The 57,671-nt window shown below is 43.9% G+C and carries 54 protein-coding genes and 1 pseudogene (1 of these 55 running past the window's edge); 11 read left to right on the forward strand and 44 right to left on the reverse strand.

What is annotated here, in order from left to right:
- Nucleotides 1–399 (forward strand): ferritin-like domain-containing protein (locus G9G53_RS21865; RefSeq protein ID WP_165150205.1); only part of this gene is annotated, 399 nt, incomplete at its 5' end.
- 17 nt (nucleotides 400–416) lie between these two features.
- Here G9G53_RS21865 and G9G53_RS21870 read toward each other — a convergent pair.
- On the reverse strand, nucleotides 417–1,127 hold the full coding sequence (locus G9G53_RS21870; protein ID WP_165150207.1) for a DUF421 domain-containing protein: 711 nt from the start codon (nucleotides 1,125–1,127) through the stop codon (nucleotides 417–419).
- A gap of 1,051 nt (nucleotides 1,128–2,178) precedes the next feature.
- Here G9G53_RS21870 and G9G53_RS21875 point away from each other — a divergent pair.
- Nucleotides 2,179–2,853, forward strand: a complete 675-nt coding sequence (locus G9G53_RS21875; RefSeq protein WP_165150209.1) for a hypothetical protein — start codon at nucleotides 2,179–2,181, stop codon at nucleotides 2,851–2,853.
- A 428-nt stretch (nucleotides 2,854–3,281) separates the two neighbouring features.
- Here G9G53_RS21875 and G9G53_RS21880 read toward each other — a convergent pair whose 3' ends face one another.
- From G9G53_RS21880 to G9G53_RS21890, 3 genes are all read right to left on the reverse strand, one after another.
- Nucleotides 3,282–3,875 (reverse strand): hypothetical protein, encoded by a 594-nt coding sequence (locus G9G53_RS21880; RefSeq protein ID WP_165150212.1) that lies wholly within the window; start codon nucleotides 3,873–3,875, stop codon nucleotides 3,282–3,284.
- Nucleotides 3,868–4,125, reverse strand: coding sequence for a hypothetical protein (locus tag G9G53_RS21885; protein ID WP_165150214.1), 258 nt, complete (start codon nucleotides 4,123–4,125; stop codon nucleotides 3,868–3,870). The genes G9G53_RS21880 and G9G53_RS21885 overlap by 8 nt, the downstream gene beginning before the upstream one ends.
- A gap of 217 nt (nucleotides 4,126–4,342) precedes the next feature.
- Nucleotides 4,343–5,086, reverse strand: a complete 744-nt coding sequence (locus tag G9G53_RS21890) for a hypothetical protein (protein WP_165150216.1) — start codon at nucleotides 5,084–5,086, stop codon at nucleotides 4,343–4,345.
- A gap of 482 nt (nucleotides 5,087–5,568) precedes the next feature.
- Here G9G53_RS21890 and G9G53_RS26760 point away from each other — a divergent pair, with 482 nt between their 5' ends.
- On the forward strand, nucleotides 5,569–5,700 hold the full coding sequence (locus G9G53_RS26760; protein ID WP_274385886.1) for a hypothetical protein: 132 nt from the start codon (nucleotides 5,569–5,571) through the stop codon (nucleotides 5,698–5,700).
- Between the two features lie 43 nt (nucleotides 5,701–5,743).
- Here G9G53_RS26760 and G9G53_RS21895 read toward each other — a convergent pair whose 3' ends face one another.
- From G9G53_RS21895 to G9G53_RS21915, 5 genes are all read right to left on the reverse strand, one after another.
- A complete protein-coding gene (locus G9G53_RS21895) occupies nucleotides 5,744–6,340 on the reverse strand; it encodes a cupin domain-containing protein (RefSeq protein WP_238794821.1) in 597 nt (198 codons plus the stop codon).
- A 715-nt stretch (nucleotides 6,341–7,055) separates the two neighbouring features.
- Nucleotides 7,056–7,493 carry a protein-tyrosine phosphatase family protein gene (locus G9G53_RS21900; RefSeq protein ID WP_165150218.1) on the reverse strand — a complete coding sequence of 146 codons (438 nt, stop codon included), beginning with the start codon at nucleotides 7,491–7,493 and terminating at the stop codon, nucleotides 7,056–7,058.
- A gap of 31 nt (nucleotides 7,494–7,524) precedes the next feature.
- Nucleotides 7,525–7,944 (reverse strand): arsenate reductase (thioredoxin), encoded by a 420-nt coding sequence (gene arsC, locus G9G53_RS21905; RefSeq protein ID WP_165150220.1) that lies wholly within the window; start codon nucleotides 7,942–7,944, stop codon nucleotides 7,525–7,527.
- A gap of 25 nt (nucleotides 7,945–7,969) precedes the next feature.
- Nucleotides 7,970–9,259, reverse strand: coding sequence for an arsenic transporter (locus tag G9G53_RS21910; RefSeq protein WP_165150222.1), 1,290 nt, complete (start codon nucleotides 9,257–9,259; stop codon nucleotides 7,970–7,972).
- Between the two features lie 145 nt (nucleotides 9,260–9,404).
- Nucleotides 9,405–9,755: an ArsR/SmtB family transcription factor gene (locus G9G53_RS21915; RefSeq protein WP_165150224.1), complete on the reverse strand. Its 351-nt coding sequence runs from the start codon at nucleotides 9,753–9,755 to the stop codon at nucleotides 9,405–9,407.
- Nucleotides 9,756–9,886: 131 nt separating this feature from the next.
- Between G9G53_RS21915 and G9G53_RS21920 the strand changes: the two genes are divergently transcribed.
- The 4 genes from G9G53_RS21920 (at nucleotide 9,887) to G9G53_RS21935 (ending at nucleotide 11,949) form a co-directional block, all read left to right on the forward strand.
- Complete coding sequence (locus G9G53_RS21920) at nucleotides 9,887–10,336, forward strand: MarR family winged helix-turn-helix transcriptional regulator (protein WP_058710339.1); 450 nt, start codon at nucleotides 9,887–9,889, stop codon at nucleotides 10,334–10,336.
- Nucleotides 10,337–10,397: 61 nt separating this feature from the next.
- On the forward strand, nucleotides 10,398–10,577 hold the full coding sequence (locus tag G9G53_RS21925; protein WP_165150226.1) for a hypothetical protein: 180 nt from the start codon (nucleotides 10,398–10,400) through the stop codon (nucleotides 10,575–10,577).
- A 61-nt stretch (nucleotides 10,578–10,638) separates the two neighbouring features.
- Nucleotides 10,639–11,430: an arsenite methyltransferase gene (locus tag G9G53_RS21930; protein WP_165150228.1), complete on the forward strand. Its 792-nt coding sequence runs from the start codon at nucleotides 10,639–10,641 to the stop codon at nucleotides 11,428–11,430.
- A gap of 24 nt (nucleotides 11,431–11,454) precedes the next feature.
- Nucleotides 11,455–11,949 (forward strand): arsinothricin resistance N-acetyltransferase ArsN1 family A, encoded by a 495-nt coding sequence (locus tag G9G53_RS21935; protein WP_165150230.1) that lies wholly within the window; start codon nucleotides 11,455–11,457, stop codon nucleotides 11,947–11,949.
- Between the two features lie 98 nt (nucleotides 11,950–12,047).
- On the opposite strand, the gene G9G53_RS21940 is transcribed toward G9G53_RS21935, so the two are convergent.
- A complete protein-coding gene (locus G9G53_RS21940) occupies nucleotides 12,048–12,977 on the reverse strand; it encodes a DGQHR domain-containing protein (RefSeq protein WP_238794830.1) in 930 nt (309 codons plus the stop codon).
- A 221-nt stretch (nucleotides 12,978–13,198) separates the two neighbouring features.
- Between G9G53_RS21940 and G9G53_RS21945 the strand changes: the two genes are divergently transcribed.
- Entirely contained in the window at nucleotides 13,199–13,570 is a 372-nt protein-coding gene (locus tag G9G53_RS21945; protein WP_238794819.1) for a helix-turn-helix domain-containing protein, read from the forward strand.
- 293 nt (nucleotides 13,571–13,863) lie between these two features.
- On the opposite strand, the gene G9G53_RS21950 is transcribed toward G9G53_RS21945, so the two are convergent.
- The 4 genes from G9G53_RS21950 to G9G53_RS21965 are packed head-to-tail and all read right to left on the reverse strand — an operon-like array spanning nucleotide 13,864 to nucleotide 19,915.
- Complete coding sequence (locus G9G53_RS21950; protein ID WP_165150232.1) at nucleotides 13,864–14,463, reverse strand: hypothetical protein; 600 nt, start codon at nucleotides 14,461–14,463, stop codon at nucleotides 13,864–13,866.
- Complete coding sequence (locus G9G53_RS21955; protein WP_165150234.1) at nucleotides 14,453–16,141, reverse strand: hypothetical protein; 1,689 nt, start codon at nucleotides 16,139–16,141, stop codon at nucleotides 14,453–14,455. The genes G9G53_RS21950 and G9G53_RS21955 overlap by 11 nt, the downstream gene beginning before the upstream one ends.
- 20 nt (nucleotides 16,142–16,161) lie before the next feature.
- Entirely contained in the window at nucleotides 16,162–18,696 is a 2,535-nt protein-coding gene (locus G9G53_RS21960) for a hypothetical protein (protein ID WP_165150236.1), read from the reverse strand.
- Between the two features lie 13 nt (nucleotides 18,697–18,709).
- Nucleotides 18,710–19,915: a site-specific integrase gene (locus G9G53_RS21965; protein WP_238437751.1), complete on the reverse strand. Its 1,206-nt coding sequence runs from the start codon at nucleotides 19,913–19,915 to the stop codon at nucleotides 18,710–18,712.
- A gap of 186 nt (nucleotides 19,916–20,101) precedes the next feature.
- Here G9G53_RS21965 and G9G53_RS21970 point away from each other — a divergent pair.
- Nucleotides 20,102–20,899: pseudogene (locus G9G53_RS21970) on the forward strand (DinB/UmuC family translesion DNA polymerase); the annotation flags it as partial.
- Nucleotides 20,900–21,049: 150 nt separating this feature from the next.
- On the opposite strand, the gene G9G53_RS21975 reads toward G9G53_RS21970, so the two are convergent.
- The 4 genes from G9G53_RS21975 to G9G53_RS21990 all read right to left on the reverse strand — a co-directional run bounded on the left by G9G53_RS21975 (nucleotide 21,050) and on the right by G9G53_RS21990 (nucleotide 26,201).
- Nucleotides 21,050–21,337: a stage VI sporulation protein F gene (locus G9G53_RS21975; RefSeq protein ID WP_013310877.1), complete on the reverse strand. Its 288-nt coding sequence runs from the start codon at nucleotides 21,335–21,337 to the stop codon at nucleotides 21,050–21,052.
- Between the two features lie 111 nt (nucleotides 21,338–21,448).
- A complete protein-coding gene (recG, locus tag G9G53_RS21980; RefSeq protein ID WP_165150238.1) occupies nucleotides 21,449–23,497 on the reverse strand; it encodes an ATP-dependent DNA helicase RecG in 2,049 nt (682 codons plus the stop codon).
- Nucleotide 23,498: 1 nt separating this feature from the next.
- Nucleotides 23,499–24,368 (reverse strand): DegV family protein, encoded by an 870-nt coding sequence (locus G9G53_RS21985; RefSeq protein WP_039270887.1) that lies wholly within the window; start codon nucleotides 24,366–24,368, stop codon nucleotides 23,499–23,501.
- A 48-nt stretch (nucleotides 24,369–24,416) separates the two neighbouring features.
- Nucleotides 24,417–26,201, reverse strand: coding sequence for a DAK2 domain-containing protein (locus tag G9G53_RS21990; RefSeq protein ID WP_069012746.1), 1,785 nt, complete (start codon nucleotides 26,199–26,201; stop codon nucleotides 24,417–24,419).
- A gap of 509 nt (nucleotides 26,202–26,710) precedes the next feature.
- Here G9G53_RS21990 and rpmB point away from each other — a divergent pair.
- Nucleotides 26,711–26,899, forward strand: coding sequence for a 50S ribosomal protein L28 (gene rpmB, locus G9G53_RS21995; protein ID WP_013310881.1), 189 nt, complete (start codon nucleotides 26,711–26,713; stop codon nucleotides 26,897–26,899).
- Between the two features lie 224 nt (nucleotides 26,900–27,123).
- Here the strand turns inward: rpmB and spoVM are convergent, their stop codons facing one another.
- From spoVM to G9G53_RS22090, 19 genes are all read right to left on the reverse strand, one after another.
- Nucleotides 27,124–27,204 (reverse strand): stage V sporulation protein SpoVM, encoded by an 81-nt coding sequence (gene spoVM / locus G9G53_RS22000; protein ID WP_010345573.1) that lies wholly within the window; start codon nucleotides 27,202–27,204, stop codon nucleotides 27,124–27,126.
- A 390-nt stretch (nucleotides 27,205–27,594) separates the two neighbouring features.
- Nucleotides 27,595–28,263, reverse strand: coding sequence for a ribulose-phosphate 3-epimerase (gene rpe, locus G9G53_RS22005; protein WP_029517208.1), 669 nt, complete (start codon nucleotides 28,261–28,263; stop codon nucleotides 27,595–27,597).
- A gap of 4 nt (nucleotides 28,264–28,267) precedes the next feature.
- Entirely contained in the window at nucleotides 28,268–29,185 is a 918-nt protein-coding gene (gene rsgA, locus G9G53_RS22010) for a ribosome small subunit-dependent GTPase A (protein WP_029517207.1), read from the reverse strand.
- Between the two features lie 72 nt (nucleotides 29,186–29,257).
- Entirely contained in the window at nucleotides 29,258–31,537 is a 2,280-nt protein-coding gene (pknB, locus tag G9G53_RS22015; protein ID WP_069012747.1) for a Stk1 family PASTA domain-containing Ser/Thr kinase, read from the reverse strand.
- A complete protein-coding gene (locus tag G9G53_RS22020) occupies nucleotides 31,534–32,310 on the reverse strand; it encodes a Stp1/IreP family PP2C-type Ser/Thr phosphatase (RefSeq protein WP_069012748.1) in 777 nt (258 codons plus the stop codon). The genes pknB and G9G53_RS22020 overlap by 4 nt, the downstream gene beginning before the upstream one ends.
- 6 nt (nucleotides 32,311–32,316) lie before the next feature.
- A complete protein-coding gene (gene rlmN, locus G9G53_RS22025) occupies nucleotides 32,317–33,357 on the reverse strand; it encodes a 23S rRNA (adenine(2503)-C(2))-methyltransferase RlmN (protein WP_029517204.1) in 1,041 nt (346 codons plus the stop codon).
- A gap of 187 nt (nucleotides 33,358–33,544) precedes the next feature.
- Nucleotides 33,545–34,960, reverse strand: coding sequence for a 16S rRNA (cytosine(967)-C(5))-methyltransferase RsmB (gene rsmB, locus G9G53_RS22030; protein ID WP_165150240.1), 1,416 nt, complete (start codon nucleotides 34,958–34,960; stop codon nucleotides 33,545–33,547).
- Complete coding sequence (gene fmt / locus G9G53_RS22035; RefSeq protein WP_029517202.1) at nucleotides 34,957–35,916, reverse strand: methionyl-tRNA formyltransferase; 960 nt, start codon at nucleotides 35,914–35,916, stop codon at nucleotides 34,957–34,959. Before fmt ends, rsmB begins: the two co-directional genes overlap by 4 nt.
- Nucleotides 35,917–35,922: 6 nt before the next feature.
- Entirely contained in the window at nucleotides 35,923–36,420 is a 498-nt protein-coding gene (gene def, locus G9G53_RS22040; RefSeq protein WP_013310890.1) for a peptide deformylase, read from the reverse strand.
- A 139-nt stretch (nucleotides 36,421–36,559) separates the two neighbouring features.
- The gene (gene priA, locus G9G53_RS22045; RefSeq protein WP_029517200.1) at nucleotides 36,560–39,136 is read right to left on the reverse strand and encodes a primosomal protein N'; all 2,577 of its coding nucleotides are present in this window, start codon (nucleotides 39,134–39,136) and stop codon (nucleotides 36,560–36,562) included.
- Nucleotides 39,136–40,440: a bifunctional phosphopantothenoylcysteine decarboxylase/phosphopantothenate--cysteine ligase CoaBC gene (coaBC, locus tag G9G53_RS22050; protein WP_029517199.1), complete on the reverse strand. Its 1,305-nt coding sequence runs from the start codon at nucleotides 40,438–40,440 to the stop codon at nucleotides 39,136–39,138. Before coaBC ends, priA begins: the two co-directional genes overlap by 1 nt.
- A gap of 90 nt (nucleotides 40,441–40,530) precedes the next feature.
- Nucleotides 40,531–40,734 carry a DNA-directed RNA polymerase subunit omega gene (rpoZ, locus tag G9G53_RS22055; RefSeq protein WP_013310893.1) on the reverse strand — a complete coding sequence of 68 codons (204 nt, stop codon included), beginning with the start codon at nucleotides 40,732–40,734 and terminating at the stop codon, nucleotides 40,531–40,533.
- A 122-nt stretch (nucleotides 40,735–40,856) separates the two neighbouring features.
- Nucleotides 40,857–41,429 carry a guanylate kinase gene (gene gmk / locus G9G53_RS22060; RefSeq protein ID WP_013310894.1) on the reverse strand — a complete coding sequence of 191 codons (573 nt, stop codon included), beginning with the start codon at nucleotides 41,427–41,429 and terminating at the stop codon, nucleotides 40,857–40,859.
- A gap of 14 nt (nucleotides 41,430–41,443) precedes the next feature.
- Nucleotides 41,444–41,704, reverse strand: coding sequence for an extracellular matrix/biofilm regulator RemA (remA, locus tag G9G53_RS22065; RefSeq protein ID WP_005548256.1), 261 nt, complete (start codon nucleotides 41,702–41,704; stop codon nucleotides 41,444–41,446).
- 56 nt (nucleotides 41,705–41,760) lie between these two features.
- Nucleotides 41,761–42,648: a YicC/YloC family endoribonuclease gene (locus G9G53_RS22070; protein WP_029517198.1), complete on the reverse strand. Its 888-nt coding sequence runs from the start codon at nucleotides 42,646–42,648 to the stop codon at nucleotides 41,761–41,763.
- A gap of 35 nt (nucleotides 42,649–42,683) precedes the next feature.
- Nucleotides 42,684–44,570, reverse strand: coding sequence for a bifunctional homocysteine S-methyltransferase/methylenetetrahydrofolate reductase (locus G9G53_RS22075; protein ID WP_165150242.1), 1,887 nt, complete (start codon nucleotides 44,568–44,570; stop codon nucleotides 42,684–42,686).
- A gap of 147 nt (nucleotides 44,571–44,717) precedes the next feature.
- Nucleotides 44,718–45,740, reverse strand: coding sequence for a hypothetical protein (locus G9G53_RS22080; protein ID WP_165150244.1), 1,023 nt, complete (start codon nucleotides 45,738–45,740; stop codon nucleotides 44,718–44,720).
- A gap of 208 nt (nucleotides 45,741–45,948) precedes the next feature.
- On the reverse strand, nucleotides 45,949–46,782 hold the full coding sequence (gene dapF, locus G9G53_RS22085; RefSeq protein ID WP_165150246.1) for a diaminopimelate epimerase: 834 nt from the start codon (nucleotides 46,780–46,782) through the stop codon (nucleotides 45,949–45,951).
- Between the two features lie 109 nt (nucleotides 46,783–46,891).
- A complete protein-coding gene (locus G9G53_RS22090; protein ID WP_029517633.1) occupies nucleotides 46,892–49,690 on the reverse strand; it encodes a calcium-translocating P-type ATPase, SERCA-type in 2,799 nt (932 codons plus the stop codon).
- A gap of 229 nt (nucleotides 49,691–49,919) precedes the next feature.
- Between G9G53_RS22090 and G9G53_RS22095 the strand changes: the two genes are divergently transcribed.
- Nucleotides 49,920–51,665, forward strand: a complete 1,746-nt coding sequence (locus G9G53_RS22095) for an Rqc2 family fibronectin-binding protein (RefSeq protein ID WP_165150248.1) — start codon at nucleotides 49,920–49,922, stop codon at nucleotides 51,663–51,665.
- 93 nt (nucleotides 51,666–51,758) lie between these two features.
- Here the strand turns inward: G9G53_RS22095 and G9G53_RS22100 are convergent, their stop codons facing one another.
- The 7 genes from G9G53_RS22100 to G9G53_RS22130 form a co-directional block, all read right to left on the reverse strand.
- Complete coding sequence (locus G9G53_RS22100; protein WP_165150250.1) at nucleotides 51,759–52,628, reverse strand: PHP domain-containing protein; 870 nt, start codon at nucleotides 52,626–52,628, stop codon at nucleotides 51,759–51,761.
- On the reverse strand, nucleotides 52,628–53,584 hold the full coding sequence (locus G9G53_RS22105) for a selenium metabolism-associated LysR family transcriptional regulator (protein ID WP_069010585.1): 957 nt from the start codon (nucleotides 53,582–53,584) through the stop codon (nucleotides 52,628–52,630). The genes G9G53_RS22100 and G9G53_RS22105 overlap by 1 nt, the downstream gene beginning before the upstream one ends.
- A gap of 212 nt (nucleotides 53,585–53,796) precedes the next feature.
- Nucleotides 53,797–54,234, reverse strand: a complete 438-nt coding sequence (locus tag G9G53_RS22110) for a hypothetical protein (protein ID WP_025717787.1) — start codon at nucleotides 54,232–54,234, stop codon at nucleotides 53,797–53,799.
- Between the two features lie 229 nt (nucleotides 54,235–54,463).
- Nucleotides 54,464–54,724 carry a YlbG family protein gene (locus tag G9G53_RS22115; RefSeq protein WP_029517637.1) on the reverse strand — a complete coding sequence of 87 codons (261 nt, stop codon included), beginning with the start codon at nucleotides 54,722–54,724 and terminating at the stop codon, nucleotides 54,464–54,466.
- Between the two features lie 39 nt (nucleotides 54,725–54,763).
- Nucleotides 54,764–55,204 (reverse strand): YlbF family regulator, encoded by a 441-nt coding sequence (locus G9G53_RS22120; protein ID WP_013310906.1) that lies wholly within the window; start codon nucleotides 55,202–55,204, stop codon nucleotides 54,764–54,766.
- A 108-nt stretch (nucleotides 55,205–55,312) separates the two neighbouring features.
- Nucleotides 55,313–57,337, reverse strand: a complete 2,025-nt coding sequence (locus G9G53_RS22125) for a helicase-associated domain-containing protein (RefSeq protein ID WP_165150252.1) — start codon at nucleotides 57,335–57,337, stop codon at nucleotides 55,313–55,315.
- Nucleotides 57,338–57,343: 6 nt separating this feature from the next.
- Nucleotides 57,344–57,671: the final stretch of a DNA repair helicase XPB gene (locus G9G53_RS22130; protein ID WP_165150254.1), read on the reverse strand. Its footprint extends 1,439 nt past the window's final position; 328 of the gene's 1,767 nt are visible here — the last part of the coding sequence; its start codon lies off the right edge, out of view — the gene reads right to left on this strand; it ends in the stop codon at nucleotides 57,344–57,346.

Below are 57,671 nucleotides of genomic sequence, written 5' to 3' on the forward strand. Positions count from 1 at the left end.
GCAGTACAAATGATAAAGGAAGCGGTACAAGGGGAGCGTAACGATGAGTTGTTCTACGATGAATTGATCAATTTGGCTCCCTCACAAGAGCAGGTGGCTATTATTGAAAGTATCCGTAACGATGAGCGCGGTCACAATAAAATGTTCAGAGAGATGTATCGGGTTTTGACAGGACAGGAAATTGCAGGCATCAGTAGTGAGAAATATGAGAGGCTGCAATCCTATACAGAAGGTCTACAGCGCGCCTTGATGGGAGAGTTGGGTGCGGTGGAACGGTACCGCAACATCTGGTTTGGTTTGCCTGCTGGCATCTATAAGGACACAGTGTACGGTATCATTTTGGATGAGCTTAAGCACGCTGCCAAATACAATTATCTGATTACGTTGAACCTCAAGTAACTTTTTGACCAAAAGTCCTATTCCACATCAATGGGTTGCTGGATTTTATCCTTATATTCATCCAGATAGAGCTGGCCGTTGCTGCCTTTAATGGCATAGAATACGTCCTCTAACTTTTTGTCGCGGGCCTTCAGTTGAGACAGCAGCCATGATTCGGGAATATGATTGGAGTTTAAATTGCCATGCAAAAGCTGACCGTCAATTATAAGCTCAATTGGGAACTGTGTGGCATTGCCTGCATTCAACTGCAGATCTTTTAATGTCACGGCTTGCAGTTCCTTTTTCTTTTGGGCAGATAGTTTTCCGTTAATCTCAAGTAGGGCGTACTCCACTTCTTCTATATTAAATATATCTTTCTCGCGAAGTTGCTGGTTTAAAGAATCCACTGTCATATTATTTTTTTTTAAGTTATCTTCGAGAATGAGCCCTCCTTCTATGAGAACGGTGGGAGTTCCTTCTGTCCACATCTTAAAGTTTCTGAATTTCAAAAAAAGCTTGGCCAAAACATAAGAAGTAATTGTAAAAACGGACAGGGCTATTAATAGGTGGATAACTTCTATTTTTTCGTTAAATGCAAAGTTAGCAGCCATAGCTCCTAATATAACTGCCGTTACGAATTCATGAAAGTTCATATTGGAAAGGGTTTGCTTCCCTAATATTCTCCCAATTATCATTAGGATAAAGAATGCTGAAAAACTTCTTATCAAAATAACGATATGATCATTCATGCAAAAGCCTCCTTGTTTAAAAATTGCAGATAATTAGTATATAGACTACCCGCTACACTAGAGTAATATACCAGTGAAATTAATAAATAAATGCTGCTTTGGAACTTCTAACTGCTAATCCTAAAGCTTTTGCGTCATTCAGACCTACGCTGAATATGTCGGCAGCTACTCCATGTGATCCCTTCACATAGAGGTGAGGAAAATAGCTGTTTAACTCCCATTTGGCTTAGGGGATAACTTAGTTATTTCTGAGAAAAAATAGTGGATTTATTTGTCCCTCCTGTAAAATGGTTTAATAGCACGAAATGGTGAAAATTCTATACATCATTGTGCTCACCAATCTAATGTGCCGGAGAACTTGAAGCAGCTTTAATTTTGGCTACGAAATAAATACTAAAGTAAACATAGGAAAATAACTGTGCCTAAATTGGTCTTACGTTTCGGCAGTTATACAAAGCTTTAGGCAATAGCCACAAAAAAGGAAATTGTATTTAATAAGGCCAATATCGAACATCTAATAAACGATATTAATAATATGCTTCCATATGTTGTTATTTATATCAATAATCGCCTACTTCTGATTAAGATAGTCGTAACCGATGAGCTGGATGAAGAAAAAAGATAAACAAGATACAGAAACTCGATATATCGACGTTAAAAATTGACCTTAGTGAGTTTGATTGATTATGAAGCCTTAGAACATGAAGTTTTCCATAACACTGCCAAGAAACGTTGGGTACATAACACTAAATTGAATATCATCCATGAAAAAGTTGCTTCATATCCAAAAAGGCTGATAGTAAAAACAGGAGTCTGAAGAATATGACAAATATTTACTTGATATCTTCTAGGGCATGGACAGGCAACCCTTATGCTAATGTAATCGTTGATTTTTCACAACCATATAATCCGAATGCCGGAAAATCATATTCAAGGAATCTTTATTAAGGTTTTACGGGGGAGTTACTAATCATACCAGATCATTACAAATGAATGAATAAAGATGAAATAACTACAAACACTTTAATCAATAATGATGGGAGGAACAAAAATGACAATTTCTATTGATCTTAAAATGAATGGGTTGGTTAATAGTAAACTGCTAAGTGCAAACGGTAAGCTAATGATTGAATCTGACGGTAATTTCCACGGTAATCTAATCTTCGAAGAGATCCCCGCATCGTTTCACCCAAAAGTATTAGGTAGTTCAGGGTTTTCAATCAATTGTGGCTCAAACGCAGATGCGGTTTCCAGGACAAGAAATCTATCAACAATTTCGAACGGAAATTATCAAGCGACAAGAAGTTATGTCATCGAAGATTCCAACAAAAAAGTTGTTGGTTCATTAGTATCTAGTGTACAAATGAGGAAACAAAGTGAAAATGTGTCCGAATCAATAGTGACCATATATGGTCATTATTCCGGACCAGTTAACATTTTATCTTGTAGCAATTACGACATAAAAATGATACAGAAATCACCAGGACGTATAGGTGGCGAATATCAGCAAACATTTGTTGCAGAGGACCAAAAGACCTATATTATTTATGGATCGACAGAGTATGTTTATTCAACTCAAGAATCCATTACATCACCAGTTATTTGGAAACATGAATATAAGCAAATGGATTTCGAAAAATCCAATGATAATAGAAGTCTTCTTAAGGGGTCTATAGATGGTAAAGCAACTGTGGTACCAATACCAGAAAGTAAGATAACAGTGTAAAAATTTTATTGCTTGTAGAACTCTCATTTAATCGACAAGAATGAAGAGCCGATGTAGGGCCGACATACGTGTAAAAAGGAGAACATAACTTATTCCTCAAAAAACCATGTCTTGACAATGGGGGGCATTACACTTAATCAGATGGGGTAGTATCAGATTTGCAGATACTACCCGGAGTGGAAAGAAGCAATCCACCTAGCCCTCTCAAGTGGGTGGATTGCCTCACATGATAGATAATTGAGTTATCGCATTCGCCCAGTTGGTATGATGTTTTAAAGATTTCTTAGCGTATGTTTTCGGCGTTTTTTTGACGGTACCCCTTCTACTTTTCCAGCAAGTATACATGATGTGTCCAACAAAAAATCCAATAATAAATATTGTCACAATCACAACGTCATGTTAGGGGACCCAAAAAAGAATTGCGCTCATTACACGATGGGAACGCTGATGATTCCGTCTTTGGTCAAAATAAATACCTTTGATGGCCTTAATTTTGTTTTTACTGTTACAGATTTGTGCCCGTTAAATCTAATACACTTATTATTATATATAAAGGCAAAATATGAAATTATTGAATTTAGCGTCGGGCGGGTATCGGTGCCTGCACCTCCGTTTCCATTTAAAACAGCGGTTTTCCCTGCAATTGTTCCTTTTAAAAGGACGTCATGTATATGGCTTACCAGGGTAAGTTTTACACTTTTTGATTTGCCTAGATTGGCTATAAACGCCTTATCATTCGGTGTTGTGACCGGAAATGCTTCACTGCTAGGGAATTTTTTGAACGACCCTACCTTTGGCGGAACATACATAACCACGACCACGTCTTTTTTTGTATTTATCCCCTTGTTGAAGGTAACTAGGGCGCTATTGGTAATTCCATACCTGGTCGGTTTCGCGACTGGTCCAACATCATTTAACATAACCATCCGTAATTTTGGGGTGTTAATGATATAGTTCAGTCCATTTTCCTGCACGGCCTTTTTGCCTTTTCTTGGACCGATGATGTTCTGATAATTAACCAATGATCCATTGACACCATTTCTTTCGTGATTCCCGGGTACCATAAAAAAATGCAATATTCGTTTTCTTGACGAATTTTTCCACTACATTTTTAAAGAACACCAGTTGTTCTGCAGATCCTGAAAATACGCCATCTCCGCCATATAAGATAATCAGGGGTTTTGGCGTTTGCTTGCTCGCTTTGTCCAAGCAAGACAAAAAAATCTGGTATCTTCTTATCGCATCCTGCTTGGCTTTCGTGAATGGCTGCACGATGGCGTTTCCCCAGTTAAACCACGTGTCACCAAAAAAAACAAATTGAAAGTTTGGATTCTTCTGATTTGCAAGCCTCTTATTTAAAACCTTTAGCGAAATGTCTGTTAGTGTCTCGATCTATGCTTCTGCCAATGTAATCCCTCACATTTGTCATCGATTTTGATCAACTGCTCTGCGATTGTTTTTGAAGCACAACAAATTGCACAAATGGCGGTCAATGATAGGTCAGTATTCGTTTTATGGAGGTATGATCCAATCTAGTAATTTTTACAGTCGTTCCCTCCTTGGGGTTAGATTCAGTGATTGGGTAGAGAGTGATATTTGTTTCCTTCCCAGTTGATGCAGATCCACGATTTGAGGCTACGGATTGAAAGTAAGGACTCATTTTTCTGACGATCCAGTGAGCGTACCACACCCTGTCTGATTTATTTTGCAGTTTCGTATTCCATTGGCAATGAGGAATGCCGGACTTTTGCCAAAAGAGAAACTTGCCATTCTTGATGTCCCATAAATGGTTGACTTTTTGAAAACGAATGCCGATACAATCCCCCGGATAGATGGTGTTTGGTTTGCGTACCGTGCCAGGCGCCGGTTGAGAACACGGGTTGCCCGGACTAGGCACAGGACGATCAAGATTTCTGAATGGCGTTACTTGTACTGCTTCCAATCGGGATATAGGAATAAATAAATTTTCAAGAAAGATCGAGTTTTTGTTTTTACTGTTACGAATGTTCCAGTGCCGGAGTAGAATCCCATCCATTGATTTCAAATTCGCCGTATCTAACGTTCTGGAAATATGGATCAGTGTGTTACCCAATTTCTTTACTGCCCCCACCAACCTGCCATTATGGACGCAGTGACACCCGCCTGAGTACGTTTGGCATTGTGACGCTACACAGCCGTCCGCTGTCGGTCGATACAACACTCCGATACAAGATCCCTGGCGTATGATTGCCAAATTCTCTCCCCCTTCACACATAAGCTTATTTTCTATGATATGAATGTGGGAAAGGGATTGCATAGGCAGTTTTACCGTCAGAAAGAATGGAGTTCGGCGTCCATTGCCTGTTCTTCGCGATTGATTGGTTGTTAGTAGAGAGCTGAAACTTTTGGGCGACCTTCGGCTCATCTTTCTCATCATAAACGTCAGTATCGGAACATATATGATAGGGTCAGCATAACCAATATGGTTAAATTTATCTTTTCGTATAAAAATAACTAAATTCCAATAAAAAAATCGGAACTTGATGGTAAAGGCGTTCTGCGTAAGTGTGCACTAATTATCATAGGCCATAGTAATAATCCTCAATGTTACATTCTTGAATGATTACGAGCTCTACTGATTGATTCTGTTAGATTCCAAAAAAATGTTATAATAGATTGAACAAGGTAAATCGGTGAGGAATGACACGGCGAAGCTACCCGAAAGGGGGTGCTGCCATGTCGTCTCTTGAATTGTGTCTGAAGCTTTTGGATGTTGTACTGAAGTTGGTCAGTATTATGACTGGCTTAAATATGTTCGTCAACGTCTATAAGCAAGCGCGAGACAAAAAAAACCGCTCTATTAAATAGGCGGCTCTTATAAAATTGTAATCGTATATCCACTAATTGTTCTTTATTCAGAAGCCATTGCATCAGATTTAGTCCGATGAACTGTTCCAAATGGATGCTCTGGCGGCGCGTAGATAACATACGCTTTAAGCGGCTTGTTACCCGTGTTAGTTAAGTTATGCCACTTACCAGCAGGCACTACTATTGCATAGTCTTCATACGCATTGACAACAAAATCGAGTCTGTCTTTGCTGTCCCCCATTTGAACCAGTCCTTGACCTTCTTCAATTCGTATAAACTGATCCGTAGTAGGATGAACTTCTAATCCAATATCTTCACCAACATTTATGCTCATTACAGTAACCTGAAATTTTTCTCCAGTCCATAAGGCCGTACGAAAAGTATGATTCAGCTTAGTAACCTTTTCAATATCAACCACTAATGGTCTCTTCCCGTAATCCTGCAACATAGCTTGTTGCCCGATATTCCCCGCACCTGCTTGAGATACACTGTTAAGTGAGAGATAGTTGTCTTGATCGTTTCTTGCTGTACATGTTGAATGATAAGGTTGTTTATTAACAATAGTGTAGTCAGGATACAAATGTAGAGGTGAGAAGTATGGAGGGTAACCACCGTGTTTCACTGTAGGAAAGTAATACACTTTGCACCATTCCTTTATAAATTTTATGTAGTCAGTATATGTCAACTTACAGGGAATGTGCCCATTTCAACATAAAAGCTAAATCTTGACCGTAAAGGATAACTATCTAATCTACTCGATTGGCTGTTACCTGACTTTATAAGATTAGAAAGGGGGATGGCATTTGTACCATTAGTACCGTCCTTTAATTTATAGATTGCTCTGTGTCTAGTTGAGCACCAGGTTTATGTCAAGGGTTAATTTTCATAAAGTAAAAAAGTAATTACTAAAAGAGGGTAGCCCTTTGAAATCTCCTCACTAGGGTTACCCTTCTTAAGGCTAATAAAATCTGATGTGGCGGTTCCACACATTTTTCCTGATTCCAGGCTTATACATCTCTCTAAGGACAATAAAGTTGTGTCCTAGCGAGTAAAATACAATTATTTGCACCTGTACGATTTACAATAAAGTTGTGTACCAAAATCAAATATTTGTGATTATATTTTTTATTAATATTATAAAAGTATGTACTTTAAATCCTTATAAATATGTTCTCTTGTCCTTAACTTTTCTAATATTTCTTTACCATAATACCGCTTTCTATTTGAACCAAAACAGCGTCCCCTGATTTATACAAATGATTTTGCTGTATTTACACCTTTGGGTATCCAATGTTTTTGAAAGAAAATAAGGACAATTTCCCATAGGAAATTGTCCCTCTACTGTATAGATTTAATTACTTGGATGGATAAAAACCTTTCAACACATCACGCATCTCTTGCTTGATATTGATATCCGGACGTTTTTCTTTGGCCAAGGCTTCCGCCTCTTCCACTGTGGTAGCTAAACCCAACTCAAGTAACACTCCAGTTGCTACGGTTCCTGTACGATTCCGTCCGCCGGCGCAATGGAAATACACGGTCTTCCCGCTGTTCACCGCTTCTTTTACCGCCTGAATAGCAGCTTGCACAGAAGCCTCCTGCCCAGTCTCATGTTCCACAATCGGATAATGATGACGCGTTACCTTTGCCGGAAATCCTTCTGCCTCAGTACCGTTATCTCGCAGATCAAAAACATCTGTGATCTCTTGCTCCCGAAGAACTTGAAGCAATGCACTCTCTCCACCAATATATACTTTGTTCTCAACAAGTGCGTGATAATTCATCTGAATCATTCTCCCTCTATCGAATTCATAGCAGGAACTGCTATTCTCCGGTTTCTGCAAATTGTTTAATGCGTTCTCCTACCTGCTCACGAACCCGCTGAAAGACGCCCCATTTCTCTTCTTCCGATCCTTCAGCTTTGGCCGGATCATCAAATCCCCAATGCTCACGGCGAACTTGTGGAGGAGTGATAGGGCATTTATCAGCCGCATCCCCGCACAATGTCACAACCAGATCGGCGCTGTTCAGCAAGACAGGATCAATAATATCCGAGGTTTGACCAGAGATATCGATACCTACTTCACTCATCGCTTGCACTGCTTTAGGATTAAGGCCGTGCGCCTCAATGCCTGCACTGTATACGTTCCAATTGTCTCCTAGATATTTTTTAGCCCATCCTTCTGCCATTTGACTCCGGCAAGAATTACCAGTACACAAAAAGTAAATTGTCTTTTTCTCCATGGGAAACGTCTCCTTTAATATTCAATTATGAAATGACTAACCACAGATACAAGCCTAATAGCGTAATAAAAAGAGTAGGGATCGTTAAAACAATGCCTGTTTTAAAATAAGTTCCCCAAGATATTTTCACACCTTTAGAGCTAAGCACATGTAGCCATAGCAATGTCGCCAATGAACCAATCGGGGTTATTTTCGGACCCAAATCCGATCCAATTACATTAGCGTAAATCAGCGCTTCTTTGACTATACCAGTCGTATGGGTGGCATTAATGGCAAGCGCATCAATCATGACCGTAGGCATGTTATTCATCAACGACGAGATAACCGCCGCGATAAAACCCATGCCCATGGTGCCTACAAACATACCTTGATCGGCAGCCGCTTGAATCACATGAGCCAGCAGATCCGTCAAACCGGCATTACGCAGACCATACACCACTACATACATGCCGATAGAGAAAAATACGATAGCCCATGGAGCACCCTTGATGACTTTTTTCAACGGTACCGCAGGACTTTTTCTCGCCAGCAGCAAGAAAAAGATGGCTATGATACCGGCTACGACTGAGACAGGAATACTAAAAAATTCGCATGCAAAGTAGCCAATCAACAGCACCACAAGAACAATCCAGGACATACGGAACATTTTTGGATCTTTAATCGCTTCTGTAGGTGCCATTAATTGTGCATCATCAAACGTTTTTGGGATCCTTTTGCGGAAAAAGAGATACAGTACTATAATACTAGCCAGTAAGGAAAATAAATTAGGTACGACCATACGACCCGCATATTCCATAAACGTGATGCCAAAAAAATCGGCCGATACAATGTTCACCAGGTTGCTGACTACAAGCGGAAGCGACGTCGTATCTGCAATAAAACCACTCGCTATGATGAACGGAAAAACCATTTTCTCATCCAATTTAAGTGCTCGAACCATCGCTAGAACAATGGGTGTCAGAATTAAGGCCGCACCATCATTCGCAAAAAAAGCAGCGACAACAGCTCCAAGAATGGTCACATACACGAACATTCGAGTTCCGCTTCCCCGTGCAGCTCGTGCCATGTGAAGCGCCGCCCATTCGAAAAAGCCGATTTTATCAAGAACCAACGAAATCAGAATGATGGCCACAAAAGCTAGGGTTGCATTCCAGACAATCTGAGTCACTTCCCAAACATCATGCAAATCGACGACACCTACCAGTAGAGCAAGTACAGCTCCTCCGCAGGCAGACCAGCCAATAGACAAATTTTTAGGCTGCCAGATCACCAACACTAAAGTGGCTAAAAATATAATGCATGCCAACCAAACCAATGTTCAAAACCTCCATTACCCGTGATATCCATAGTCCTCATCTTCTCGTTTTGCTGAAACCTCTCTTTGAAATCCATAATTTTATAACCATATACTTATATTGAAGGCAACATTTATCCCCGCAAGGAGACAAACTGAACGATTTTTAGGAAGAGCAGCCTGAGGAATCCGGTTCACAAGTTGCTATGGGTCCCTCTTTATTCAGCCATTTTAAAATCCGCTTTGAATCCGGCATACACTCAAGAACAGCTTGAATGTGTGGTTTGTCGTCTACATTTAAGGAATAGTATACCCACTGACTTCGTCTTTCTTCTTTTACCACCCCTTGCGACTTTAATTTTCTCAAATGCTGGCTAATGGCAGGCTGCGACATATCAAAGATATCTACAAATTCGCAGACGCACCATTCTCTTTCTCTCAATAGAGAAAGCATCGCCAGCCGGGTTTTATCCCCCAATAGCTTTAAATGATCGGCTACATAACCAAGTTGCTCCAATGCGTAGCCTCCTTCCATTAATATAACTGTATGCTTATATGCTAATTCAAATTCATTTTGAAATCAACCAGGAATATTACTTGCAATTTGCAAATTAATAATATATAACTAAAACATGAGGTGAAACATACATGGAAAATACACGAGAGTTATTTCAAAACATGACCCGTCGTTTAGGCTTACTGAACAAAAACTGTTGTACGGTGGGTGGGCACGACATTTCTCCGGTTCAAAGTCATATTCTTTATGAAATTGATCGCCAGCATAAACCCTCCATGCAGCAAATTGCTGAAACCCTTGGAACCGATATCACCACGTTTAGTAGACAGGTTCAGAGCTTAACCAAGATGAATCTGGTTGAGAAAACGCCGGACCCTAGTGATCGTAGAGTCTATACCTTGTCCCTCACCGTGGAAGGTAAATATGTAGCGACCACCATTGACACACAAATGAATGACTACTTAAACGAAGTTTTTTCGTATTTGACCGACTTTGAACGAGAAACGGTGATACGGTCCGTAAAACTCTTTAATGATGCTATGGCTAGATCCAGCAAATGCTGTTTTCCGGTGAAAGGATAATACTCACTCCTTATACTTGCAAATTACAATTATCGAATTCATATCGTTGGAGGTATTAAAAATGAATGAAAACATCTATGTTGCAGAATACCTGATGAAAGCTCATGAACTGGAAAAGCAGCACCGATCTCAATCTGTTTGGAAATGGTCACATGCAAATTCTAAAAAAAGCCGGTTGTTTTTTGACTTTATTCTTCCTAAGCCAGTGCAATCCTCCATCTGCTGCGCGCCTTGCTGCTAACTAAAACATAATAGCTGTTAAAATTCTGTTCCATCTATCCAATTTAAAGGAGTGTTTTGCGATGAATAAACCTACGAATGATGAAATCCGCCAAAATGTACGGAAGCATTACCAACAAATTGCCGTTAAGGAAGTCAATCCCCCCGCAGCAGGTAGCTGCTGTGGAGCCCCATCTGATGTGGATGCCCTCTCATCACAAATGGGTTATTCCACAGAGGAGTTAACAGCTGTTCCTCAAGGAGCAAATCTCGGGCTTGGCTGTGGTAACCCGCAAGCTATTGCTGAATTAAAGACTGGTGAAATCGTCTTGGATTTGGGCAGCGGCGGCGGATTTGACTGCTTTTTGGCCTCACGACAAGTAGGAGGGAACGGTAAAGTCATCGGAGTCGATATGACCCCAGATATGGTCAGCCGGGCCCGCAGTAACGCAGTTAAAGGGAATTTCACAAACACTGATTTTCGTCTAGGAGAAATCGAACATCTGCCAGTAGCAGATGGCACAGTAGATGTGATTATCTCCAACTGTGTGATCAACCTTTCACCGGATAAACAGCAGGTCTTCAAAGAAGCCTTTCGTGTTCTAAAATCAGGCGGCAGACTAGCAATTTCCGATATCATTACTACTGCAGAGCTTCCTTCTGAAATAAAAAATGACCTGAGCGAGTTGTATTCCGGCTGTATTTCCGGCGCGTCTTCATTGGAAGAAGTGAAGTCCATGCTTCTGCAGAGTGGATTTACGAGTATTAGCATCGAGCCTAAAGATGAGTCCAAATCATTCATCAAAGATTGGGTACCTGGTGCAAACGTGGATAATTACATTGTTTCTGCGATCATAAAGGCCAAGAAAGCCTAATGTGCTTATGGGTGGGGGATCAGCATGCCAATATTGAACGTTCGAACAGCAACCTCAGAAGATCTGGACCGTATTCTAGACATTTACAATCAGGGGATTGAAGATCGGATAGCTACACTAGAGACGGAAGCCAAAGACTTCGATTATATAGTTAACTGGTTTAGAGAACATCAAAATCGTTACACCGTATTGGTCGCAGAAACGGATGGGATCGTGGTTGGCTGGGCTTCTTTGAATCGTTATTCTCATCGTTGTGCTTATGATGGTGTAGCAGACCTATCGATTTACGTAGACCGAACCTTCCGCAGTAAAGGCGTTGGCAGCGCACTTCATGCCGAGTTAGAGAAAGAAGCTTGGAAAAGCAATTTTTATAAAATTGTCTTGTTTACCTTCCCCTTTAATGAAAATGGCCAAAGGCTTTATCGAAAAATGGGTTACCGTAAAGTCGGTATCTTTGAAAAACAAGGGATTATAGATGGCCAATATGTAGATATAATGATTATGGAAAAATTGATATAGTTCATGAAAGAGCAAGCCCCATCAAAGGGGATTGCTCTCGTTATCTAACCAACATAAAGCATGTTTAATGTAAATATAGTATTTTCTTTGGACACTCATTAATTTGAAGACAACATCATCATATCAATTAAATCAATCGCCAAAGATTTAGATCCACTAATACCTTTAACATATTTTAAAGGACCTTCTGAGGACCAGTTCATTGACACAAGTTTTTTTACATGCTTGTGCATCAGGTTATAATCTAATCTACCTCGTTCATTTATACTCTTGGTCAAAATCTTGCCACCGGCAATAGAAAGGGCATCAAGACAAACAATATGGGTAATACGATAGTCCCCATAATCTATCCATTCTTTCGAAAAAATATCTTTAATGTAACGATAATAATTTAAAGCGATTTGATATTTTTCTTCGTTGCTCATTGCTACCAGTTTTTGTTCTTTAAATAGATACTGGAGTGTTCGATACAGATTTTGAAGAGTAATATGGCGACCAAGTGTACGTTTACCAACAATGCTGCCGATGTTGTGAAAGGGACTCTCAGGACGTGTGATTAGCTCTGTTGCAATCCAGCTATATTCATCGGAATTTCGACGTAAATATTTACTTAAAGAAGTCCCAATACCTTTAGCTTTAGTATTAATAGTATCAAATAATTGTATTTCCTCATCTTCATCGAGATAATGGAAAGCTAGAAAAGGGATATTTAATTCAGCATTAGTTTCTTGAATATAACGCTCAAATCCACCAAGACGATGCTGTCCATCCATAAGGGATGCTTTCCCTTTACACACAAGTCTTCCATAATTTGTTCTTATATTATCGTAAACTGAAAATTCCCAATTCCCGGCAGCATTTAACAAAACAGGTGTAAATAAAGCATCGTCACCTTTAGATAAGTATATTGCAAAATCAGTACTTCTTTTAGAATCTATAGGCCGTTGATAGCCTTTACCAGCAGGATGATCGTAATGCTTAACATAAGTAACATTTAGTGCAGTTGAAGCAGGTAAGTAGCTTTGGATAGGCTACTTTAACGCGCATTTTATATTGAAGAACATTTTCAATAACAATGGGCTTTGGCAAGCTATTCATAGAAGTTTAATCACCTTTTCTTTCTAATTTCTTCGTAGTTGCTCATAAACAATATAGATCTTAAACTGTATAATTTCAAATAACAATATATAACATGAATATCTGTAATCCTGACTGAAACTTACCTAATCTGTTAAGAGAGGTGGTTACTGTGGGGATTCATATTACTGATTATGTAGGAGAGCGAATTAGAGCTATCCGAAAAAGCAAAAATTACACCCAGGAGCAGCTGGGTGAAAAAGTCGGCTTGCCTCAGCCCTATATTGGAGGAATAGAACGAGGTGAAAGGAATATTTCCTTAGAAACATTGGAAAGAATTTTAGAAGCTCTCGAATCCACTCCTGACGAGTTTTTTAGATTCTACAATGATAAGTACTTCTCTGAAGATGAAAGAGCAAAAGAAGAGGTTATAGACAGCTTAAACGACTTGTTATCGAGGATATCTATTTATGATATTCAATTGATTCAACAATTGGCATACAATATTTTAGTTACAATAGATTCTCATATAGAAAAAAGATAGCCTACAAGACAAAAGTCTAGATAGGCTATTTTTTTATCATTTTTTAGTTTTATTAACTCATCATACAAAGCGTCTAATTTCTTGATCAACTTGGTAGAAATGAGACTTTTCTTAGAAGGTCTTACTTACTTATAATATGCAAGTTTCTACTATCCTCTTCTCAAATACTTATTCTCATAAAATTATCACTCGCGCTTATTTTTAACAGCTGGAACCCATTACTTTTTATCTCCATACATTAAGACATTTTGAAAAAATAAAAATATGGGTTCCTATAAATTCATAACTTTTTTTCATTTTGGCCCAAACATATCAAATTGTTCGATTAAATCAGTCATAATTTTATCCTTATTCTTTTTATCCCCTTTTTTGAAGTCAAATACATTTTTTAATTCTGAATCGGGGTAAGAAGAAGTAACAGCAATATTACGATAGGCTTGGCTAAAATGCTCAACTTGTTCTCTCAATAATTTATTTTTTTCCACAATAAGTTCTTCATTAATTTTTATTATCTTGTTATTCAAATCTTCAATCTCCTGCTCAAATATGTGAACACTTTTAGCTTTAACATATAGTTTCTGAATAATACTGTTTACTTGATTTAACGCTTGAATTAATTTTTGTTGATTACCAATATTATTTTTAACCAGTTCATCCATATTAGGAAGAGGAAGAGAAGATTCATTTCCTTTTTCTAATATGGATGGCGGGCGATTGAGATTTTCTATTTTTTCTTTCATATTTCGAGACCATGTATTGCGTCCTACTCCAGTAGCTCTCTCCAAATCGATATATGTAATTGTTGCTGAGGGATTATTTTCAACATATTTTAGTAGCAAACAATCTAACTGGTCTATTGAATATTGCTTTGGTTTACCAACTCTATTCTTCATCATGTAATGCTCCTTCTCTGAAAATTAAATTGAGCTTAGCGTCATTTTGAGCTTTTTGCTCTCTTAGTTTCTTAGAATTTGCCGCTAAGAAACTAAGCTCAGACTGCGCGATAGGATCGCTCTCAAATGTTCCAAAATTGTATGTCATGTTACACGTAATACTTTTCATAAGTTCCAATTGTTCTTTGATCAAGTTAGTAAGTCTAATTGATTCATCGTTTAACCAATAAATTAATTGAGAATTAAACTGATCTGCTGGAATATATAAATGAGAACAGTGTCTACAGTCACCTACTGGACATTTTTCCGGATTAAAAGTGCAGTAACCAAATTCCATAGAGAAGAAATTTTTTATTTCATCTTCTGTATATCTTTTTAACAAAGATTTAGCCTTAATAATCTTTTCTTCAGATCTTAGTGAACTTTGATCGGGTAGAGAACTAAATTTGTTGTGTTGTTCTGCTAAAAATTGAATCGAGGATTGACTTAAATTTTCGAGATGACTAAAATAATGCATTTGAGCATTAAGCGTTTTATGTCCGCCTATCCGAGCTATGGTTAACATATTAAAACCTTGTAGCATCATATTACAAAAAGCATAATGGCGGGTATCTAGAAGTTTTATTTTTTCTAATGTGAAATTGTACTTTTTTTCAACAATTTCTTCATAGAAGTATACTAATAATGAAGATAGTTGCTGAGTTCCAAACATATCAATATTATTCTTGCGAAGTTGTCTCCCGTTGCTTTTCTTCACTCTCAGAGATTCACAGTAGGCATCATAAGATAACAAATAGGGGGTTTTATTGAAATCCTGAGTTGTTTCCTTATACTCTAAAATTAAATTGAACAAATCTTCATTAATTTCAAGAACATCGGCAATATTTATCTCGTTTTGTTTTTTAGCGCGTACTTTTTTCCTAGGAATTTTTAATAGAAATCGATTAGAAGAGTCTACAGTAATACAATCGTTTGCAAGTGAACAGAATTCAATTACTCTCATAGGAATAACAAGAGTAACACGCCACCACAAGATAATTGGGAAAAAAATCAGTTTTTCGTAATCGGTCCATGTCTTCTGGAAATCCGTAATAATATGATCAAATATCAAGGTATCTTTAAAATTAGGCAGAGTTCGCACACCATCAACAAATATACAAATTTGATTTGATATTTCTAAAAGTTCTTTTTTTAAAATGGGATTATAAAAGTTTAAAAATTGATTGAGAATTGGTCCTAATTTAGAAAGTAAAGGTTTGGTTTTTGAAAGAAGCCAGCTTTCAAATGCTATGACATTTTTTTCAGACTCTGCTTGATAGCCAAAACATTGCAGTAAACATTCATTTAAATATTTAATACGTAATTGCGTATATGCATTAACATGTCCTTCAATGATCCCTAATATAGTAAAACATTTAAGTAACAGCTTCATTTCAGTGGATAATTTAGTATTGAATCTAATTAAAGATTTTGATTCGTTTTTTTGAGCATTCAAAATCCATTCATCATCTTTAAAGTTAGTATTTATTATTCTTCCACTGGATCTTATTTCTATAAATTTATCAATGTAAATTTGTAAATCTTCCAATTTAAAAGTTATGTTTTCGAAAGAATTCACAAACTTTTCATAGCCTAAATCTGTGACATACTCTTCTTTAATATACCCATGAACATTCAACAAACATCACCCTATAATTATTATTTTAATAAGCCATGTTGATTATGGTAAGCTTCTGCAATATCTAATAGTAAGTTTTCATAATCAACAAATGTCTTGGTGTACTCTATACCAAACGTGTTAGTTGCTTCTTGTAAAAGTATTAACAACTTGTTTATCCAAGCTCTCTCCCGACAAGCAATTGAGGACTTAACCGTATACTTAAGTATTCCAACCCGCCGTTTCAACTCATTTGAAACACTTATCAACAAATAATTTTTGGGGATCATATTAGGACATCCAACACAAGTTATTGCAGTTGGATGAATACAATTAGGATGTACAAAACATTGAGTATGCTCCGTATGACCAGGCATTTTATCTTCATATACTTTATTCAGTATTTCACTGGCTTCGTCTGTTGTCATTAGAGATACTCTTATAGCGAGAGATTCTCTTTCTTCAAATTGTTCTTTTAATAATTCACCGAATTTTTCCAATTCATATGGAGTACTAAAAATTGATTTGAATTCTTGAATTTTAAGGGATCTTTCATTTAGCGAATCATTGATTTCTTTTTTTGCAAGCATATAAGATCTTTCAATTAGCAAATTATAAAGATAACCAAAATGTCCTCTGTTACACAAATTAACTGTTATATTTGATATGTTTCCATCCTTATTTACAGATTGAACATACAGAGCAGTAGAGTCATTTCTCTTATGACGGCGACTATTTTGTACTAACTCTAGAGCAATTCCTTGTGTAAATGTATTTTCTGTTGCTTTATAAAATAAATACGTCATAAAGGAACGATTCATTTTCATACTTCCAAACTGAAGTGGATAGGGTAGAAAAGTGGGAAGGTTTCCTTTAATTAATGTACTAATGCTTCTTCCTGATGTAAGGAGATGTCGGGCATTCTTTTTTCTTCGATGAAGCTCACAAATAACAATCATTGTCGCAATCGGGATAAGCATTTCGAAATTTATAAGAAAACGATTGAGAGCACCGGTTTTAGAAACTTTTAAACGAGTATAGGCATATTGGTTTACAATTCTTTGAGACTGCTCAGACGACAGGCGATTACCTTCGTAAAACCATTTGAAATCATTAATACCGATTAATGAAATATCTACAGTAGGTAACCTCAAAAAATCTGAAGACCTCCAAGCATTAGTTAAATGTAAAGAAATGTAAAGCCAGGTAGTCGCATAATTCCTGCTCCTCAATGCATGCCCAATATGATGTTCTATGTCTTTTGAATATTGCTGAATACTAATGAATTCATCATAGGAATAAATATCTTTTTCTTTAGGTTTCAATTGTTTTTCTGAAATTCTGTATTTCTCCACAAAAACTGTCGAAGTTTGTTCTTGTAAATACAATAAAAAACCAATTAAATTCCTTTTTAAATTTGTATTTACAGTTGTACGCAATAGCCATTTAAGTTCAGAATCTGTAAAGTAAGAAAGTTCTTTTTCAAGCTTCATTAGGTATTGAAGTAAAAAACCATATTCTCTTGCCTTCATTCTTTGCGAATCTTTACTAGCTTTCGAAGTATTTTGCTTCAAATTAACAAATTCAAAATATAAACTCTTAGTTTGGGTAAGATAGGTAGGAACTTCTATCTTCAAAGCAACGTTTAAAAAAATCAAATGTGGATCTGTCATTTTTTCCAATCTATATTTATCAAACTTTTCAAATAAAGCTTCAAAATCAGACTTTAAAATAACTCTTTCGATTTGTTGGACAAGTACAACCCATTTAGTTTGCTCATGCAAATTTTCATTAAGACACCTGTTTACAAAACAGCGATGGAGATTAAACTTCTTTATAATTTGTTTAACTGTATAGTATTTGTAAGGTATTTCATTTATAAAATCATTAAACTGATGGACATCACTTTTTAATAAGAAATAAGAGTTTTTTCGCATATTTTTTATTCCAGTGAGTTCAACCTTCGGACTTCTTATCATTGTACGTACGGAATCAGGAGAATAATTTAATATTTCAGCTGCCTGGCCTATAGAATAATAATCATCTAAATCACTAATATTTTTTAAATACTTATTTTTATATTCTTCAACAGATTCCCTTGGTGCGTAAAAATGACCTTTAACTATAAAACCACCAGCAATTTCGTTTTTATGGAGGGCATCAAGGACAGTACATCTATGTATTTTTAACTCAGCCGCAATCTCTTTGGTATTCATACAATCACTTATGTCAAAACTAAGATTTCGAAGAGGTTTAATATCATCCTTATATATATAATTGGTACCCCCTATCTTCTTAATTCTGATCTCTTTGCGATTACGAGTGACCCAATTCTCTAATACACCACGCTCCCATCCCAGATCAGCAGCAGCTTCTGCAACTGTTATGTAAAAACTCAGAAAATTTTCATAAGCTTCAATTATTGTCTCCTTGATTAGCAATCTCCCATTAATTTTCTCAATTTTCGTACCAGAGATTACTTCTAATGGATTATACCTATTTTGGAACCACCATCCTAGCTTCTTCTTTTCAATCTTCAGCCTTTCTGAGGCTTGTTCAATAGTGTAATACTTCATGCTCTCACCTTCACTATTCTTTGTATATACTATCGATCAGATCCTCCAAGATTAGTTTCATTTCCTCACTGTTACTCATATAAGTTAATGAGGAGGGAATATTTTTATCACCTCTAGGCAAAGCAATATCGTAAGGATTTACAGCCGCTCTAGCCAAAAGATTAGTAAAAGTTCCTCTACCTATATGAAAAGACCATTTCGTTGATTGCAGGTTTATAGCAGTAATCATATCATTTGGATTTTCTGACGAAGTGAGGTTCTTAAGAAAAGCCTCCTTCACTTTACCAAACCTATCTCGTAAGCTTTTCCCTGTTAAAGCTTTTCCATTAGCATTAACAAAGAGAGGAGAACTTCCACTAAATTCACTACCTAGTTTTCTTTGCAAATTATTTAAGTGGAGCTTATACAAAACAGAGAGCATATTTTTTACAGAATAAACAAATTGCTTCCTATCTCTTTTCACTCTGGAACTTCCCGAAGTATCTTTAATGTCCGTTCTCAGATTTTGCGTTTTTAGAAGAATCAGCAGTCCTCCTTTTCCATATTCATCACCATAGGGTCGCAGATCATTCACCCTAATGTTAACGATTTCGCCTGCACGAAGCCCCCCAAAAATAGAAAGGTATATTGCAAATGCAATGGATGGAGATATCGATAAAGCAGTCCTCAAAAAAACGAATATATATTTATTGGGCAGCGTATGTTCGATTGCTAATTTCCCCCTCTCCATATCATAAGCAAACTCTTTTGAATACATTGGATTAAATGGATGCAGAACAATATCATGAATTAAACAATCTTTCTCAGCTAAGAAGTTATAAAAACACCTTAATGTACGCTCCACATTTTTAACACTGACATTTGCATTCCCCTTGCTTAGTAGATAATTCAAGAAGTCAGTTCCATGATTATTTGTTAGTTCAGACAAAGATTTCAATTCATATTTTCTTTTTTTCTTGATAAGTACGTAATTTAAGAATTGAGACAGATGAACACCATGCAATCTTTGAGTATTGTACTCCTTATATTTCCACCTCCATTGAATAAAGGCTGTTAGAGGATGTACAATCATTTTCCCATCAAGCTTATTTTTCAGTACAATAACGGCATGTTTTCTAGTAGCTCTCTCTTTTTTTATCCAATACTCTGCAAATGCTACATCTACACCAAAAGAAAAATTCTCATATTCTAATTCTTCGATTTTATGGTGCAATTCCAATAGTATTTCCCCCTACTAAAACAGCTCTCTTTCAATATACAATCTCCAGATTTTGTACACAACTAGGAAATTGCTCGAAGAATAATGTACATCAATCTAAGACTAAAACTCTCTAAGCCATCATTCCGTAGAGAAAAAAGCATTAATTATGTACAAACTAATTACGTGCATAATTAGTTTGTCTACGCGACAGATATATGGGCTAAAAAAAATGACAGTGGCATTTTCTTGTTGCCTACATCCGATATTGCAGCGTTGCTGTGGCCTCAGCCAGTACGTCTTATGTTCGGCATTGGTTCGCGTATGGAACGGCATTTGGAGAAGCTTGGACTACACACCATTGGAGATATCGCACGTACCCCCTTACCCCGGCTACAGGACAGATTCCAGTCTCATTTCGGCAAGCAGTCCGATATTCAGGCAGAGGTGATATGGCGGACTGCTAACGGGATCGATCACAGCCCGGTCAAGCCGGAAACATTTAATACACCTCCCAAATCCATCGGTCATATGATGACTCTTCCCCGCGACTATCTCCAGCCTGCGGAAGTGGAAACCATCCTGCTTGAACTAACAGAAGAGGTGTGTCGGGACGCCCGCCGCAAAGGATATATGGGCTCAGTTGTGACTGTTCATTGTATATGCAGTCCCTACGAGGCACCAACTGGGTTCTCCCGACAAATGAAGATACCCGATCCTACAAACCATACCCAAAAAGTATATGAAACCGTTAAAAAAATCTTTTATACTTTTTGGAATCATATGCCCGTGAAGCGCGCAGGGGTTACTTTAAGCGGATTGGTGGATGATCAACTATATCAGTTGGATTTATTTGAGGATCAGGAGCGATCCCGTGCTTTGGAAAAGGTGACGGACACTTTAAAGGATCGGTATGGTCAGTCCATCATCATGCGAGCATCATCGTTAACAGATGCCGGGCAGGCCATGGAACGCTCTATCAAAATTGGCGGTCATTACAAATAAAAAGTCTCATGATAAGTGCACACTAGCTATTGCCCGGGGAATGAACTAAAACAAACCAAAAAGGATCGCCTGATATCAGGCAATCCTTTTTTTATCTGTGCTTCACAAAAAAACATGGAGAACGCTTTGAAGCACCTCTTCAAATAGCAATCAACGGAACATTCCCCACAGCTTGATTAGATGAAATGTATTGGACGGATCAATTTTTTGTGCCAATACGAAGGCGGTCAATTGCTCCTCCTGCGCAGCCGTCAAACGCTCGTTTAAAATAGCAGAAGTGGACTTCACAAGATGACGCACCTTAGCTTTATTTTGCAGGTCCGCTTTAGTCACACCTTCAATCTGCTGCTTAACCCGCTCCTTGAGCGCACGATTCTTCATTTTCAACTTAATCCGCTCCACCAGTTGCGGACTGATTCCATATTGCTGATAGCTCAATGTTGCCACACCTCCCATATCATTCGGTCATTCCCAAATATATGACGGCCAGCCTGTCCATTGTGTCTATCTGTTTAAAACGTTTAAAACAATCTCATAATTCATGGTGGATTAGTCGATGAGATCCCCCTGAAAAATCTGCTCTTTTTGCAAATAACCGCGCAATGCTTCATACTGCGGAGATGTCCAAAAGGACGCATCCTTGATTAGATCAGTTGCATCCTCACGCGCCTTTTCCAGCACCTCAAAATCCGCTACCATATCTGCTAAACGAAACTCGGGTAGCCCACTCTGCTTGGTACCAAAAAAGTCACCCGGCCCCCTCAAATCCAGATCGCGTCTAGCCACCTCAAAACCATCGTCCGTATCGGTCATAACCTTCATCCGCTCCTGACCAACCTCCGACTTAGGGTCAGCGATCAATACGCAATACGAGGCATGTGCACCCCGTCCGACTCGTCCACGTAATTGATGTAACTGGGATAGTCCAAAACGATCCGCATCCATAATGATCATTAGCGTCGCATTGGGAACGTCTACCCCTACCTCCACAACCGTCGTTGAAACGAGCAACTGAATTTCATTCGCATAGAAAGAACGCATAACTTCTTCCTTTTCTGCGGGAGTCATTCGTCCATGTAATAGCCCAACGCGGTAATGTGGAAAAGCCTGTTGCATTTGAATATGCAAATCGATGGCATTCTGTACGTCTAGCTTCTCCGACTCTTCAATCAACGGACAAATCAGATAAGCCTGCCGTCCCTGGTCTACCTCGCGGGAAATAAAACCAAGTACCCGATCCATCAGTTCGTGCTTCACCCAATAGGTGGAAATTGGAATACGCCCCTTCGGCCGCTCTGACAACGTAGAAACATCCATATCGCCAAACGCAGTGATGGCCAGCGTACGAGGGATCGGTGTGGCCGTCATCGTCAGCACATCGGGATTATAGCCTTTGCGACGCAGTACACTTCGCTGGTTCACTCCGAATCTATGCTGCTCATCCGTTACAACAAGCCCAAGCTGACGAAAATATACATCCTCCTGAATGAGAGCATGGGTGCCTACTACAATGTCCAGCAGACCCATTTGGAGAGCAGCTAGCAGTTCCTTACGCTTCTTCCCGGTTGTACTCCCAGTCAGTAGACCAACGCTGATTCCAAAGGGCTCAAACAGCTTGTGAAGCGATCGCATGTGCTGCTCGGCCAATATTTCGGTTGGCACCATCAGCGCTCCCTGAAAACCGGAACGTACTGTGGCAAATAAACCGATGGCAGCAACAACTGTTTTACCTGACCCAACATCCCCCTGAAGCAGACGGTTCATACAATAAGGTGAGCGTAGATCGTGCAGTATTTCAAGCTCTACCTTCTTCTGTGCATCCGTTAATTCAAAAGGCAAAGCCCTTACAAATTCACGAATCGTGGCGTTATCCACCGTATGTACCACCCCGTCCGCACGACCGCGATTTAACGCCCGGAATGCCTGCATTTTCAACTGAAATAAAAACAGTTCCTCATACACCATCCGCCGACGAGCCTCTTGCCCCTCGCGGTTGTCCTGAGGCTGGTGTATACCCGCAATAGCCTGCTTGCGCGGCATCATACTATATTTGCGTACAAGCAACTCAGGCAATATTTCGGGGATCATTTCACCAAACTGCTGGAGCGTCTGGTTCATTATTTTTCGCATCCAGCTTTGGGTGATCTTGCCGCCTATAGAGTACACCGGTTGAAGTGTCCCCGAGCGGGCTACTCCTTTATCAGGAAACTCAGAATCTGCAACAGTCATCTGCATACGTTTGAGGTCCCATTTACCAGTCACCACAATTTCACGACCTGAGGTTAGCTGCTCCTTCATGAAATGCCGATTAAACCACGTTGCGGTAAACATCCAATCCTCGGCCATCAATTTACAAGTCAACCTTGATTTGCGCCCGTAACGCTGAAGCACCGGAATGCCCATAATTTTGGCTTGTACCGTAATCTTATCTCCGTCCTTCACTTCGCTTAGCGAGCGCAGTCGGTAATCTTCATACCGAAACGGATAATATTCCAGCATATCCTGTATGTTAAAAATGCCAAAAGCGTGAAGCTCTCCCTCTTTGAGAGCACTCACGCCATGTATTTGTTTTAAAGGTATTTGATCCAATTGCAGCATATTACCTCTCATCTCCGGCCGGCCACACAAAAATGCCAATCGTCCCTGGCCCTACGTGGGTCCCAATCACAGCGCCAAGTTCAGTATATATTCGATCTCCTAGCTCAAAATGCTCTGCCAGCTGAGCCACGAACGCTTCTGCCGCTGAGCGATCTGCCGTATGACCCACAGCAATATTAATTTTTTGGCCTTTTAAGTCCCGCTCCAGTAGTTCAATAATTCTCGCTGTCGCTTTTTTATGCCCTCTCGCCTTATCAACCGAATAAATAATGCCTTCTTTGTCAATCGAAAGTATCGGCTTAATGTTAAGCAACGTGCCCACCATTGCCGCTGCCTTACCAATACGTCCGCCTTTTTGTAAGTATTGCAGGGTATCCACCAGGAAATACAAACAACGGCGCTCTCCACGACGTTCCACAGCCCGAACAATATCAGCCGGGGAGTGCCCGGCTGCCGCTAGCTCTGCCGCATAAACCACTAGCATACCGTATCCGTATGAAGCTGATTTGGAATCCACCACAGTCACTCTATGTTCATGCTTCTCTAGCATGGATTTGCCCAGCAAAGCAGACTGATACGTTCCGCTCACACCCGAGGATAAATGGATAGAGATAACCTGACTCTCAGGGTATTGCTCCAACAGTGTCGTGTACGTCTCCAAAAAACGGGCTGGTGAAGGCTGTGAAGTCGTAGGCAGCTCATCAGCCCGCACCAGTTCGCTGTAAAACTGCGCCGCTGACATCTCAATGCCGTCCAGGTAAGCTGTACTGCCGAACATCACTGTCAGTGGTACAACGACTATACCGAGACGGTCTGCTAATTCCGGTGGAATATCAGCTGTGCTATCCGTCAAAATGATGGTACTACTCATCAGTCAGACCTCCTTTTGTAGTGGACTTCCTTGGGGCGCAAAAGCACATCAGGTTTCCACTGAGAACAAATAAGGATAAATCGGCTGACCACCTTCATGAACTTCCACTTCAGCATCCGCATAATTTTCTTCAATCCATGCAACAAGCTGATCTGTGTCTTGTTGATTCGCGTCCGAACCTGTAAGAATCGTAACAATCTCATCGCCATTCACCAGCATTTTCGCTAGCAAAAGACGGGACGTTGCCATTAAGTGTTCCTCGGTCGCAACAATCTTGGAATCCTGAATACCGATGTAGTGCCCTGCTGTAATATGCAGATCATCAAGCGTCGTATCCCGTACCGCGTAGGTCACTTGCCCAGACTTCACCCGGGTGACTGCGTCACGCATATTGTCCTGATTTACCTCAAAAGCCTCTTCCTCCTGGAAGGCAAATGCTGCCACAATGCCCTGAGGAATTGTTTTGCTCGGAATAACCGACACCAACCGTTCCATCTCTAGCAGTTCACGTGCTTGTTCTGCCGCCAAAATAATATTGGAATTATTCGGAAGAATAAAAATATGTTGAGCCGCAATCGAGCGGGCCGCATTAACGAAGTCCTCTGTGCTCGGATTCATTGTTTGGCCGCCAGCAAGGACAACATCGACGCCTAAACTTCTGAAAATATCAGCAATTCCTTCACCGGAAGCCACAGCTATAAAACCAAAGGATGCCAGTTCATGAGCGGGAGGCTCAGACGGCTCTTCCTCACGTACAGGCTCTGTTGGTATTTCAGCAAACCACTCAGGCTCAGGAGCAACATCCATACCCGCAGACAACAAATCACGATGCTGCTCGCGCATATTTAAAATACGAATCTGTGTAATTTCTCCGTAACGCAGTGCCAAATTCAGTACTTCACCAGGAGCCTTAGAATGCACGTGAACCTTGATGACATCATCGTCTGAAATCACGATAATAGAATCACCATCTACAGATAACGCTTTCCGGAAGGCTTCCTCATCAAAATAGGTACCTTGCGCATCGCCCAGTTGTCGATTAATAAAAAACTCCATATCATACAAAAATTCAATATTATCCGTTTCGAGCTTCGCTTGCGCAGAAATCGGCGCATCTGGGGAAGGAACAACTGCAGGAGCAGTAGGTCTCTCCGATACGTGAGGAGCAAAAACCTGGCGTGCATTATCACTTTTTGCAATTGGAGACGTCACCAAGCCGCTTCCAAGATGCTGCATAAAGCCTTCATAAATATACACAAGACCTTGCCCACCCGAATCTACAACTCCTACTTGCTTCAGTACAGGGAGCATGTCCTGCGTCATGGCAAGCGTTTCCTTCGCTTTGGCAAGCACTTCTTCCATCAGTTCCGTGATATCGTTCGTCCGGCGCGAGAAAAACACAGCATGCCTAGCCGCTTCCTTCGCCACGGTAAGAATTGTACCCTCCACCGGCTTAACCACCGCCTTGTAGGCCGCATCCACCCCGCTCTGCAATGCCGATGCGAACTGAAGGGTATTCAATTCCTCGTATGGGGCAGCGTAACGGCTGAAGCCACGAAACAACTGAGACAGGATAACCCCTGAATTGCCGCGGGCTCCCATCAGCAAACCTTTGGATAATATGCCGGACATGACACCGATGGAGGAAGAATCCCCCCTCTTTAATTCCGTTACGCCCGCGCTCATCGTCAAATTCATGTTGGTTCCCGTATCACCGTCTGGCACCGGGAATACATTTAGTGAATTGACATGTTCCGCATGCTGCTGTAATTGTTCCGCCCCGGCTAAAACCATTGCGGTAAAATCTGTTCCATTCAAAGAACGATTACTCAAGAGAATTCCCCTTCCTAGCTTAATACACTTGTTTTACTATCAACCTTCACCACACCTTATTCAACTGTGCCTACAGGTTCAATTAAATTATACTAAAGCCAGACGACGAATACGAATGTCACACTTTCATAAGCTCTTGTACTCACGTCTGGTCGTTCTTCTACAGGTCATATACAATGAAAAACCAGTCAACTGCCCCACAATAAATCATCGGCTGGAATGATAACTATAGTCCCGCCTCTGAACCGCCGGCATGACTGGAATAAGAATTCACATTCCATTTAAATACAAAATAATCGCAACAATAACTATCCCATATTGTACTATAATGCGAAAGAGAAATAAATAAAGTTTTTGAATCAGTTGACGGAGCTTTTTTGACTATGATATTATATTTAAGTATTGTTTTGTTCAGGTTAGTGACTTACAAAGTCCGGCTGACCCAGTCGGCCTGAAGAGAGACCCGTTCCATATGGAATTTGGTTATTTTCAGAATAGGAGGTGGAATCATGTCTCGTAAATGTTCTGTAACAGGCAAAAAGCCTGGCAGCGGTAACCACGTATCTCACGCTAACAACCGTAATCGCCGTACTTGGGGCGTCAACGTACAAAAAGTTCGCATTCTCGTTAACGGTAAACCGAAACGCGTTTATGTCAGCACTCGTGCATTGAAAGCCGGTAAAGTGACTCGCGTGTAGTCGTAAAAAAATATCGTTATAAACAAAAGGCACCTCGTTTTAAACGGGTGCTTTTTTGGTTATTCGAAAAGTAATATCCGCCTAGTTCAGGAGAACAAAATGTCAGGCACCTTCCCGTGCGTTCTTATCTTTTACTACCGAGCTACCTATCTGTTATGCCCGGGAAGCGTGCCCTGTGTACCTCTAGCTTTCATCCTACATCCTGTGTTTACATTACGTTGAATTCAGTTTTTCTGGAATGTATTCAAAATGGCTTTAACGAATCCACCCAGAAATTTTGGCAGCTTGATTGTGTAAAACTTCATGCCTCACCCTCCCCATCATCCTCCTGCATCCGTTCTCTGTAGTTTATGCAACCTGTCAAGGGTTGTTACCCCACAAAAAAAGGCTACATGAGAATCCCGCTCATGTAACCATATTTATGCACAACCATCCCAGGCTATACCATCAGACAAGTCCGCGAACATAGAGATATGCTGAGAGTATGAAAATAAACAGGATATAATAAAGTACGCTGCACACCACAAAACCTATTCGTAAACCACGCCGTTCATTTTTACGAAAATAAAACAGCACAACTAGAACAGCCAAAAGTGAAAGAACGGCATTCCAAGGAGCCTTCACAAGCGAGAAACAGCTAAGGGTCAACCCCGTCGCCATGCTCGCGACAGTCATCCACAATGCTTCGGTCAGCTTCACTTGGACAAACGAGCTGCACTGTCCCGAATCGTAGCAATAGCCGCTGCGCGGTCTGCTCTGCCGAATACCGCACTACCAGCCACCAGCACGTTAGCCCCCGCTTCAAATACGGCTGGTGCCGTCTCCTCCGCAATACCTCCGTCTACCTCGATATGTACGTCTGGACGACCCAATTCGTTCAACCAAGCACGGATTTGTCTGATTTTATTCAACGTCTCTGGAATGAAGGACTGTCCTCCAAAGCCAGGATTGACCGTCATCACTAGAATCATATCTACATTTGGCAGCACTTCCTTGATCGCGTATGGTGAAGTACCCGGATTGAGAGCCACTCCAGCCAGAGCGCCTTGCTGCTTGATCAAGTGAAGGACACCATGCAAATGAACACACGCCTCAGCATGAACAGTGATGATATCGGCTCCTGCTTTTACGAAATCGCCAATATAACGTTCAGGATGCTCAATCATCAGATGAACATCCAAGGGAAGAGTCGTATGCGGACGAATAGCCTGAACGATAGGTGGCCCCAATGTAATATTGGATACAAAATGCCCATCCATTACATCCACATGAATCCAGTCTGCCCCTCCTGCCGCAGCTTCCGCAACTTCACTGCCCAAGCGAGCAAAATCAGCGGATAAAATCGACGGTGCTATTTTTAACATAAACTTAGTACCTCCGTTTTTTTTCTTTTAATTCCTGATAGAACTGCAAATAGCTATCATACCGTCCCTGTGAAATATGTCCTTCTTCCAGGGCCTCTCTTACTTTACAGCCAGGCTCGTGAATATGGGTACACCCCCGAAATTTACATCCTTCCGCATACTGCTGGAATTCACGAAAACAGGGAGATAGTTCATCCACACCCAGCTCCAGAAAATCCAACTGGCTAAACCCCGGCGTATCTGCTACAAACCCTCCGTTGTCTAAAGGAATAAGCTCTACATGACGAGTCGTATGTCTTCCTCGGCCCAGCTTATTGCTTATGGCGCTCGTCTCGAGCGTTAACCCAGGCTCCAAAGCATTAAGCATGGAAGACTTCCCTACACCTGACTGCCCGGAAAACACGCTGATTTGACCAGCCAACAGCTTCTTAAGCTCAACCGTTCCTTCTCCGGTACGGGCACTGGTTACCAGCACTTCATAACCGATCTTCCGGTACATTTCCTGAACGGTCAGCACGGTGTCATCCTCTGAAGGGCTGCCTTCATACAAATCGCGCTTAGTCAGACAGATAATCGTATCCAGCCCGGCGTGCTCAATATGGACTAAAAATTTATCCAGTAAAGGCAGGTTTAAATCCGGCTCACGTAAGGAAAACAGCAGCACAGCAAGCGTGGTATTAGCTACCGGAGGACGAATCAGCTCCGTTGTACGCTTTCTAATCTCCTTGACCATACCTTCCCCGTTCTCAGTCAGTTCGTAAACGACCCGATCACCGACAAGAGGCGTGATCTCTTTTTTCTTAAAAATGCCGCGTGCTCTGCATTGTACCGTAGCTTCGCCAGATACCGGACGCCCATCCTGATCCAGGCTGGAGACATAATAATATCCGCTAAGCGCCTTGACGATCAGACCTTCAGGCATGTGTAAGATGTCCTCCTTCATAATGTTTAAGTTTTATTGCGTATAGCAGGTTAAGCATCTCCTATTGCACGTTTACTGATGCTGAACAGCCTCAATCACTTTTTCCTTCTTTTTGTGGGAAGCGTGACCTTGGTTGTTTTTATGGCTAACTGCCAACTCACTGCGCGTAGCCCCCGTGGAATTCGTTCCAGGAACAAAGGCGGAAGGGTCACCATTACCTCCTGTGCCCTCCTGATTGTTCGAGTCGCCTCCACCGTCACCACTATCATTAGAAGATCCCCCGTTATCACCTTCCTCGCCGTTTCCACTTCCATTTTGCGAGGAATTACCATCAGGTGTATCCGTTGGTGAAGTTCCAGCAGGTGGGGCAATTTGAGGCATCGTCACTGTTCCATTTTTCGCATCAATATAAGAGACCGGATACGTATCAATAAAGTCACCATCTCTAAATACTGAGACAACACTGTCTTTGTTCGGAGCCATTAGCAGGTTGATAGTGAACACCTGTGTCGTATTAATTGTACGGCTTCCCCATTCCTGATTTTCTCCACGTGCATCCGTATAAGTAATACGAATTTTGCTGTTTTTACCCTCTTCCTTCGGTGCAACAGGCACATTAAATGGCAGCGTAATCGCTTCTGGCGGGTAACCAGTGCTTACATAAAACGTAATTTCCGTATTTGGTGGCAACTCACTGCCTGCCTCGGACGGCCATTGTTTGGTTACTCTTCCTTTTTCCTGCTCATAGCTAAATTCTTCTTTAATCGAGCCAACCTTCAGCCCTGCCTTTTTGACCTCATTTTCCGCTTGGTTCTGCGTTTTCCCTACGAGACTTGGCATTTTTACAGTGTCAGCGCCCTTGCTGACTGTGAGCACAACTTGGACTGAATCCTTATCAAATGGCTCATTTGCAGCTGGAGTCTGACTAAGGACGGTCCCAACGGCCTGATCACTGAACTGCTCATTTTGCTGAATCTGCGTCTCCTTAATTTGCTGGGCGGTCAGCAGCTTAACAGCATTCTCGTAGCTTTGGCCTTTTACATCCGGCATTGGGGTGAGCGGCTTGGCAATCCCGACTTTCAGACTAATCTTGGTTCCTTCCTTGACTAAAGAATCTGCAGGATAGCTTTGATAAAATACAATTCCAGGCGCGATCCCCTCTTTGTATTCATGCTGGATTGGCTCCTCAATGAGTAAACCCGCTTTACTGAGATTAACCTTCGCTTGGTCTTCTGTTTGTGTCAATACACCTGGTACTTTTACCTCAGGCACGACAAGTACACTTTGCACATAGTACACCACTCCGCCCATGCACAGAAGTAACACCAACACTAGTGTTACCCACAAGATCGCTTTTTTTCTATTTTTCTTGGACGATTGCTTGCTCGGAAGCTGTTCAGACTCACGCGGTTGGGCAGGTACATCTTCCCCGCTAGAAGACATCCCTAATTGTTGAGGCTTAATAGCCGGAATAACCCGTGTTTGATCCTCATCATCCAAATGTGTAAACTCCAGCTTGGATTCATTACGCCGTCCCGGCAGCAAACAGGTTTCCAAATCTTTTAGCATTTCATCTGCCGATTGATAACGCTCTTCTGGATTTTTGCGCATGGATTTTAGAATGACATTTTCCACACTTTGCGGAATCAACGGATTAATTTTACGCGGTTCCTCAAACTCCTCTTGCAAATGCTTGAGCGCTACACTAATTGGACTTTCTCCGAGGAAAGGGAGCTGCGCCGTCAGCATTTGATATAAGACAATACCTAAAGAATATAAGTCCGATTTTTCGCCGGTGACGACACCCTTTGCATGCTCAGGTGAAAAATAATGAACAGAACCTACAACAGAACCCGTCTGGGTAATGGTCGTTGACGTAACAGCTCTAGCAATCCCAAAATCGGTTACCTTAACCCGTCCATTACGTCCAATTAATATATTATGAGGCTTGATGTCTCGGTGAATGATCTGATTTTGGTGAGCATGCTCCAGCGCATCACAAATCTGGGAAGCAATCCGTACTGCTTCATCCACTTGCAATGGCGCACGTTCTTTAATAATCTCATTCAAATTTTTACCTTCGATGCACTCCATTACAATATAATGGATTTCATCCTCTTGGCCGACATCATAAATACTGACCACATTCGAATGCGAAAGCGAAGCCGCAGACTGCGCCTCACGCCGAAACCGGCGAATAAATTCCTCGTCATGAACAAATTGCTGGCGCAACACTTTAACTGCGACATTGCGATTCAGCAAAATGTCTTGAGCCTTGTACACCAGAGCCATACCGCCGCCACCGATACGCTCAATAATTTCGTATCTTCCCCCTAGCAGGTGCCCGATCATGCGTCACACCCCTTTTCATTCAATGAAACCGTGTCATCGGGCAATTCAAACAAAGCTACAGTAATGTTATCGTCTCCTCCGGCAAGCAACGCCAGATGTAGCAGACGATCCGCACGCTCCTCCAAAGGATTCTCTGCGGCACCTACTACTTTACTGATTTGTTCTTCCGTTACCAGATTGCTTAATCCGTCGCTACACAGTAACAGTACATCGCCTTTTTCCAGCGTAATGGAGTCAATATCCACTTTCACCTCGGAATCAGTGCCCAGCGCCCGTGTCAGTACATTGCGACGAGGATGGTTCTCCCGTTCTTCCTTACTGATCTGACCGTTTTTGAACAGCTCGTTAACCAAAGTATGGTCTTCTGTAAGCTGACGTACCGCTCCTTTGGATATGACATAGGCGCGACTGTCACCGATATGTCCGATAATTCCGGATGCGTCGTATAGTAAAACCGCAACAACTGTCGTTCCCATATTATGATACTTCTCATCGCGTGCAGCCGTCTGGAAGATGACTTCATTGGCATGCAAAATAGCGTCGCTGAGCGCCGCCGTCAAAGAATGTGCGGATAATCCGCTCTCCAGCGTCGCCAAATCAGCGGCAAGTGTCTCTACCGCAAGGCGGCTGGCCGTATCACCGGCCAAATGCCCCCCCATACCATCGGCAACAATCCCAAGAATATAGCCTTGCTCTAAGTGCCTGATCCAGGCAGAATCCTCATTCACCGAACGTACACGTCCGACATGGCTGACATGAACTGTTTTGATCAAATGGTTTCACCCCAACTCCATATGCTTTGCACGCAACTGACCGCAGGCAGCGGCAATATCGTGACCCTGTTCACGCCGGATCGTCACATTGACGCCTTTTTCGGCAAGAATACGTTGAAAATTAAAAATATCGCTACGCGATGTGCGCACATACTTGCGCTCAGGCACATGGTTGACTGGAATCAAATTAACGTGACACAGCATGTCCTTTAACACATCCGCTAGCTCTTCAGCATGTTCTGCCTGATCGTTTACCCCACCAATCAGGGCATATTCAAACGAAATTCTCCGCCCCGTCTTAGCAAGATAGTAACGTAGAGAATCCATAACATCCTTAAAGGGATAACGCCGATTTACAGGCATTAGCTTCGACCGAAGTGCATCATTAGGCGCATGAATGGATATTGCCAGATTAATCTGGGTATCCTCGTCGGCAAATTTATAAATATTCGGTACAATACCGCTGGTCGACACTGTGATATGACGTTGACCAATGTTCAGACCTTTTTCATGAACCATTGTACGCAAAAACGTCATGGTCGCTTCATAGTTTTCGAAAGGCTCGCCCGAGCCCATAATCACGATGCTGCTCACTCGTTCATTCGTTTTATCCAAAATTTTCTGAGCCTGTACTACCTGTGCAGTAATTTCACCAGCTGTCAGGTTTCGTTTGAGGCCTCCAAGCGTCGAAGCGCAGAAAGTACAACCAATTCGGCAACCCACTTGTGTCGTTACACAAATACTGTTTCCGTAATTGTGTCTCATAATGACCGTTTCAATGGCATGATCATCATGCAAACCGAACAGGAATTTTACTGTACCGTCCTTTGATTCCAACTTTGTAATTTCACTAAGCGTCACAAAACTAAATTGCTCCTCAAGCTTCTCTCTCAGCGCCTTGGGCAAATTCGTCATCTCGCTGAAATCATTGACCCGCTTCACATACAGCCAGTCAAAAATTTGTCCTCCACGAAAAGCAGGCTCGCCATTGTTCTTGGCCCAGTCCTGAAGCTCCTCCAAAGTTAAATCATATATAAAAGGTTTCATCAATGTTTGCACCCGTTCCTTCTTCATTAAGTTCTGTTTGATCGCAGATCGTATTTTTCATTCTTCCTATTTTAGCACAAATCCCTGAGGGGGTAAAAATTTTTCGTCTTCATGCAAAAAACCGCCGGAAATGTTCCGGCGGAATGTGGAAATGCTGGTGGGCAGCTGCATGGAATTCTCTTCCGCGCTATTTCACCCGACGCAGGCGCGCGATATAAAATCCGTCGCTGTGGAAATGCTGCGGTAACAGCTGTACCGAGCCTCCCTGTATACTATCCTTTTCGCGGCTCACGTCCGGGAAGGAATGACCCTCTGCCAATTCATACTCTGGATGTTCGCTTAAAAACCGAGTCAATTGTCCTTCATTTTCGTCCGGCTCAATCGTGCATGTGCTGTAGACCAGAATACCACCTGGCTTCAACAGTCCCGCTACACTATCCAGCAGCTCATGCTGAAGCTGTGTAATGTCGCGAACATCCTGCGCAGTTTTACTCCAACGCAGGTCCGGTTTACGACGAATTACTCCAAAGCCAGAGCATGGCGCATCCAGCAAAATACGGTCAAAAGAAGCTGGGGCATATCGTTCCTTCAGTTCTAGCGCATCACCAGTGACTGTTTCCACGGCATCCAGGCCAAGTCGTTTAGCCTGTTCACGGATTAATTGATGTTTATGGGCATGCAGATCATTTGCAATGATCTGGCCGCGATCCTTCATCAGCTCAGCCATATGAGCTGTTTTGCCGCCTGGAGCGGCACAGCAATCCAGTACCAGCATACCGGGCTCAGGAGCAACTGCTTCGGCAACGAGCATAGAGCTTTCATCCTGTACGGACAGCAAGCCGTCCGTATACCACGAGGTAAGCGCCATATTGCCACCGCTACGAACAACAATGCCATAGGGACTAACTGCCGAAGGAACGGCATCAAGTCCTTTTGAGCGCATCTCGTCCAGCAGCTGATCACGGCTGGTCATTGTCGTATTCACCCGTACGCTGACCGCAGGGGGCATATTATTAGCCTGACAAATAGCCTCAGCAGTATCTGCACCGTATTGCTTAATCCAACGCTTAACCAGCCACTGTGGATGAGAATGTTCTAATGAAATCCGTTCCTCTGGTGACAAATCGTCAGGAATACGCAGCTTGTCCGGCTCACGCAGCATGCTGCGGAGCACGCCGTTGACCATACCGGAAATCCCCTGATGTCCACGACGCTTGGCAATGGTCACCGCTTCACTAACGACTGCATGATCTGGAACTCGATCCAGATAGACCACCTGATACACACTCATCCGCAGCAACGAACGTACCCAAGCCTGAAGCTTGGCCGTTCCTTTTTGAACAAATTTATTCAAAAAATAATCTAGTGTATTTCGGCGTGCGACTGTACCGTATACAAGTTCAGTCGCCAAACCAGCGTCACTTGCAGATAAACCTGCCTGCTGAAGTCGACGATTCAATTCAAGATTGCTATACGCACCCTCTTGCTCCACACCGGTCAACACATCAAGTGCAACTTCCCGCGCCGTCTGTTTGCGAGTATTGCCGGATCTGGCACCCACTCCCTTGCCTTGGCCTCCCCGACGGGAGTGACTCCCGCTCATCCGAGCACCGTGCCTGGCTTCATCTGTCCGCCGCGCGCAAAGGTTCCGGCATCCATAACCTTTTTGCCAGCCGGTTGAACCTGAGTCAGCCAAAGAGTTCCTTCGCCTGTCTGCACCTCAATGCCACGAGCGGTCAATTGAAGAACCGTTCCGGGTGCTGGAGCATTTGAGCCACTCACTTCATTATTTATGAAAGGCTGCTCAGCAGCCCATATTTTAAAAACATTTTCCTCCCAAAGCGTAAACGCGCCGGAAAAAGGTACAAGGCCGCGAATCCGGTTGTATATCTGCTGTGCATTGTCACTCCACGAAATACGCTCATCGTCGCGGTTCAGATTCGGAGCATAGGTCGCCTCGTCCTCGTTTTGCGGCGTACGGTCTGATTGGCCTGCCAGCAATTTAGGCAGCTCGCCCTGCAAAAGCTTTGCTCCAGCTACGCTTAGCTTCTCAAAAATCGTACCGGAGGTATCCTCTGGCTCTATAGCAACCTCAACTCGCGATATCATATCGCCAGTATCCAGTCCTTCCGCCATATACATCAGCGTCACACCCGTCACGGTCTCACCGTTAATAATCGCACGCTGGATCGGTGCACCTCCCCGATAACGGGGAAGTAACGAACCATGCACATTCAGGCAGCCGAAACGAGGCAGGTCTAGTACGGATTTTGGCAAAATTTGCCCATAGGCTGCGGTTACGATCAGATCAGGACGCAGCTCCGCCACCTGAGCCACCGCTTCTGGCTGGCGCAGGCGGGTCGGTTGCAGTACAGGTAATCCGCGTTTTTCTGCCGCTTCCTTAACTGGTGTAGGCGTTAATATTTTTTTCCGTCCCTGTGGCTTATCGGGCTGTGTAATCACACCGACCACGTTATAACCATTATCCAGTAACATGTTCAACGAAGGCACTGCAAACTCAGGCGTACCCATAAAGATAATACGAATGTCTTGACTCATCGAACCTCACTCTCCTATCTGACGGTTCGGTCCTGGCTGTTCCAGCGCAACCTCATATACTTTTTCTGCAATATCCGTGAACAAAATTCCATTTAAATGGTCGATTTCATGCTGAAAAGCACGAGAAAGCAATCCTGTCGCTGTAACGGTAATGGCCTTACCCTCGCGGTCCAGTCCCTTGACTGTAACTTTCTCGGCACGACGCACATCCCCGTTCAACCCTGGTATACTCAGGCAGCCTTCTGGACCCAATTCCTCCCCTTCTTCGGCCACGATTTCTGGGTTGATCATTTTAATCAAACCATGTTCATCTCCAGCATCTACAACGATGAGACGCTTCAAAATACCTACTTGCGGAGCAGCAAGACCTACACCCTCCGCTTCATACATCGTATCTGCCATATCGTCGAGCAGCTTTTGCACGTTAGGTGTAATTTTAGTAACTTCCTTTGCTACTTTGTGCAATACATCATCCGGCTCCAACACTATAATTCTAATTGACATGACAACAGAACACCTTCCTCTTTATCCTTTTTCCTTCGTTTAGGCTTAACTGTATTCATCACAAACGCGACTGCTACATTATCCTATGTACGGACGACTTGTCCGCATTAATTGTGCTAATAACTTTTGTGGCAACGCTCTACATAAGCATTTGTGGATCAACATCCAGACTAATCAGCAACTTTTGCGCCTGTGCGGATTCGGCCATTTCATCAGCTACTTGCTGAGCCAAACTAATCGCGTCGATATTTCCACGCCATTTTATCATACATTGAAATCGGTATCTATTCTTGATTCTCGAAATGGGAGAAGCTACTGGCCCCAAAATGTCGAGTACATCCGATGTAAGACGATCCATATTCCCGAACCAGCCTCGTTGTCTGGCCCGTCCCTGTAGTGTTGCTGAATAATTCTCTGCCAGCCGGACCAGCACCGGGAGTTGTTCATGAGAAAAGGTTACCAAAATAAGACGGCAATATGGTGGATAGTGCAAATTGCGGCGGTGTTTCAATTCTTCCCTCACAAAAGAAGCATAATCATGGCGACTTGCGTGAATCACCGAATAATGCTCTGGAGTATAGGATTGTACGAATACTTCCCCTGGCAATTGATGTCTCCCAGCACGTCCAGCTACTTGTGTTAACAGCTGAAATGTCTTTTCCGCAGCCCGAAAATCCGGTAAATTGAGAGCTGAATCCGCAGTAATGACACCAACCAGTGTCACATCGGGAAAGTCCAGGCCTTTGGCAACCATTTGAGTACCGAGCAGCACGTCCGCTTTTTTATCACGAAATTGCTTGAGGAGCTTTTCGTGGGCATTTTTTTCTGTCGTTGTATCAACATCCATTCGAACAACACGTATACCGGGGAATAGCTTCGCCAGCTCTTCTTCCACTCGCTGGGTACCTGTACCGAAATAGCGAATATGCTCACTACCGCATTCAGGGCAAGTCTGAGGCACAGGCTCGGAATAACCACAGTAATGACAACGTAAATTGTTCGACCGCTGATGATACGTAAGCGAAATATCACAATGCGGACAGCCCGCCACATAGCCACAGCTACGGCACATGACGAATGTGGAGTGTCCACGCCGATTCAACAGGAGCACCGTCTGCTCCTTACGCTCTAACCGCTCTGCAATCCCATTATGCAACGCACGGCTAAACATAGAGCGGTTGCCAGCACGCAGTTCCTCACGCATATCCATGATATGTACTTCGGGTAACGTGTTCCCCAATGCGCGAGTTGGCATTTCAAGTAGCAACGGCGCAAACTCGTCGTTGCTTTGTGAGCGAGCCGCATAGTAGCTTTCCAGCGACGGTGTAGCCGAGCCGAGAATAACGACAGCCCCATGCTGATGGGCTCTGCGAATGGCGACATCACGCGCATGGTATTTAGGTGTCTCTTCCTGCTTATAGGACGTTTCGTGCTCCTCATCCATAATAATAAGACCTAACTCACGAAAAGGCGCAAATACTGCCGAGCGAGCACCAATCGCCACTTTCACACGGCCTTCGCGTATTTTGCGCCACTCATCGTACCGTTCTCCTCCAGACAACCTACTGTGCATCACTGCTACCTGATCGCCAAACCGACCTTTAAAACGCTCAACCATTTGTGGGGTTAACGATATTTCAGGTACCAGCACAATGGCCTGCCGATTCTGCTCGATACAACGTTGAATCGTCTGTAGATAAATTTCCGTCTTACCGCTCCCCGTGACTCCATGCAACAAATAAGCTCCTTGCTCACGCGTGTCCAGCTGGCGAATAATCCGTTCATACACCGACTGCTGCTCTGCTGTGAGAGGGAGTGGCTCTGTAGGCTTGAAGTGTCTGCCCCGGTACGGGTCGCGGAACACTTCGACATCCTCCAGCAACACATAGCCCTTATCTTCCAGCGCCTTAACCGTTGCAGCAGACACACTCAATGAGGTCATGACTTCCTTGAGCGACAGAGGCAAAAACTCGCTACGTTCCAGCAAAAAAGCAAGTACCTCCCGCTGACGCTGTGCTTTGGCAGAAAATTGCTCCAGTACCGTTGATGCCTCGTCTATGCCGATAGCCAGATCAACGGATTTCATGGTCTTTTTGCCAAGCTTGTCTTTAATAACTTGACTTTCCTGAAGCACACCCCGGCGTAACAGTGATTTAATAACCTCCGCTTCCTCAGGGAAACGTCGACTGAGTTGCTGCAACGGGACTTGCTCCTTCTCCTGAATGAAGCTGACAATCCGACGCTCTGTCGGATCACTCATACCATCGTCGGTCAGAAGTGCCCATTCGAGCTCATCGCCCTGATTCGGTTGTATACTACGCTGTGGATGCGTTAACTCATGCTGTTCCGCAATTGAGATATAACGTTCTGCTTTGCCTTTGAGCGCGGTAGGAATCATCACTTGCAATGCCATAATTTGATTACAAGCATAACGTTCACTCATCCACTTGCCCAGTTCGACTAGGTCGGCAGATAAAGGTGGCACCAAATCCAGCAACTCCTGAATCGCTCTCATCCTGTATTTCGGTGGTTCCTCAGCTGGGACTACCGAGATGACGAAAGCCTGCACCGTCCGTTTGCCAAATGGCACAGCTACCCGACTACCCGGCTCAATCCAAGGTCTCATTGAATCCGGTATCAGATAATCGAAGGTGCGGTCCGTATCCTTGGCAGGTACATCGACAATGACCTTGGCAACTAAATTGCCCGTCTCCATTAATGCAGCACCCCACCCATGCGTCCCGCGGCTATAGTAAGCAACTTACGCGCAACTTCTTCCTTTGACTGTACAGGAATACGCTCAACGATCCCGCTTCGGTCATAAATTTGAACAGCATTCGTATCGACGCCAAAACCAGCACCATTCACAGTTACATCGTTTGCCGCGATCAAATCACAATTTTTACGTTCTAATTTATCTTTCGCATACGTCTCCAAATGTTCAGTTTCAGCTGCAAAGCCAATTAAAAATTGATGTTTCTTACTCCGTCCGAGTGATTCTAGAATATCGACGTTCTTCACTAACTCTAGCGTAAATACACTATCTTTTTTCTTGATCTTGGTCTGTGCTATCTCACGTGGTCGATAATCTGCAACTGCAGCAGCCATAACGACCATATCGCTCGTTTCCCATTGTTTTAATACAGCTGCGTACATGTCTTCAGCCGACTGGACTCTTTCAAGCATAATACCAGCAGGCGGTTCCGCACTGGTATTGGCAGCAATCAAGTGCACCTCTGCCCCCATCTTTTGAGCCACTTTTGCAATGGCGAAGCCCATTTTTCCAGATGAATCATTTGTGATATAACGCACTGGATCAATTCGCTCGATCGTGCCTCCAGCCGTTACAATGACTTTTTTACCTGAAAACACCGATTCATTCTCATTCACAGGTGACTCAGGCACTTGAGCCTCCACAGATTCGCCACCAAACCATCGGGATTCAGACTTAATGTTGTTTTTTTGTTCCTGGGCTTGCTGATCAAAAAAGTGCTCTATCGTTTGCACAATTGTGTCCGGCTCTTCCAAACGTCCTTTGCCAACGTAACCGCAAGCCAGTAATCCTTCACCAGGCTCAATCATCTTCACACCACGTGATACAAGCGTCTCCATATTTTGCATGACTGCCGGATGAGTGTACATATGTACATTCATCGCAGGTGCCACCATAATAGGCGCTGTTGTAGCCAACAACGTTGTAGACAACATATCATCAGCAAGGCCATGCGCCATTTTTCCAATAATATTCGCAGTTGCAGGTGCAACAAGCACCAAATCAGCCGCATCTGCCAGATGAATATGGGATACGACGGACGGCTCTCTTTCATCAAACGTATCACTGTACACCGGATTACGAGAGAGCGACTGCAGTGTAAGCTCGGTAATAAACTCCTTAGCAGAGGCTGTCATAATCACATGAACATCGGCGCCCTTTTGTGTCAACCTACTACATAACGCAGCCCCTTTGTAAGCAGCAATTCCACCGGTTATACCAAGAATAATAACTTTCCCCTTCAACATCGTTAACTCCCCCTGACCTAAAAAAATAACAACCTTGCGGTTGTCAAAGGAATTGGCATTGCGCCCGGTTATAATAGTTGTGTATAATTCTTACTCGTCTTCGCCGCTTTCAAGACGCAGATGATCCGCGTAAATCTCTTCCAACGCCACTCCAACCTGTTTGTGGGATTTAGGATTCTTGAGAGTCGTCTTTTCACCCTCGCGCAACTGTCTGGCACGACGTGAAGCCGCTACAACCAACGAATACTTACTATCTGCCTTTTTCATCATTTCATCAATGGAAGGATACAGCACGAATAGACACCTCTTCATGTAGTTTTGGGACTGTATAAGCTGAACTCCAGTGTACACCTTCAAGCTCAGCTTATACAGTATTATTTCTCTTTAGGTACGCTTGGCATATGTAAAGCCCTCGTTTAAGGATGAACCTTACAATGTTCGGCGATAATAATGGATTCTATTCGTTTACAAGCGAAATCAATCTCATCATTGACAACCGCATAATCATAGTGACGCAACAGATTCATTTCATCCACAGCTACCGACATACGGTGGTCTATGGTCGCTTGAGTTTCTGTGCCCCGTCCCCTGATTCTATCCTTTAATTCATCTAACGAAGGCGGAAGCAGAAAAATGAATATGCCTTCTGGAAATTTTTCTTTAACCTTTAGCGCTCCCTGAACTTCAATCTCCAGAAAAATATCTTTTCCCTGCGCAAGCGTCTGATCAACAAAATCACGTGGAGTACCATAATAGTTCCCTACATACTCAGCATACTCCAGCATTTCATCTCGTTCAATCATACCCAAAAATTCTTCACGCGTTTTAAAAAAATAGGTCACTCCATCCTGTTCACCCGAACGAGGTGTTCGAGTTGTAGCAGAAACGGAGTACGTTATCTCTGGTAGCTTGTCACGCAATGCGTTGCCTACCGTCCCTTTACCGACACCCGAAGGTCCAGATATTACAAATAATAATCCCTTAGCCATAGTACACTCCATTTTTATTCGTCATTGTCATCATCTTTAGTGGATAGGCGATGAGCGACCGTCTCCGGCTGCACCGCAGACAGGATTACATGATCACTGTCTGTAATAATAACAGCCCGCGTCCGGCGGCCATAGGTAGCATCAATTAGCATATGACGGTCCCTGGCTTCCTGTATAATCCGCTTGATCGGAGCAGACTCCGGACTGACGATGGAGATAATTCGGTTGGCCGACACGATATTGCCGAAACCAATATTGATCAATTTGATTGCCATATTCAGGTCTTTCCCCCTATACATGTGACTCTTGCAGCCGTGCCGCTACCAGGTAGCTACTCAATATTTGCAGCCTGCTCACGAATTTTCTCAAGCTCTGCTTTCATCTCAACGACCAAATTAACCAAGTTGAGATGATTAGCCTTGGAGCCGATCGTGTTGACTTCTCTGTTCATTTCCTGGATTAAAAAATCTAATTTGCGACCGGCCGGCTCGTCCGATAGCAGCAACCCCTTGCACTGCCCAAAGTGACTTTGAAGCCGGGTAAGTTCCTCATCAATATTGCTGCGATCCGCGAATAACGCAATCTCCATTCCGAACTTATGTTCATCAAGCGTAAATGAACCGTCCTGAAGCTCTTTAAGCCTGTGTTTCAGCCTGTTACGGTAGTCGCTCACAACATGAGGAGCCAGCACCGTCATTTCATGATGCAGGGATTCCAGACGTAAAATACGGGATTTCACATCTTGCGCCAAATGCCCGCCTTCTCGCCTTCTCATCTCCAGTAAACCTTGCAAAGCTTCATTCAAAGCTCGCTGTAGTTGCTCTTCCCAGTCCTCTTCGTCTCCATGGAAAGCCTCTCCAGGCTCACCCAGAACGTCAGGCAAAGCAAGAATATCGCTTATCCCTAACGTTCCTTTCACTCCATAACGATCCGCCAGCTGCTCCGCTGCATGCAGGTAAGCCTGCACCACAGTGTCATTTAACCGCGCGGCGGGCATCTGTTCTTCATCACGTTCCCTGTGGATAAAGACATCGATACGACCGCGTTTAATCTGCTGTTGAACCGTTCTTCTCAAGCCATCTTCGTAACGAGTCCATTCGCGCGGAATTCTCATCATCACTTCGCAATAGCGGTGATTCACCGATTTCAATTCCAAGCGCACTTTATAGCCCTCATAATGAAGGATGGCTTGACCGTATCCGGTCATACTCAATGACATCGGCATCACATCCATTATACTATTGTAATTGATTATTATAGTCGAAACAAGGGGGCCTGTGCGCGGCCTGATTTTTGCCATACGTAAGAAGTCAGTTCAGCTGTCATTTCATAGAACATAAATGGAGTCATAAAATAGATACCATTAAAATGTTCCATTGCCGTATCGAGTAACTCCTTGGCAATAGACACGCCCATTGCTCGTCCTTCCGGACCCTCAAGGCCAGACATACGTGCACGCACCTCATCGGATAACTGAATGCCTGGTACTTCATTGTGCAAGTATTCTGCATTGCGCCCACTAGCCAGCGGCATAATACCGATAAAAATCGGTACTTCCAAATGTCGTGTCGCTTCCGCGATGGCTGCAATCAACTCGTGGTCGTATACGGGCTGAGTCATAACATAGTCGGCTCCGGAGGCAATTTTCTTCTCCAACCGCTGTACGGCTTTACCCAAATGCTTGACGTTAGGATTAAATGCGGCACCTACCACAAAATTAGCCTTCTGCTTCAGTGGCTTACCGGAAAATGCAACACCATCATTTAATTGCTTGATCATGCGTATGATTTCAAAAGAGGTCATATCATACACCGAACTGGCGCCTGGCAAATCACCAAACCGCGCCGGATCTCCAGTAACCGCCAGTACATGGTCAATACCGAGCGCGTCAAAACCCATCATGTGGGATTGAGTACCAATCAGATTGCGATCACGACATGCTATATGAATTAATGGACGCAAGCCTGTTTCAATACTGACCAAATGTCCAAGCGCCATGTTGCTCATGCGAGTGACTGCAAGCGAGTTGTCAGCCAGTGTAAGCGCGTCGGCCCCGGCTTTCTTCAACGCATGAGCACCTTGCATAAACCTCGTAATGTCCAGATCGCGCGGAGGATCCAGTTCTACAATGACCGTATGTCGTTCCTTAACCAGATCCACAATGTTGGGCTCGCTGATATGTCTGCCATTTCCTCGTTCCCCTTCATCTGCAATCTGCTCCGCCACTTGAAAGGACTCTTTCGACAAAGCTTCTTTTGAAGCAAGAGGAGGCGGTTGCAAACGGTTCAAGGCTTTGGATATAGCAGCAATATGATCCGGTGTAGTTCCGCAGCAACCACCGAGCAGCCTCGTTCCCAGGTCTACAAAGGATTTGGCACATTCTCCAAAATATTCAGGTGATGCACCGTATACATAGTGACCGTCCACATAATCTGCTAGTCCCGCATTCGGATATACGGACAACGGTACAGACAAAGGGCCGTCCAGCTGCTCCATTACACTCATAATTCCCTGCGGACCCGAGTGACAGTTAAATCCAAGGATGTCTGCCCCCTCATTACGCAGCACCGAAAAAGCTTCCGCCACTAAAAAACCATCCTGAGTACGACCAACCTGATCGACCGCAAACTGACAAATCACCGGAATATCACTATATTTACGTACACTGTGAAGCGCTATGCGTATTTCATCCAGCGAATAAAACGTTTCGCACAAAATACCGTCGACTCCTTCGGAGAGAAGGGCATCAATTTGCTGTTCATAGTTTCTTGCCAGCTCCAGCTTTGATATGTTAAGCCGCTTTCCCCCACATATGGAACCCACTGCACCTACCACATAATGTTCAGGTCCGGCCGCATCTCTGGCAATTCTCACACCAGCACGATTGATCTCTTCTACCTTAGATTCCAGTCCAAACCGGGCTAACTTATAATCATTTGCAGAAAATGTATTAGTCTCCAGCAATCGAGCTCCTGCACTTAAATATTGACCATGCACGTCTGATATAACATCAGGCGAAGTGATGTTCAGTTCTTCGAAAGACGTATTTACTGGAAATCCTAGCTGATATAAAAAAGTCCCCATTGCGCCGTCTCCGACAATAATTTCACGATTCAGCACAGTACGCAAATCCGGTTTCATGTCCTCTGCTCCACCCCGCTCTTTATTTTCATACTAATGTAACATAAAGAGACTTCAAACATAAGCCAAAAACAAAAAAAGCCGCCCCACTCCCCGACAATATGATATCAGGAGTGGAGCGGATTGATTCATCTTTTCTATTTCCTACTACATTTTCCCAACGGAAGAATGGAGAGAGTAAGCGTAAAAAGTCCCTTTTTTATTTACTTTAGCCACAATAGAATCCGTTCCCTTTTGCTGCTTGTAGAACGTATATTGATTCCCTTGAACTTTCACTTTATAGCCGGTCAAATTGATATTAAATAACATCTGAGCCTTGGGCTTGACTAGCTTCAAAGCTTCTGAGGCAGTATATTTCGGGCTTGCAAATGTTTTTTTGAAATCTGCGTCATCATTCCAGTCCACCCCATAGGTGGATACGGCCAGCACTTTACCGGTTACCGCGCTAATTTTGACCTCACTGGCCTCGTTTGCATCCTCAAACGACCAATATGAAAGCCCCTTCGCTTCGTCCTTGTACCGTGAAGCGTGCTGCACCTTAATTGGCTGTCCACTCACACGCTTAAATGTATTCATTGCACGGTTCAGTATCAGAGGGTCCACCCGCTTCAGCGCATAGTCCGCGTTGATGGTAATAGCGTTACTTCGATCCACATCCACATACAACGAGGAAGCCTGTTCTCCTGCGCCCCAAAATACCCAGTAATTTGATGGCTTGTTGGACTGATAAGGGGATTTGACCCGCCAAAATGCTTCAAATTGCAAAGGACGCTTGCTGTCAAACGCTTTGGCGCTGTTTAGCACTTTCGTCTTGAGTGGCGCGTTCATCGCTTTTCCCAAGCTGCTTATTTTATATCGTATGGTTGTAGAATCTACTCTATTTTTTTCTTTATTATATTCTGTCTGCAACGTAGCAGTTCCATCTTCTAGTCCGCCCTCTACAATCCAAGTTTTCCCCATATCCGTCACATCGTCAAATTGAAATGCTGTCTTCGAGCCGATGAGTTCTTGCACCGCTTTTTCTAAACGGCTTACCACTGTCGGAGTTAGCGACCCAACCTGCTTATCCGTCGTTTCCGCGGCGGCAGGAATGGTCGCCGCCTGAACCGGAAGCGCGGTGGCTACAAATATGAAGACTGTAACTGCTGAAATCCAACGAAATTTCCGCACTATGAACGGCCTCCTTATTGTTTTTCATTTTCTATATTATACATCGTTCAGGCGCCAAAAAAAGACAGAATGTTGCTTTGTTCATCATATTCCTTGTATACAGGGGCATCTAAGTCCAAAAAAAGAAGACCTACTAAGGTCTTCTTTTCACTCACTTCTATACGATTCATAAGTAGTTGCACGTTATCTTTATAGTCACATGATTGATTCAGAACAGACGACCTTCGTACACGATCTCAGCCAGACCCGTCATATATATGTGATTATCTTCCTCACTCCATTCGATATCCAGATCGCCGCCCTTCAGGCTTACAATGGCGTGGCGGTCGCTATATCCGTTTAGTACAGAAGCAACAAGCGTAGCACAGGCCCCGGTTCCACAAGCTAGCGTCGGCCCGGCTCCTCTCTCCCATACTCTCATATCTATATGCTTACGGCTACGTACCGTGGCGAACTCAACATTTGTTTTTTTAGGGAATAACGGATGGCATTCCAGCTTTGGCCCCCAGGCTTCCAGATCAAAGCTTGGCGCATCCTCCACATAAATGACACAGTGCGGATTCCCCATAGATACAGCCGTAAAGCGAAAACCACTTCCTCCAGCTTCAATGGGCTCATTAATTACGCTAGTCAGATCCAGTGTAGTTGGAATCTTCAAACCCTCAAGAATTGGCTCTCCCATATCTACCTTCACCATAAGAACAAGTCCATTCTCTATAGTTAGTTCGACCTGCTGTACACCTGCACCCAGGGTCTCAATCGTGATCTGTTCACGGTTGATATACTTACGGTCATATACGTATTTGGCAGCACAACGGATAGCATTACCGCATTGTTCGGCCTCTGAGCCGTCCGAGTTAATAATGCGCATGCAGAAATCCGCTTTTTCTGATGGCAATATATATACCAACCCATCGGCGCCAACACCAAAATGTCGATCACATAGCCGAACAGCTAATTCCGAGGCGTCAGACGGCAACTCCTGATGCCCAAACCAAACGATAAAATCATTACCTAGACCGTTCATTTTTGTGAATTCCATAGCTTACCTCCGCCGTTGCTGCTGATGTCATGTTCCTCATGAAGCTTTGATCCCATGATATCATACAGGGCAATAGTGGGAAAGCGATGCGATATGCATAACCCGATTTCTAGGATGAAAACTTCGTACGTCCCGCTGAAAAGTGTGTATTTCCGCCGCGACGACGGTTGCGTCGACCGCCCCACACACTTCCCGCTCCCATCAGAAACGTCGGAATCCCAGCTGCGACAATGGATAGCGCCCACTCACGCAAACCGAGCGGTACCGTTTTGAAAATAGGTTGCAGCATAGGCACGTACATAACCACTAGCATTAGTACTATTGAAGACAGCACGGCAAGCACAAGATAACTATTTTGAAACGGATTACGATGGAAAATAGAACGGGAACTGCGGCAATCAAACACATGAATTAACTGCGCCAGAACTAGCGTAGCAAAGGCAACGGACTGTGCTTTGATCAGTTGTCCTGCGTCATCCGGTGCAATACGTAATGTCAGCCAGAAGGCCGCTAGCGTACATAAACCAATCAACAAGCCACGACTAATGATTTTCCAGCCCAGTCGACGAGCAAAAATATTTTCCTTTGCGCCACGAGGTTTGTGCTCCATGAGATCCTTTTCTGGTTGGTCCACCCCCAGAGCCATCGCTGGTAGGCCATCTGTCACCAGATTCACCCATAAAATCTGGATCGGTAACAAAGGTAATGGCAGCCCGGCCATCATGGCAAAAAACATCGTCAAAATTTCACCCACATTGGAGGCGAGTAGATAACGGATAAATTTACGGATATTCTCGTAAATATTCCGTCCTTCCTCAATTGCGGCTACAATCGTAGAGAAATTATCATCACTCAGAACAAGCGCAGCCGCTTCTTTGGTCACGTCCGTCCCTGTAATGCCCATTGCAATGCCGATGTCCGACGCCTTTATCGCTGGAGCGTCATTGACGCCATCTCCAGTCATGGCTACGACATGTCCGCGCCTTTGCAGTGACTTGACGATCCGTAGCTTGTGCTCCGGCGAAACCCGTGCATATACAGAGACGGTATCAACGGCTTTGTCCAGCGACGCATCATCCATCGCAGACAATTCCTGTCCTGTTAACACGTGGGATCCGCGCTGAAAAATGCCCAGCTGCTGTGCAATGGCCTCTGCAGTTGTACCGTGATCTCCGGTAATCATCACAGTGCGAATGCCAGCACGACGACACTTGCCAATGGCTTCGCGAACCTCGCGACGTGGCGGATCAATCATGCCTGTCAGCCCGATAAAGATCAGTTGTGCTTCAGCCTCCTCAACCGTGGAGACACGCTCATGCGAGCGGATATCACGGTAAGCGACACCAAGTACACGTAGCGCCTCCGAGGCCATTCCTTCGTTAGCTGCCAGTACCTTTTGGCGCAGCGTACCCGTTAACGGAACGACATTTCCTTCCCATAAAATGTAGGAGCACTGGCCCAGCAATACATCCGGTGCACCTTTGGCAAAGACAATGTGTCCTCCCTGGTGGCGTACGAGTACCGACATTCGCTTCCGATCCGAGTCAAAAGGAAATTCTCGCTCCCTTGTGTATAGCTCATATAGCCCTTGTCGCGTGACTCCGCCCTTGGCAGCTAACGTGACCAGCGCTCCTTCCGTCGGATCACCCTTTAGCTCCCAAACGGAGGACGGCGTCGGCTCTTTGGTTTTCTTTTTCGAACGTAGCTCCTCTGTATCGGCTTGAACAATTTCCGCATTGTTGCAAAGCACACTGGCTTGCAGCAGTCTACGCAGAGATTGTCCGTTTTTAAGATCGGCAGGAAGGTCTCTATCCATAATATGCCCGTGAGGGTCATAGCCCTCTCCCGTAACTCCCCAGAAGCGGCCGTCCAGCCATAGCTTGGTAACCGTCATTTTATTTTGGGTCAGGGTACCCGTTTTGTCGGAACAAATGACAGATGCACAGCCGAGCGTTTCAACAGAAGGCAGCTTACGCACAATCGCCTTTCGTTTAATCATACGCTGCACACCCAATGCGAGCGCAATCGTCACAATAGCTGGCAACCCTTCCGGTATAGCCGCCACAGCCAAGCTCACTCCGGCCAAGAACATGCTCATGGCTGGCTGTCCATGTAAAATGCCTGCTACGACAACGAGCACCGTTAGCGCCAACGCTACGATAATCAAAATTTTGCCCAATTGCTCCAATCTGTGCTGCAACGGTGTCTCCTGCGACTCCGTATTTTCTATCAAGTCTGCGATCTTACCCATTTCGGTACTCATACCTGTACGTATAACTATTCCTTGTGCGGTTCCTCTAGTCATCATCGTGCCCATAAAACCGATGTTTTTTTGATCCCCAAGTGGTACCTCGGCGGCATGAATAGGGCGGCAATGCTTACTCACCGGAACCGATTCACCTGTCAGGGCGGACTCCTCTACATCACAGCCGTTCGTACTCAACCACCTTACATCTGCGGGAATGCGATCACCACTTTCCAGCAGCACAATATCACCCGGTACCAGTTCTCTGGCTTGAACTTGAATTCGTTTTCCGCCCCGCAACACTTTGGCAGTTGGAGCCGATAGTTGTCTCAAAGCTCGCAATGAACGCTCAGCTCTGAATTCCTGTACAAAGCCAAGAATTCCATTCAGTACAACAATAGCAATAATGGTAATCGCGTCCAAATACTCGCCAAGCAGGCCGGATATCAGGGTCGCTCCCATCAATACAAGCATCATAAAATCCTTGAACTGGTTGAGCAGCAGCAAGATCGCCGAAACTCGCTTCCCCTCGCTCAGCTCATTCCATCCTGACCTTTCTCTTCGTTCCGCAAGCTGTTCCTCCGAAAGACCCTGCTTCGGGTCGACTTCCAGACTTGTTGAAAGCTGTTCATTGCTTAATTGGTGCCAGTGTGCTTGTTCCATTCTCCCCAATTCCCTCCCGGTCAGATAGTCCGCTTCCGTCGGTTGTGCGTAGGATGGCTGCCCGTTATTATATTTTTGTGCCGCGATTGCTGATAAGCTGGACAGACTTTCTAGATTCAATCTATTCGGACAGGATCTGAAATATCACAAAGCCGCTTAAGTTTTGTCCCAAAGTTATGTATCATAGTAGGAAGGCGAAAATACATTTGCTTCAAAGGAGAACATAATTATGGCATTGGACGGAATCGTAACCCGCGCTATCGTACACGAACTGCAAGGCATCCGAGGCGGGCGCATTAATAAAATACATCAGCCAAACGATCGCGATATCGTGCTGAATCTGCGGGCACAAGGCGGAAGCGTAAAGCTGCTGCTGTCAGCTAATCCGACCTTCCCGCGTGTACATTTTACAGAACAAAGCTTTCTTAATCCGACAGAAGCCCCTATGTTTTGTATGCTTCTTCGCAAGCATTGCGAAGGAGGCGTTATTGAGAAAATCACGCAGGTGGGCATGGAGCGTATTATTCACATGGATGTACGTCAACGTGATGAACTGGGAGATGTTTCACTCAAACGAATTATCATTGAACTGATGGGCAGACACAGCAACATTATTTTGCTTGACCCGGAAACAGGCGTGATGCTGGATGGCATTCATCATGTCACACCGTCTATTAGCAGCTATCGGGTCATTATGCCCGGCTTTCAATACACGGAGCCTCCTGAACAAAACAAGCTAAATCCACTAGAAACAGAAGAGGCAGCTTTCATATCCTCGTATCAAACAGCACTCGAGGCCGGAGAAGCTCCCAAACGCTGGATCGTGAACACTTTTACTGGACTCAGTCCCCTCATTGCTGAAGAGATACTAACTCGAGTAACTAATGAAGTATCTGGTGATAGTGATCGTTCACTATGGAGTACATTCAGTCACATCATGGATGACGTGCGGAACCATCGTTTTCAGCCGGTATCTGGACTAAACGCACAAGATAAAGTGATATTCTCAGCCATTCCACTGACGTTGATCCAAGGAGAACGTAAGGAGTACGCTACGATCAGTGAGTGTATGGAAGACTTCTTCGGTGAAAAAGCAGAAAGGGATACGGTTAAGCAAAAGGTCAGTGACCTACTGCGGTTTCTGCAAAATGAGCGGAGCAAAAACGTAAAAAAACTCGACTATCTCCAACAGGATTTGGCCGAGGCGGAAGATGCCGATCAATTTCGCATTTATGGAGAGTTGCTGTTCGCTTCGCTGCATGAGGTGAAAAAAGGGGACAAAGAAGTGACGATCATCAACTTTTATGATGAGGAACAGCGTCCAATGTCCATCCCACTGGATCCACTACTCAACCCGTCGGATAATGCGCAACGGTATTTTAAAAAATACAACAAATATAAAAACAGCCTAGCTGTCATTGACGAACAACTGGAGAAAACGCACGAAGAAATCCGTTATATGGACAGTCTTCTTCAGCAGCTAGCCCATGCCTCTATGAATGACATTGAGGAAATACGTGAAGAACTGGTTCAGCAGGGCTATCTCAGAGATCGGGTCAAAAAAGGAAAGAAAAAGAAGAAAAACGACCGTCCAACCCTGCACGTCTATACATCATCCGAAGGTATCGAGTTACTGGTTGGCAAAAACAACTTGCAAAATGAATATGTAACAAATCGACTGGCCGGACCAAATGACACCTGGCTGCACACAAAGGATATTCCGGGGTCACACGTCGTTATACGTGCTGAGCAATTCGGAGATGCGACGCTGGAGGAAGCAGCTCAACTCGCTGCTTATTTTAGTCAGGCCAAGCAGTCCAGCAGTGTACCTGTGGACGCCACCCTGATTCGACATGTACGTAAGCCTAGCGGAGCCAAACCTGGCTTTGTCATCTACGACCATCAGCGTACGCTTTTCATTACACCCGATGAGGAACTAGTCAAAAAGCTGCCGAATCGCATCAAAAACGGTTAAATCTTACTAGCCTGTTGAACCCACAAAAAAAGCCCTTTGTTCTTTGCACGGTACACTTCTTGTGTTCCATGCATAAGGCAAGGGGCTTTTTATTTACTTTTGTCCAATAGCAGCCTTCCTCAATTCCTCGACTACCTGCCCTTCCACACTACGGCTACCCAGATCACCGTGAAAAATAACACCTTGACGCGCGCCGTGAAAATCCGAGCCGCCAGTTGCAATGAGGCCATATTGCGCCGCCATCGCAGTATATCGGCTCTCAGCCTCAGCATCATGGTCCGAATGTCGCACCTCCAAGCCCGCAGGCTTCGCCTCCTCTATAATAGAACGAACCAGCTCATCATTTCCGTACAAGCCAGGGTGGGCCACCACGGGTACCCCTCCTGCTTCACGAATCCAGTTTATGGCCTCCGCAGGCTCTACACGGGGTACAGACACATATCCGGGCGCTCCTTCCGCCAAGTAACGGTCAAACGCGTCCCGCATATCCTTCGCATATCCTTTTTGAACCAGCGTATCCGCCATATGCGGACGTCCAATGCTTTCATCTGGTGCCAGCGGTCTGCCCATCGTAGCCACCACTTCACCCAGTGTGATTTCCATACCCAGACTACGCAATTGACTCAAAATCAAATCATTACGGGTATCCCGTGCCTGGCGAAGCTTTTCCAACCGTTCCAAAAACACTTTATTGCGGTAATCCATAAAATAACCGAGTATATGAATATCCTTATCGCCAGCTCGAGTACTAATTTCCACTCCTGGCACCACAGTAATTCCTATGCGTTTTCCCTCTTCCAGAGCTTCCTCCAGGCCAGCTACCGTATCATGATCTGTAATGGCCACACCTGCCAGTCCTTTTTCCTTGGCCCAGCGCACATTATCTGCAGGTGGTTGCATTCCGTCAGATGCTTGGGTGTGTGTGTGTAAATCATATCGTTTTACGTTAATCTGCTCCTTCATTATACATCCTCCTTCTCTTTCACCTTTGCAAGCTCGTCCTGCGAGTCCCTCAGGACGTCCGTTCCCTGATCATGACGACGCAAGTAAGACAGGAAGGTTACTACCGGAATCGGCAACAACGCCGACTTCAAATGAATTGCATAAAATTCTCGTTTGAACGTGATATCTGAAATATTTACAATTTTCAATAATCCGAGCGCAACTTCATGCTTCACCGAAGAAGGTGATAGCATGGTAATACCCAGTCCAGCCTCCACCGCCGATTTAACCGCTCCAGTGCTCCCCATCTCCATTACAATCCCAAGTCGGGAGGCATCCATACCACGATTTTTCAGCTCATCTTCTATTACTTGACGTGTACCAGACCCCTTTTCTCTGGCTACAAAAGGATGCTTGAACACATCTTCCAGAACCACTTTTTTAGCCTTGGCCAGCGCATGTCCTGAAGGCACAATCAGTTTCAGTTCGTCCTGCATCACAGGTTCCACCACGATATCCGGATGCTGGACTGGGGCCTCAATCAGTCCTAAATTCAGCTGATGTTTTAGTATATCATCCATAATCTGAGTTGTATTCATCACATTCATCGCCATGCGTATATGAGGGTATTCCTGACCAAACGGTCCCAGCATTCTGGGTACAATATACTCACCAATCGTTAGGCTGGCGCCAATATGCAATCTTCCCTCCAACATGTGAGTAAAAGCAGACATCGCCTCGTCAGCTTCCCTGATCAGTTGCATGCTTTTTTTCGCAAAAGGCAGGAGTGTCGCTCCCGCCTCTGAAAGTTCGATTTTTTTAGTCGAACGTTGCAGCAGTTTTGTGCCAAAATAATCTTCCAAAGACTGAATTTGCATCGTCACCGCAGGTTGTGTCATATGCAGCGCTTGTGCCGCCGCCGAGAAGCTCCCGCGTTCCGCTACGGTATAAAAAATGTGCAACTGATGAAAGTTCATACTGACAGCCCTCTCCCCTCTGTTCTCCCTATTTTAACATAAGAAAAACGTCTGTCGAAAGCATTTCCAAGTAAACTTACTGAATTGGGTAGTTTTATTATTGGAAAATAAAAAAAGCATGCAGCTAATAACTGCATACTTTCTACTTAAACTTAACGGTATTCAAGAAGTTTGGAGATTTTTTCATCTGAAGCCGTTCTCCAAATGACCGTCTATTTTTGCTTGCGAGTGCTTTTCATCAGTGTCATGCGCCGCGAATGGCGTAACCATGAATAGTATGACTTCAAATCCCTTAATTCAATGGTCTCCGACATCCGTCCCAAAAAGGTAATGACAATCATTTTGTGAAGCGGATTCCCCGCAATATCCATCTCGCCGGGCAACTCTCCAAATTCGGCCACGACGACCAGATCACCATCAATTAAATATACATCCTCTTCGTTATGATAATAGGACTCCATCCTGTTTTGCTTCAGGCATTCCCAAAGCCAGGCGGCGATATGATTCGTCTCGGACTGTTTCTGCTCTACCCGATCTAAGTAACGTGTTTTCGCATGATTTGTTATCACGATATCGGCGACTTTTTTATCGCCCATCTCCACATAGAACGGTTCGTATGTACTCCATCGCTGCATTGCTTTGTCACGCACGGGATCACTCTCCCCACCAGATAGGTCTTTATATCTACCAATATATTCATATGTTACCTCAACAGACCCGGGACTACAAGTTACAAAATTGAAGTTTATGGGCGGTTTTTAAAGATTTTTTAGGTCTAACAGCATCAAGACCATTATGCAAAAGTCCTGACTTCACAAAAAAAAGCCAGCCTGTAGGCTGACCTTTCAAGAAAAGTTTACAATTTATAGACATTTGAGCTTATATTTCATATTCTTTCATCTTTTCCTTATCGTCGTTGTAATCCGTCCTAATCTCATTTCGAAAAGAACGCTCGACCTTACGCACATAGGAAAGTCTGCGAATATTTTTAACGGTGTCTTCTGCCCGATCCGCATTCATATATATCACTACATAATGCATACGCTTTGAAATAAAGTGGACATTTCCGTATTTCTCCAGATTGCGGGCAGCCTTGATATCGCTTACCCAAATGATGTACCCTGTCCGCTCGGCAAACATTCGCTTCATCTCCCCTCCACTCGGTATCATTCCTATGACCTATCCACAGGAGCATTTCCCTCCGCTGCCACATCCGCCTTTTTTCACATTCGGATCGTTGCTCGGCACCTTAATAGTCTCGGACACGGAATATGCAATCGTTTCAGACATGGCATGAAGCATATCATCCAGCGCCTTTTCGGCTCGTTTGAACTCCTTAACATCCACGAATTGTTCCAGTTCCAGCTCAACGACCTGCACTGCATCCTTCGCTTCATGATAGTTCGGATGAAAATGCCCAAAACGCTCCGTTTCCGCGAATAGCTCCTTTTTGGCATCCAGCTTGCGTACACACGCCTGAATAGACGGATTCAATTCCACACGCTGCTTCCAATATAAATAATCCGATACCTCAAAGGATCGGTTGACCATATCGCCCAATTCATAGGCGTTAATAAGCACTTCTGCCATATTGACCGTGTTCAATTCGGCTACGCTCATGAATGTTCATCTCACTTTATATAAAGTTCTACCCTGTAAAAGTAGACTCATTTATCATACCACATCCTTCTTTTGAGAAGAAGGAGTTTCATGCACTTCCTGGCCCTACTATGTAAAAGGAACCAGCAAGCGCATGTCTGACCATTCACTTGGCTGTAAGGTCGCAGGAGAAAGTGTTTCGTCATCCCTTCCTGAGGCATACCAGCCTGTGACACTCCATGGTGCACCGGAAACCACCGCCTCCGGTATCCATTTAACCTCTTTCCCACCGATTCGCAGCCCCACAGCAGCCTGCCAACGAATCGCTTGCTCGATCAACTGCCGGGCAGTGGAAGTATGGTAACTCCTCCATTCTTTTGTCCATGAGGAGGGGACTGTAGATCTTTCTGGAAAATAGTCAGACGGATCAGGCAGTGTATGCTCTTGTTCGTAAAAGTGCAGCGTTCGCCCTGTATAAACCAAACCTGCTCTCCCCTCTTGGGAAAATATAGAACGGGCTTGAATAGGTTCGGACTCCATTTCACTGTTGAGGCTGCCTGAATTTATGTTCTCTGTTTCCGAAATCAGTGGATAATGATGAGCTGGCTCGTCCACACCTTCGGGTTCACGACGTGGACCTAATCCTATTGCAGCAAGCGTTTTTCGTATTTTGACAACAGAGCTCGCCGGAATAATAAAGTCCTTGTCGCCAAGCCGTTCCAGCAATCCTTCCAGCGCGGGATGGCGTGCAACCATGTCTGCATCCTCCTGTGTGCTACATCGCAAAAGTGTTACCGTTGCAAATGCCGTCCGTCCGACATCGCCTGCCCACTGTTCTACCGCCATACGTACATGATCAGGCACGCCTGTCCGGCTGAACTTGTCCAGTAGAGCAGGAATTGCTTTAGCTTCCATCCCTAACTCGATTGCCTCTGTAACACTTTCTCTGGTGATCCGGTATATTGCCATCCGATCTCCTGTCACACGTTCACAGCAGCATTCCAGTCGCCAGCGCACATCATATGCCACATCTGGCGGAACCAATATTTCAAAATCAGGTTGTACATAAAAAGTACCTTGTTCTTGATTTGTATCCTCGTAATTATTGGGACGAAGCATGTCTAACACAGATACATTCCAGCGAAAACACAGTTTACCCGATGCAGTCTGGCCCCAATCACCCATTCCAAACGCAGTCAGGGCCTTCAGCCAACCCTTCAATCCCTCCATGAAAGATCCATTAAAATTAAAATCAGAACCCGTTTCTCCCGCAAACCCTTCCGGATTTGAGGATGTAGGAATGAAGTCTAAAAGGGCGCCGTTCTTGGAATCAGCTCCGCTCGTACTCTCCTGCTGGATTAGGCCTACTTGAAGCATCCATTGCAGCAGACACTTGATAGATATCCACCCTCCTGTTCCCATATACTGGGAGACGGCACACAGCATATAGCGAAAATGCTGCATGGACGCTTCGGCCTTGCCGTATCTTTCCATGAGTGTAGCAAAAATATGCTTGCGCATTTGCCAAGCAGACAAACGAATCCAAGTCGCCAGTTCCGTTTCCTGAATGCGAAAAGACACCGTTTCTTTTACTAACAGCCCCAAACTGAGTAGCAAATCCATCATGACCACCGTTTGCACAGGATACAGCTCTGCATGCGCATAATGCAACCCAAGACCCATCAGGTCCTCCGGGCGAAAGGGGGTCAGTTCATTCAATTTTTGCAATGATCGCTTATGTATGGTTCCTTTGGCCGTCAAAGGGACGCCCTGTACTGCAATACGTGACAACGCATGCAGCAATTCCGACTCCAGGCCTGTCATTGATTCATGTACCGTTATCGGATGATCCGAATGCATCATGTTCATTGGATTTTCCTCTAACAACATATCGTACAGATCCGGTAGTCGATAAACCGGGATATATAAAATTCGTTCGCCCCACGATTTGGTAACAGCCTCCAGCCAGCCCCGGGCACGTAATCCACGCAGTGCCAGTTTCGTTTCGACTCCGCTTAACGATCCCCGGGTAAGCTGTATAGGTTCTTCTTCCTTCATGGGCTGTCCCGCGTGCCGAATAAAGCATCGTCTAAGTACCAGCAGCTCATCCGATGAAAGCTCATTCCAGCTGTCTTGCGTGTTCGTTACGCCCATTCTTGATTAGGCCTCCTTTTTCTTTCCACGATCTCCAGACTTAGCATCCCTGCTTCCAATAGCCTCTGTCACACTAAATCTGCGAACCGCATATTCATAGCCTTGCTCAATCAGGAACAGCTGACGACGAGCTGCAAAATCCATCTCCTTGCTATTCTCCGTCACTAGAGCATAAAAATAAGCTTTATTCTCGCCTGACTTTGGTCGCAAAATGCGTCCCAGTCGCTGCGCTTCTTCCTGGCGAGAGCCAAAGCTGCCCGATACCTCTATGGCTACTGCTGCATCCGGCAGATCCACCGCAAAGTTTGCAACCTTGGACACCAATAGGGTCCGA

The organism is Paenibacillus sp. EKM206P (assembly GCF_011066155.1).
Lineage (GTDB): Bacteria > Bacillota > Bacilli > Paenibacillales > Paenibacillaceae > Paenibacillus > Paenibacillus polymyxa_D.

What these genes read in the sequence shown, in the direction of transcription:
- G9G53_RS21870 (WP_165150207.1), bottom strand. Translation starts at nt 1,127, where the DNA reads ATGAATGATCATATCGTTATTTTGATAAGAAGTTTTTCAGCATTCTTT.
- remA (WP_005548256.1), bottom strand. Translation starts at nt 41,704, where the DNA reads ATGGCAATCAAATTGATCAATATTGGTTTCGGCAATATCGTGTCGGCC.
- G9G53_RS21875 (WP_165150209.1), top strand. Translation starts at nt 2,179, where the DNA reads ATGACAATTTCTATTGATCTTAAAATGAATGGGTTGGTTAATAGTAAA.
- rlmN (WP_029517204.1), bottom strand. Translation starts at nt 33,357, where the DNA reads ATGAAACCTTTTATATATGATTTAACTTTGGAGGAGCTTCAGGACTGG.
- rpe (WP_029517208.1), bottom strand. Translation starts at nt 28,263, where the DNA reads ATGTTAAAAATAGCACCGTCGATTTTATCCGCTGATTTTGCTCGCTTG.
- G9G53_RS22075 (WP_165150242.1), bottom strand. Translation starts at nt 44,570, where the DNA reads ATGAAACCGGATTTGCGTACTGTGCTGAATCGTGAAATTATTGTCGGA.
- G9G53_RS21935 (WP_165150230.1), top strand. Translation starts at nt 11,455, where the DNA reads ATGCCAATATTGAACGTTCGAACAGCAACCTCAGAAGATCTGGACCGT.
- G9G53_RS26760 (WP_274385886.1), top strand. Translation starts at nt 5,569, where the DNA reads ATGTCGTCTCTTGAATTGTGTCTGAAGCTTTTGGATGTTGTACTGAAG.
- rsgA (WP_029517207.1), bottom strand. Translation starts at nt 29,185, where the DNA reads ATGCCTGAAGGTCTGATCGTCAAGGCGCTTAGCGGATATTATTATGTC.
- priA (WP_029517200.1), bottom strand. Translation starts at nt 39,136, where the DNA reads ATGGAGACGGGCAATTTAGTTGCCAAGGTCATTGTCGATGTACCTGCC.
- G9G53_RS21925 (WP_165150226.1), top strand. Translation starts at nt 10,398, where the DNA reads ATGAATGAAAACATCTATGTTGCAGAATACCTGATGAAAGCTCATGAA.
- G9G53_RS22115 (WP_029517637.1), bottom strand. Translation starts at nt 54,724, where the DNA reads ATGTTTGCCGAGCGGACAGGGTACATCATTTGGGTAAGCGATATCAAG.
- rsmB (WP_165150240.1), bottom strand. Translation starts at nt 34,960, where the DNA reads ATGAGCGGGAGTCACTCCCGTCGGGGAGGCCAAGGCAAGGGAGTGGGT.
- G9G53_RS22090 (WP_029517633.1), bottom strand. Translation starts at nt 49,690, where the DNA reads ATGGAACAAGCACACTGGCACCAATTAAGCAATGAACAGCTTTCAACA.
- G9G53_RS21950 (WP_165150232.1), bottom strand. Translation starts at nt 14,463, where the DNA reads ATGAAGAATAGAGTTGGTAAACCAAAGCAATATTCAATAGACCAGTTA.
- arsC (WP_165150220.1), bottom strand. Translation starts at nt 7,944, where the DNA reads ATGGAGAAAAAGACAATTTACTTTTTGTGTACTGGTAATTCTTGCCGG.
- gmk (WP_013310894.1), bottom strand. Translation starts at nt 41,429, where the DNA reads ATGGCTAAGGGATTATTATTTGTAATATCTGGACCTTCGGGTGTCGGT.
- recG (WP_165150238.1), bottom strand. Translation starts at nt 23,497, where the DNA reads ATGCTGCAATTGGATCAAATACCTTTAAAACAAATACATGGCGTGAGT.
- G9G53_RS21960 (WP_165150236.1), bottom strand. Translation starts at nt 18,696, where the DNA reads ATGAAGTATTACACTATTGAACAAGCCTCAGAAAGGCTGAAGATTGAA.
- dapF (WP_165150246.1), bottom strand. Translation starts at nt 46,782, where the DNA reads ATGGAATTCACAAAAATGAACGGTCTAGGTAATGATTTTATCGTTTGG.
- def (WP_013310890.1), bottom strand. Translation starts at nt 36,420, where the DNA reads ATGTCAATTAGAATTATAGTGTTGGAGCCGGATGATGTATTGCACAAA.
- pknB (WP_069012747.1), bottom strand. Translation starts at nt 31,537, where the DNA reads ATGATCGGGCACCTGCTAGGGGGAAGATACGAAATTATTGAGCGTATC.
- rpmB (WP_013310881.1), top strand. Translation starts at nt 26,711, where the DNA reads ATGTCTCGTAAATGTTCTGTAACAGGCAAAAAGCCTGGCAGCGGTAAC.
- spoVM (WP_010345573.1), bottom strand. Translation starts at nt 27,204, where the DNA reads ATGAAGTTTTACACAATCAAGCTGCCAAAATTTCTGGGTGGATTCGTT.
- G9G53_RS22100 (WP_165150250.1), bottom strand. Translation starts at nt 52,628, where the DNA reads ATGAAGGAGCAGATTAACGTAAAACGATATGATTTACACACACACACC.
- G9G53_RS22070 (WP_029517198.1), bottom strand. Translation starts at nt 42,648, where the DNA reads ATGTCATTGAGTATGACCGGATACGGTCAAGCCATCCTTCATTATGAG.
- G9G53_RS21900 (WP_165150218.1), bottom strand. Translation starts at nt 7,493, where the DNA reads ATGATTCAGATGAATTATCACGCACTTGTTGAGAACAAAGTATATATT.
- G9G53_RS22125 (WP_165150252.1), bottom strand. Translation starts at nt 57,337, where the DNA reads ATGGGCGTAACGAACACGCAAGACAGCTGGAATGAGCTTTCATCGGAT.
- G9G53_RS22095 (WP_165150248.1), top strand. Translation starts at nt 49,920, where the DNA reads ATGGCATTGGACGGAATCGTAACCCGCGCTATCGTACACGAACTGCAA.
- G9G53_RS21920 (WP_058710339.1), top strand. Translation starts at nt 9,887, where the DNA reads ATGGAAAATACACGAGAGTTATTTCAAAACATGACCCGTCGTTTAGGC.
- coaBC (WP_029517199.1), bottom strand. Translation starts at nt 40,440, where the DNA reads ATGTTGAAGGGGAAAGTTATTATTCTTGGTATAACCGGTGGAATTGCT.
- G9G53_RS21930 (WP_165150228.1), top strand. Translation starts at nt 10,639, where the DNA reads ATGAATAAACCTACGAATGATGAAATCCGCCAAAATGTACGGAAGCAT.
- G9G53_RS21985 (WP_039270887.1), bottom strand. Translation starts at nt 24,368, where the DNA reads ATGAGTAGTACCATCATTTTGACGGATAGCACAGCTGATATTCCACCG.
- G9G53_RS22105 (WP_069010585.1), bottom strand. Translation starts at nt 53,584, where the DNA reads ATGAACTTTCATCAGTTGCACATTTTTTATACCGTAGCGGAACGCGGG.
- G9G53_RS22120 (WP_013310906.1), bottom strand. Translation starts at nt 55,204, where the DNA reads ATGAGCGTAGCCGAATTGAACACGGTCAATATGGCAGAAGTGCTTATT.
- fmt (WP_029517202.1), bottom strand. Translation starts at nt 35,916, where the DNA reads ATGAGTCAAGACATTCGTATTATCTTTATGGGTACGCCTGAGTTTGCA.